The sequence below is a fragment of the Pseudoalteromonas sp. SCSIO 43088 genome (assembly GCF_023650795.1).
Lineage (GTDB): Bacteria > Pseudomonadota > Gammaproteobacteria > Enterobacterales > Alteromonadaceae > Pseudoalteromonas > Pseudoalteromonas shioyasakiensis.
The window spans coordinates 229533-287203 of sequence record NZ_CP072675.1 but is presented as its reverse complement, the minus strand read 5'-3'; the positions used below and the strand labels follow the sequence as shown (position 1 = coordinate 287203).

The 57671-nt window shown below is 44.9% G+C and carries 50 protein-coding genes, 2 pseudogenes and 1 riboswitch (2 of these 53 cut by a window edge); of the genes and pseudogenes, 18 read left to right on the top strand and 34 right to left on the bottom strand.

Annotated features, from left to right (window positions below; translation table 11 throughout):
• Nucleotides 1-867: the 5' portion of an IS1595 family transposase gene (locus J8Z28_RS01400; RefSeq protein WP_250659741.1), read on the bottom strand. It extends 129 nt beyond the left edge of the window; the window shows 867 of its 996 coding nt (coding positions 1-867); it begins with the start codon at nucleotides 865-867; the stop codon falls past the left edge of the window.
• 446 nt (nucleotides 868-1313) lie between these two features.
• Nucleotides 1314-2339: an IS110 family RNA-guided transposase gene (locus J8Z28_RS01395; protein WP_250659740.1), complete on the bottom strand. Its 1026-nt coding sequence runs from the start codon at nucleotides 2337-2339 to the stop codon at nucleotides 1314-1316.
• Between the two features lie 166 nt (nucleotides 2340-2505).
• On the opposite strand from J8Z28_RS01395, the pseudogene J8Z28_RS01390 reads away from it, so the two are divergent.
• Nucleotides 2506-3267 (top strand): annotated as a pseudogene (locus tag J8Z28_RS01390) (IS5 family transposase).
• A 27-nt stretch (nucleotides 3268-3294) separates the two neighbouring features.
• Here J8Z28_RS01390 and traN read toward each other — a convergent pair.
• The 5 genes from traN to J8Z28_RS01365 are packed head-to-tail and all read right to left on the bottom strand — an operon-like array spanning nucleotide 3295 to nucleotide 9980.
• Complete coding sequence (traN, locus tag J8Z28_RS01385; protein ID WP_250659739.1) at nucleotides 3295-6987, bottom strand: conjugal transfer protein TraN; 3693 nt, start codon at nucleotides 6985-6987, stop codon at nucleotides 3295-3297.
• 2 nt (nucleotides 6988-6989) lie between these two features.
• Nucleotides 6990-7970 carry a TraU family protein gene (locus J8Z28_RS01380; protein ID WP_001980908.1) on the bottom strand — a complete coding sequence of 327 codons (981 nt, stop codon included), beginning with the start codon at nucleotides 7968-7970 and terminating at the stop codon, nucleotides 6990-6992.
• A gap of 31 nt (nucleotides 7971-8001) precedes the next feature.
• Nucleotides 8002-9129: a TrbC family F-type conjugative pilus assembly protein gene (locus J8Z28_RS01375; protein ID WP_502934614.1), complete on the bottom strand. Its 1128-nt coding sequence runs from the start codon at nucleotides 9127-9129 to the stop codon at nucleotides 8002-8004.
• A gap of 7 nt (nucleotides 9130-9136) precedes the next feature.
• Nucleotides 9137-9649 carry a S26 family signal peptidase gene (locus J8Z28_RS01370; RefSeq protein ID WP_250659738.1) on the bottom strand — a complete coding sequence of 171 codons (513 nt, stop codon included), beginning with the start codon at nucleotides 9647-9649 and terminating at the stop codon, nucleotides 9137-9139.
• Nucleotides 9633-9980 (bottom strand): plasmid-related protein, encoded by a 348-nt coding sequence (locus tag J8Z28_RS01365; RefSeq protein WP_250659737.1) that lies wholly within the window; start codon nucleotides 9978-9980, stop codon nucleotides 9633-9635. The genes J8Z28_RS01370 and J8Z28_RS01365 overlap by 17 nt, the downstream gene beginning before the upstream one ends.
• A gap of 129 nt (nucleotides 9981-10109) precedes the next feature.
• On the opposite strand from J8Z28_RS01365, the gene J8Z28_RS01360 reads away from it, so the two are divergent.
• On the top strand, nucleotides 10110-11213 hold the full coding sequence (locus J8Z28_RS01360) for an RNA-guided endonuclease InsQ/TnpB family protein (protein WP_032479266.1): 1104 nt from the start codon (nucleotides 10110-10112) through the stop codon (nucleotides 11211-11213).
• 62 nt (nucleotides 11214-11275) lie between these two features.
• Here J8Z28_RS01360 and traC read toward each other — a convergent pair whose 3' ends face one another.
• Together traC and J8Z28_RS01350 are read right to left on the bottom strand one after the other, a co-directional pair.
• Complete coding sequence (gene traC, locus J8Z28_RS01355) at nucleotides 11276-13687, bottom strand: type IV secretion system protein TraC (RefSeq protein WP_250659736.1); 2412 nt, start codon at nucleotides 13685-13687, stop codon at nucleotides 11276-11278.
• Entirely contained in the window at nucleotides 13687-14379 is a 693-nt protein-coding gene (locus J8Z28_RS01350) for a DsbC family protein (protein WP_024103821.1), read from the bottom strand. The genes traC and J8Z28_RS01350 overlap by 1 nt, the downstream gene beginning before the upstream one ends.
• Before the next feature lie 341 nt (nucleotides 14380-14720).
• Between J8Z28_RS01350 and J8Z28_RS01345 the strand changes: the two genes are divergently transcribed.
• The 4 genes from J8Z28_RS01345 to J8Z28_RS01330 all read left to right on the top strand — a co-directional run bounded on the left by J8Z28_RS01345 (nucleotide 14721) and on the right by J8Z28_RS01330 (nucleotide 17564).
• Nucleotides 14721-15659: an Abi family protein gene (locus tag J8Z28_RS01345; protein ID WP_250659735.1), complete on the top strand. Its 939-nt coding sequence runs from the start codon at nucleotides 14721-14723 to the stop codon at nucleotides 15657-15659.
• Between the two features lie 425 nt (nucleotides 15660-16084).
• Complete coding sequence (abiEi, locus tag J8Z28_RS01340) at nucleotides 16085-16621, top strand: type IV toxin-antitoxin system AbiEi family antitoxin (RefSeq protein WP_134990655.1); 537 nt, start codon at nucleotides 16085-16087, stop codon at nucleotides 16619-16621.
• Between the two features lie 155 nt (nucleotides 16622-16776).
• A complete protein-coding gene (locus J8Z28_RS01335) occupies nucleotides 16777-17043 on the top strand; it encodes a type II toxin-antitoxin system TacA family antitoxin (protein WP_250659734.1) in 267 nt (88 codons plus the stop codon).
• Nucleotides 17034-17564, top strand: coding sequence for a GNAT family N-acetyltransferase (locus J8Z28_RS01330; RefSeq protein ID WP_250659733.1), 531 nt, complete (start codon nucleotides 17034-17036; stop codon nucleotides 17562-17564). The genes J8Z28_RS01335 and J8Z28_RS01330 overlap by 10 nt, the downstream gene beginning before the upstream one ends.
• Nucleotides 17565-17580: 16 nt before the next feature.
• Here the strand turns inward: J8Z28_RS01330 and traA are convergent, their stop codons facing one another.
• From traA to traL, 6 genes are all read right to left on the bottom strand, one after another.
• Nucleotides 17581-17967, bottom strand: coding sequence for a TraA family conjugative transfer protein (gene traA / locus J8Z28_RS01325; RefSeq protein WP_000180225.1), 387 nt, complete (start codon nucleotides 17965-17967; stop codon nucleotides 17581-17583).
• Entirely contained in the window at nucleotides 17964-18536 is a 573-nt protein-coding gene (traV, locus tag J8Z28_RS01320; protein ID WP_001944091.1) for a type IV conjugative transfer system lipoprotein TraV, read from the bottom strand. Before traV ends, traA begins: the two co-directional genes overlap by 4 nt.
• A gap of 74 nt (nucleotides 18537-18610) precedes the next feature.
• The gene (locus J8Z28_RS01315; protein ID WP_250659732.1) at nucleotides 18611-19900 is read right to left on the bottom strand and encodes a TraB/VirB10 family protein; all 1290 of its coding nucleotides are present in this window, start codon (nucleotides 19898-19900) and stop codon (nucleotides 18611-18613) included.
• Between the two features lie 2 nt (nucleotides 19901-19902).
• The gene (locus tag J8Z28_RS01310) at nucleotides 19903-20799 is read right to left on the bottom strand and encodes a TraK domain-containing protein (protein ID WP_250660363.1); all 897 of its coding nucleotides are present in this window, start codon (nucleotides 20797-20799) and stop codon (nucleotides 19903-19905) included.
• Entirely contained in the window at nucleotides 20783-21409 is a 627-nt protein-coding gene (locus J8Z28_RS01305; protein ID WP_217875232.1) for a TraE/TraK family type IV conjugative transfer system protein, read from the bottom strand. The genes J8Z28_RS01310 and J8Z28_RS01305 overlap by 17 nt, the downstream gene beginning before the upstream one ends.
• Entirely contained in the window at nucleotides 21406-21687 is a 282-nt protein-coding gene (gene traL, locus J8Z28_RS01300) for a type IV conjugative transfer system protein TraL (RefSeq protein WP_040132784.1), read from the bottom strand. The genes J8Z28_RS01305 and traL overlap by 4 nt, the downstream gene beginning before the upstream one ends.
• A gap of 233 nt (nucleotides 21688-21920) precedes the next feature.
• On the opposite strand from traL, the gene J8Z28_RS01295 reads away from it, so the two are divergent.
• Nucleotides 21921-22211, top strand: coding sequence for a HigA family addiction module antitoxin (locus J8Z28_RS01295; RefSeq protein ID WP_250659731.1), 291 nt, complete (start codon nucleotides 21921-21923; stop codon nucleotides 22209-22211).
• A 212-nt stretch (nucleotides 22212-22423) separates the two neighbouring features.
• Here the strand turns inward: J8Z28_RS01295 and J8Z28_RS01290 are convergent, their stop codons facing one another.
• The 8 genes and pseudogenes from J8Z28_RS01290 to J8Z28_RS01255 form a co-directional block, all read right to left on the bottom strand.
• Nucleotides 22424-23530: a Fic family protein gene (locus J8Z28_RS01290; RefSeq protein WP_250659730.1), complete on the bottom strand. Its 1107-nt coding sequence runs from the start codon at nucleotides 23528-23530 to the stop codon at nucleotides 22424-22426.
• A gap of 152 nt (nucleotides 23531-23682) precedes the next feature.
• Complete coding sequence (locus J8Z28_RS01285; RefSeq protein WP_250659729.1) at nucleotides 23683-24318, bottom strand: IncC plasmid conjugative DNA transfer DtrJ family protein; 636 nt, start codon at nucleotides 24316-24318, stop codon at nucleotides 23683-23685.
• Nucleotides 24305-24865, bottom strand: a complete 561-nt coding sequence (locus tag J8Z28_RS01280; protein WP_074989428.1) for a conjugative transfer protein — start codon at nucleotides 24863-24865, stop codon at nucleotides 24305-24307. Before J8Z28_RS01280 ends, J8Z28_RS01285 begins: the two co-directional genes overlap by 14 nt.
• A gap of 9 nt (nucleotides 24866-24874) precedes the next feature.
• Nucleotides 24875-26710 (bottom strand): conjugative transfer system coupling protein TraD, encoded by a 1836-nt coding sequence (gene traD / locus J8Z28_RS01275; protein WP_217875236.1) that lies wholly within the window; start codon nucleotides 26708-26710, stop codon nucleotides 24875-24877.
• Between the two features lie 47 nt (nucleotides 26711-26757).
• Nucleotides 26758-28908 (bottom strand): MobH family relaxase, encoded by a 2151-nt coding sequence (gene mobH, locus J8Z28_RS01270; RefSeq protein WP_217875237.1) that lies wholly within the window; start codon nucleotides 28906-28908, stop codon nucleotides 26758-26760.
• A 134-nt stretch (nucleotides 28909-29042) separates the two neighbouring features.
• Nucleotides 29043-29540: pseudogene (locus J8Z28_RS01265) on the bottom strand (hypothetical protein); the annotation flags it as partial.
• A gap of 112 nt (nucleotides 29541-29652) precedes the next feature.
• Nucleotides 29653-29820, bottom strand: a complete 168-nt coding sequence (locus tag J8Z28_RS01260) for a hypothetical protein (RefSeq protein ID WP_217876817.1) — start codon at nucleotides 29818-29820, stop codon at nucleotides 29653-29655.
• 73 nt (nucleotides 29821-29893) lie between these two features.
• Nucleotides 29894-30802, bottom strand: a complete 909-nt coding sequence (locus J8Z28_RS01255; RefSeq protein WP_250659728.1) for a 3'-5' exonuclease — start codon at nucleotides 30800-30802, stop codon at nucleotides 29894-29896.
• A 645-nt stretch (nucleotides 30803-31447) separates the two neighbouring features.
• Between J8Z28_RS01255 and umuD the strand changes: the two genes are divergently transcribed.
• A complete protein-coding gene (gene umuD / locus J8Z28_RS01250) occupies nucleotides 31448-31897 on the top strand; it encodes a translesion error-prone DNA polymerase V autoproteolytic subunit (protein ID WP_011788455.1) in 450 nt (149 codons plus the stop codon).
• Nucleotides 31898-31904: 7 nt separating this feature from the next.
• Entirely contained in the window at nucleotides 31905-33173 is a 1269-nt protein-coding gene (gene umuC, locus J8Z28_RS01245) for a translesion error-prone DNA polymerase V subunit UmuC (RefSeq protein WP_250659727.1), read from the top strand.
• A gap of 10 nt (nucleotides 33174-33183) precedes the next feature.
• On the opposite strand, the gene mobI is transcribed toward umuC, so the two are convergent.
• The gene (gene mobI, locus J8Z28_RS01240; RefSeq protein ID WP_425322347.1) at nucleotides 33184-33609 is read right to left on the bottom strand and encodes a conjugative transfer protein MobI(A/C); all 426 of its coding nucleotides are present in this window, start codon (nucleotides 33607-33609) and stop codon (nucleotides 33184-33186) included.
• Between the two features lie 482 nt (nucleotides 33610-34091).
• Here mobI and J8Z28_RS01235 point away from each other — a divergent pair, with 482 nt between their 5' ends.
• The 4 genes from J8Z28_RS01235 to J8Z28_RS01220 all read left to right on the top strand — a co-directional run bounded on the left by J8Z28_RS01235 (nucleotide 34092) and on the right by J8Z28_RS01220 (nucleotide 36868).
• Nucleotides 34092-35066 carry a ParM/StbA family protein gene (locus tag J8Z28_RS01235; RefSeq protein WP_217875243.1) on the top strand — a complete coding sequence of 325 codons (975 nt, stop codon included), beginning with the start codon at nucleotides 34092-34094 and terminating at the stop codon, nucleotides 35064-35066.
• A gap of 2 nt (nucleotides 35067-35068) precedes the next feature.
• Nucleotides 35069-35335, top strand: coding sequence for a hypothetical protein (locus J8Z28_RS01230; RefSeq protein WP_064663272.1), 267 nt, complete (start codon nucleotides 35069-35071; stop codon nucleotides 35333-35335).
• A 14-nt stretch (nucleotides 35336-35349) separates the two neighbouring features.
• Entirely contained in the window at nucleotides 35350-36576 is a 1227-nt protein-coding gene (locus J8Z28_RS01225; protein WP_217875244.1) for a tyrosine-type recombinase/integrase, read from the top strand.
• 88 nt (nucleotides 36577-36664) lie between these two features.
• Complete coding sequence (locus J8Z28_RS01220) at nucleotides 36665-36868, top strand: helix-turn-helix transcriptional regulator (protein WP_217875245.1); 204 nt, start codon at nucleotides 36665-36667, stop codon at nucleotides 36866-36868.
• 291 nt (nucleotides 36869-37159) lie between these two features.
• Here the strand turns inward: J8Z28_RS01220 and J8Z28_RS01215 are convergent, their stop codons facing one another.
• A complete protein-coding gene (locus tag J8Z28_RS01215) occupies nucleotides 37160-37555 on the bottom strand; it encodes an acyl-CoA thioesterase (protein WP_054563476.1) in 396 nt (131 codons plus the stop codon).
• A gap of 36 nt (nucleotides 37556-37591) precedes the next feature.
• Here J8Z28_RS01215 and J8Z28_RS01210 point away from each other — a divergent pair, with 36 nt between their 5' ends.
• Complete coding sequence (locus J8Z28_RS01210) at nucleotides 37592-38296, top strand: 2OG-Fe(II) oxygenase (protein ID WP_054563475.1); 705 nt, start codon at nucleotides 37592-37594, stop codon at nucleotides 38294-38296.
• 139 nt (nucleotides 38297-38435) lie between these two features.
• On the opposite strand, the gene J8Z28_RS01205 is transcribed toward J8Z28_RS01210, so the two are convergent.
• The 9 genes from J8Z28_RS01205 to J8Z28_RS01165 all read right to left on the bottom strand — a co-directional run bounded on the left by J8Z28_RS01205 (nucleotide 38436) and on the right by J8Z28_RS01165 (nucleotide 53331).
• Nucleotides 38436-39674, bottom strand: coding sequence for a cysteine desulfurase-like protein (locus J8Z28_RS01205; RefSeq protein WP_250659726.1), 1239 nt, complete (start codon nucleotides 39672-39674; stop codon nucleotides 38436-38438).
• Between the two features lie 9 nt (nucleotides 39675-39683).
• Entirely contained in the window at nucleotides 39684-40316 is a 633-nt protein-coding gene (locus J8Z28_RS01200) for a 2OG-Fe dioxygenase family protein (protein ID WP_054552412.1), read from the bottom strand.
• 199 nt (nucleotides 40317-40515) lie between these two features.
• Nucleotides 40516-44520, bottom strand: coding sequence for a PKD domain-containing protein (locus tag J8Z28_RS01195; RefSeq protein WP_250659725.1), 4005 nt, complete (start codon nucleotides 44518-44520; stop codon nucleotides 40516-40518).
• Nucleotides 44521-44626: 106 nt separating this feature from the next.
• Nucleotides 44627-45631 (bottom strand): hypothetical protein, encoded by a 1005-nt coding sequence (locus J8Z28_RS01190; RefSeq protein WP_055020885.1) that lies wholly within the window; start codon nucleotides 45629-45631, stop codon nucleotides 44627-44629.
• Nucleotides 45631-46572 (bottom strand): autotransporter outer membrane beta-barrel domain-containing protein, encoded by a 942-nt coding sequence (locus tag J8Z28_RS01185; RefSeq protein ID WP_250659724.1) that lies wholly within the window; start codon nucleotides 46570-46572, stop codon nucleotides 45631-45633. The genes J8Z28_RS01190 and J8Z28_RS01185 overlap by 1 nt, the downstream gene beginning before the upstream one ends.
• Nucleotides 46573-46784: 212 nt before the next feature.
• A complete protein-coding gene (gene acnB, locus J8Z28_RS01180) occupies nucleotides 46785-49382 on the bottom strand; it encodes a bifunctional aconitate hydratase 2/2-methylisocitrate dehydratase (RefSeq protein WP_062566654.1) in 2598 nt (865 codons plus the stop codon).
• 295 nt (nucleotides 49383-49677) lie between these two features.
• A complete protein-coding gene (locus J8Z28_RS01175; RefSeq protein WP_054563468.1) occupies nucleotides 49678-50748 on the bottom strand; it encodes an OmpA family protein in 1071 nt (356 codons plus the stop codon).
• A 466-nt stretch (nucleotides 50749-51214) separates the two neighbouring features.
• Nucleotides 51215-52627, bottom strand: coding sequence for a protein adenylyltransferase SelO (locus tag J8Z28_RS01170; RefSeq protein ID WP_250659723.1), 1413 nt, complete (start codon nucleotides 52625-52627; stop codon nucleotides 51215-51217).
• Nucleotides 52628-52635: 8 nt separating this feature from the next.
• On the bottom strand, nucleotides 52636-53331 hold the full coding sequence (locus tag J8Z28_RS01165) for a DNA-3-methyladenine glycosylase I (protein WP_250659722.1): 696 nt from the start codon (nucleotides 53329-53331) through the stop codon (nucleotides 52636-52638).
• A 183-nt stretch (nucleotides 53332-53514) separates the two neighbouring features.
• A riboswitch (Lysine riboswitch) is annotated at nucleotides 53515-53711 on the top strand.
• Between the two features lie 137 nt (nucleotides 53712-53848).
• Between J8Z28_RS01165 and dapA the strand changes: the two genes are divergently transcribed.
• The 4 genes in view from dapA to J8Z28_RS01145 are tightly spaced (at most 14 nt apart) and all read left to right on the top strand, a layout consistent with a single transcriptional unit that may run on beyond the window.
• Nucleotides 53849-54733, top strand: a complete 885-nt coding sequence (dapA, locus tag J8Z28_RS01160; RefSeq protein WP_250659721.1) for a 4-hydroxy-tetrahydrodipicolinate synthase — start codon at nucleotides 53849-53851, stop codon at nucleotides 54731-54733.
• A gap of 14 nt (nucleotides 54734-54747) precedes the next feature.
• Entirely contained in the window at nucleotides 54748-55488 is a 741-nt protein-coding gene (locus J8Z28_RS01155) for a 2,3,4,5-tetrahydropyridine-2,6-dicarboxylate N-succinyltransferase (protein WP_054552405.1), read from the top strand.
• Nucleotides 55488-56693 carry a PLP-dependent decarboxylase gene (locus J8Z28_RS01150; protein ID WP_250659720.1) on the top strand — a complete coding sequence of 402 codons (1206 nt, stop codon included), beginning with the start codon at nucleotides 55488-55490 and terminating at the stop codon, nucleotides 56691-56693. Before J8Z28_RS01155 ends, J8Z28_RS01150 begins: the two co-directional genes overlap by 1 nt.
• 5 nt (nucleotides 56694-56698) lie before the next feature.
• A protein-coding gene (locus J8Z28_RS01145) for a succinylglutamate desuccinylase/aspartoacylase family protein (protein WP_250659719.1) crosses the window boundary here: on the top strand, nucleotides 56699-57671 show its 5' portion. 146 nt of this gene lie beyond the right edge of the window; only the first 973 of its 1119 coding nucleotides appear in the window; it begins with the start codon at nucleotides 56699-56701; its stop codon lies off the right edge, out of view.

Sequence of the window (57671 nt, the reverse complement as noted above, 5' to 3'; positions counted from 1 at the left end):
CAAGTAATCAGTTCCTACCCCATAAAACCTTTGCATCCAGACTCTTATGCGCATCATGTAATTATTGACGTTTTGAATGTGAAATTGTTTACCAATGACTCTTTGTGACTTACTCGCTATGGTGCGGTAGTGAGTTAAGCCGTTTTCTTTAGCAAAGCTTCTATATGAATGCGCACCATCCGAGCACAGAATAGAGTCGGTGTTAATGATAGGTTTCAATGCCTTACCAATCTTCTCTTTATTGGGTCGCCCTAACATTGTTTCCGTTAATCCACCGCTTCGCTCTTTGACGATAAGCACAGCGATTTGATCTTCTTTCTTGCGTTTATCTCCCATACCTCCACGCTTTCTTGGTTCACGATGATGGATAGTTCGTTTGCCTTTATAGCTTTCAAGAAAGAACATTTCATCAGCTTCAACAATCCCTGAGACTTCAGAGACCTTATTGACGGTTGGGGAGGCAAGAAAGCGATGTCGCCATCTGAATACTGTCGTAATTGCCACTCCTAGCTCTCTTGCCGATTGGCGAATCGTTTTACTGTCAGCTATGCATTCTACGTATTGACTCCACAGGCTACGCTTTCTTAAACGAGCTAATGGTGTTTTGGTCAGAGCATTGAAAGTTTTTCGGCATTGTTGTTCTTTGCATCGGTATCGCTGCAACCCTGCCGACATCCCCCACTTGTTTAGTTTGATAGAGCCACAGTAAGGACATGCCACTTCATCTGATGATTTGCACTGATCAATCAACTTTGCAGTTGAGTCTTTATGGATGATACTATCCGCTCTGTCTCTAATGAGACGAATTTGATTATCGGTTAATGACGGTAACTCATTAATTATTCGAGTAAACCCTTTAATTTCCATAATCAATCCCTCAAAGTTAGATGCTTTAATCATAGCCTAATATTTGCGTACCAACATTTAAAGCGAATAGAGCGAAATATTTACTAGAGCCTGTTGATCTTTGGTGTACATAATTCAATCAACCCACATGGGTAGCCACATTAATGAGAAGGCTAAAGCAACGACGCTATGATAATTTCTAGCTAGGGCGTGTATATGGTCTCCTCCAACATTGCAAGAATAAACAATGAGTTTTGACAGGGATAGGTTTGCGTTCGTATATCCGGCTTCTTAATTGAAACACTTTGGTTTCGAGCCTCGATGAACTTCGCACATATCGTCCTTATCGTTGACACGAGTTTATCAAACTCACACGCCCTATCAGGTTTTCGATATGTCGGTTTTACCTGTTTGTCATCACTTGATGTTTATTCAGCAATCCTCTGAAGTGAACTCGTTATTCATTGTTAAGCCGTTACCAAATCATCGTTGTAACGACCGCCGTGTTTTAATATCGCCCAACCAACGCGAGCTAACTTATTGGCAAGCGCAACCGCAGCTTTGTTCCTGCCTCGCGTTTGCTCTATTCGCTTTATCCATTTTGCCAGTGGCGTATCTTTGTTCGCACTGACTCGCATAACGGCTCTGGCACCGTGTATCAATAAGGTTCTTAAATACCCATCGCCCCGTTTACTGATACCCAGTAAATTTTGTTTACCGCCGGAACTATGTTGCCTCGGAACTAAACCTATGGAAGCTGATACCGCTCGTCCATTGTTAAATTCACTGCCATTGCCCACATGTTGATAAAACGCACTGGCAATCAATGGGCCAATACCCGGAATACTCTGTAATCGAACACAGGCATCATCTTTACTTAAGTCATGGATTTTTTGAGTATAAACATCCAGATGCGCTTTAAGCTCTGACAACTTTTTATAGTGTTGTTCCAATAATTCCTTGAACAACTCACTCAACCCATTATTTGCTTCTCTATCGTATAACTCAGGCAAGGCCTTATAAACATTATGTACTCCCAATGGAATGACAATCCCATACTCATACAATAAGCCTCGTATTTCATTACTATTCGCTGTTCTGTCTCGCTCACATTTCTTGCGTAGTACATGCAGCGATTGAATATCTTGTTGGGTTTGGGTTTTTGTTCTAACAAAACGCATTTCTGGTCGCACAACAGCTTCGGCTATGGCTAATGCATCATTAAAATCTGTTTTGTTACCTCTGACATAAGCCTTTACGTGTTGAGGCGCTATTTGTTTTACCCGATGCCCCAGTTTTTCGAGCTCTCTTGCCCAGTAATGTGCACTGGCACATGACTCGACTCCAACTAGGCAATCATCTAGTTGAGCAAAATAATTCAGTATTTCTTTTCTTCTCAGGATTTTTTTCTTAACAATTTTCCCTACTTGATTACAGCAAACCACATGACTCACATTCTTTGCTAAATCTAATCCAACTGTTGTAATATTCATCTCGGTCTCCTCGCTTTATTACTTGAATCGTTCAATTCCAAGTTTGGCACATTGCGATGCCGAAAGGGAGGAGACCATTTCATCGTTGAACTTTGTGGTATGAAAAACAAACAGCATGAAGATAAGATATAATTGAATTCGCCAGAAAACTTTACACCGAACCTACATGCCAAGATTAATGTTAACAGACGGGACATGGAGTGTTTTATCAAAAGTAATGTACTTAAGTGGTCGAATTTATAATAAGCCCGCCATAGAAAAACGCTCGAAGGCATACTGTATAAGATGCGCACAGGTATTCCATGGCGAGATTTACCTTCTGATTTTGGCCGTTGGAGTGCTATCTACAGACGGTTTAATTTATGGTCCAAAAAAAGGGATTTTGAATGAACTGTTTCGCGCATTATCTCGTGATGCGGACATGGATTGGGTCTTCATTGATGGCAGTATTGTCAGGGCTCATCAACATAGTTGCGGTGCAAGAACTGCTGACAATGAATCAATTGGAAAGAGCCGAGGTGGAAATTCTACGAAAATTCATCTTGCAGTCGATAGCGGAGGGTTGCCTGTTTATTATGAATTATCCTGTGGAAATACGCATGATATCGTCCATGCAGAGTCACTCGTAGCTAATTGCCCAACAAGTAATATGGTTGTCGCAGATAAAGGCTACGACAGTGAAAAACTGAGAGCGTTTGTTCGTGATAATAACGCTACACCCGTTATTCCACGTAAGGGCAACAGTTTAGTAGGCAATGAAGATATTGACTGGTGCATGTACAAATATCGGCACTTGGTTGAGAATGCATTTGGCCGTATTAAGCAATATAGAGGGATAGCCACGCGGTATGAAAAGCTTGAACGAAATTATCATTCAATGCTCGCTTTAGCATTTACTATGATGTGGCTACCAATGTGGGCTGATTGATATATGTACTACAAAGATCAACAGCCCCTAATTATTTCCAGAAATTTCTTCCGTCGCCTCCTGACGCAGTTTCTGAGCATCCATTCCGTTTAGCCTTCCAATAGCTCTGTCTGGGGCACTTTGACGGTTTCCATCCACGTTTAGCGTACTTCCTGAGCCTGTGAGTCGTTCCAGATCCAGTGACGGTACTTCGGGTAGGTTGCCTGTTATTGACAAGATACCTATCCATTCATCCAGATTGACTTGGCTCCAATCTACCTGGTTTAACTGACTCGCAGTCAAACCTTCACAGTTTGGAGACTTCGCACTACCCCAACCAAGGCCTAATTGCGGACGTACTTGTTCTTGAATGATCCGTGAAAGTGGCGAAGTAAAGCAGCAATATGACTGCCGTTTTTCAACACAGGCTCCTAAGAACTTAGACTTGCAGTAAGAGCCTACATAGTGGCAACTCTTCAATACCCGCTTGGCGTTCATTTCAAACTCACTCTGCTCACATTTCCAGATAAGTTGAATGAGGATCATGGTGACCGAATAAATCATGTAGGCCGTCATAACCGTACTCAGAACCGCGCCCGCAGCCCCCCCCAGGGCAAAGTTACCACCCGAAACGACACCATCGGCTCCAACTGCGCCACCAACGTTACTAAACAGTGCCGATTGTGCCCCCGAACCAAAGGTCGTACCTACCCATTCAGCCGTTTTGTTGGTCAACACCTGCATAAAGCCAGTCGCAGCTTGCTCCGCTCCCGCGCCAGCAGCCGTTGATGGCCCTGCTCCCATAAGAGAGTCCCATGCAGACACAAAAGGCTCCTTGACCGCACTCCAGGTACTCGTGATCGGTTCCCTAAGCGTATTCCACGAACCATAGATTGCAGAAGACGGATTCATGGCCATGACTGCCGTATCAAGCTTGTTGACCGCCACAATCATTGTGATGTAATCCGATAACGACACGCCACTTGGCTTTTCACAGCAATCTACTATGCCGCCAACGGCTTTTTTGCACTGGCCAGCATTACCTTTAAAGACCGTACACTCAACGTTATCTTGGCTATCAGCTCCCGTGCATGACATATCATTGGTCATAAACTGCGCCGCATTAAGCATCGCCGCGGCTTCTGCAAAGTTAGCCTGCTTGATTGACTCTGGCTCTAAACAATCTGTGCCCATGCAGCGAACTGGCCCCTCACAGTTGTATTGAGTTTCCATTCGTGCATTTTGCACTTCAACGCTTTGTCCGCAGTCATACACCAAACTTTGGATATAACAGAAGCCTTCATGACCAGCTCCGCCTTCAGTGCATTCGGTTCTGACATACTGGCAGGCCGGGTTTTGTTCTAGCGCGGCACACGTATTGGTGGTCGTGTTTTGTCCGTTATTGACGATGGTTTGCGTATTACCATTGGCATCTACCCAGCTATCTGAGCTGCCCATGTTGAACTCTGGATGAGCAGTCGAAGCATTGTAGGTCGCTCTTGCCCTCCAGCATGAGAGCCCCAGTCCATCAGAGCTGCCACGACTGGTTAAATGAGCAGGAGACGAAACAACCGCCGGATAAAGGCTTCCAAGATTGGCCAACTCGCCACTACCAACCATTAACCCGTCGATTCGTTTTGTACCCGTATCCAAACACTGCCACTGCACCGCAGTGAACTGATCCGTTTGCATCAAGCATTGCTCTATGCCCGGATCACTTGATTGATGAACAACATCTTGCTCTAAGTATTTGCCAGAGAAGGCCAATGAAGCGCTCAGTCTCGCAGGAGCCAAGCACTTCTGAACTTCTCGGCTGCAAGTATCGAAATCGACTTCGTTCCAGCCGGACTCACATTTGGAACGAGTGACTTCCTGAGGTTCATGCCACGAAATAATCGACCCATTGGCGACTTTACACAATGAACCAACCAAGGTTCCTTTTGGACACGTCATTTCAGGGTATTTAATGGACGGTTTCGTCTCAGTCACCGTTTCCTTATTGCCCGTCAGTGAGAGTGTCGTTTTCCAACCATTTGCCTTGGATGGCGACTCGGTAATTTTTATCTCAGTATTTTGATTATCAAAAATTCTCAGTATCGCGTTCCCAGTTTGCATAGTACTGCTGTGCTGTGGAACAAAGCTGAGCGTTTCAGAGCTAAAGCAACCACGCTCAATAGACCAGCTTTGTTGATGAGTTTCAGCGGATACACGTCGTTCTAACTGACACTCAGTAAGCGTGCTGATCTTCTCGCACACCTGGTAATCCGGTACATGCTTGGTTTCAGTAAATGGCGTAATCGTCTGAGTAGGCTCACAGGCCTCAAAACTACTTGGCATAAGGTTAGATACCACACACTTTGGATCGCTGGTTTGCAATCCACAGTCATAGGTATCGGTAAAACGAATGCATTCACCTTTATCATTGGTCTCGGCACATTCTGACGACATGAATCCACAGGAAGGATTCGCTTCAAGCACTTGGCAGGCCTGATTTTCAATCCCCTTATAGCTTTCATCATCCACACTGACTTGTACACGCCGACACAAAGGCGATATGCCAGCCACAGGGCTAGGGGCAAAGTAGGATTCACAAACTGAAACACCATTGACCACCGTACATCCGTTGGTTGAAGAAGGCTGATCCGTGCATTGAATGCTGTAGTCTGAAAACTTCGTCGGGATATCCGCTGCTTGTTCGATACAGGATTGTGGCGACCAACTATCATTCATCACTACCTTGGTTGGATCAAAGCGCACCTTTATGCGTGCATAGCCCTCACCACTACCCGTAACCGATACGCGAATTTTTACCGGCACTTCTAAACCTGGTTCTACCGCTTTTAGCTTGGCAGTGAGATCGGTATTTGGATTGCGCTCCCAACTGGTACTGAGCTCGCAGCGACCTGCCGTTTCTGGTGGAAAGTTATTGTTCGGCCCAGACCAGACTTTCTGATCGCCAAGCCATACTTGCATGTAGTCATCCCATTTTGCGTACTCAAGAACGGCTGAGGTAATCGCATCGGGGTTCACGACTTTGAGTGTGATGGCCTGTTCAAACACTTTACAACGGCCACTCCAGTAGTTGTCGCCAATTCGTCCAATCCAAACTTCAAGACACCCTTCACCACAAGAGCGAAGGTTCATTGGTCCTGAAACATGCTCAATAATGCCTGCCGTGTAATCGTGAATAATAGTGCAGCTGTTAACCGCTGTATTGAGCCTGTCGCATTGCTGGTAATTTGGGCTACCTTCACCTTGAGACTCACAGCCTGGGAAACTTTGTGTCAATAGATTAGGGTCAGTTTGAACCGCATCGGTTAATGCCCAAAGCGGATCATTGACCATATCTGGCCGAGACCTGTCTTTGATTTGCTGTAGCGAGCGAAACGCCTCACCCGTAGCGCCACTTTCGGATGCCATGCTCTCTTGGCGCTGTGTCCCCAATTGATTCATACTGGCATCAGAACCATAAACGCCCGTTAAGACATCCAATGAGCCCTGATCCATACCAGGGAAAAGCTCTTGCAAGTTAATGGACTCATTACCACTGCCATTCGGCACCGACAATGTATTGCCATTGAGTGCGGGCATCGTCCAGTTTTGCAGCAATTGCTTACCTTCTTGTTGTCCGCTTAGGCCGGATTGGCGCTGCACATCAGCGGCCACACCATGTAAGGGCAGGCACGCCATAGTGATAGATAAAATACCCGCTAAAAATCGGGTAAAAAGTGTTGGTTTCATGGTTAACCTCCCGAGTTACAGCAGTCTTGCCAGCGCCACAAAATGTAGAGCGCATCTTCTCCGGCACCGGGGATCGTTCGCCACTCTCCCCATTTCATGGTGCTTTCACCGATGACATGCGCACTTTCAGTTTCCGGTACAGGGAAGAACATACTCATCTTGTATTGGGATTTCGGCAGCATGGGTTCGATAACAGGTCGGCATAGCGCACTGTTCCCCATTGTTCGTCTTGCAAGACCACGCCTGTGTTGAGCCGCGATTGCACGCGCCGCTAAATGGCTGGTGTTTTCTGCTAATGAACCAAAGGCTAAGGTGTGGCCAGATAACGGATAGAGATGGCCCCAACTGCCAGCACACCAAAACAACTGATCGATGGGTTTACCAAGCGTTGATGAAGCAGCGTCAGCGGTACAAGCAGAGATAGCCAATGGATTAGCAACAGCAGCAGCTTCAGGCTGAGTAAAAAAGGCCAGTTCATCGTTCAGCCATGTTGGGTCCAATTCCGACAAATACATCAAGTCAAAATCCATGTAACCATCGGCATTGCAATTGCCATCCATGAACAAATCGAGCATGACCAAAAGCGGAAAGGCGTAATAATGGTAATGGTAGAAAGCAAGATCACCGGTATCGTATTCACCCTCACCATGACCACCTTGCAATCGCCTATCACCTAACGGTAAGCGAATCCCTCCCAGTGAAGGCGAACAACCTGGCGTTCTGACCAGTTCAATCAAACGCGCTGGCTCCCACATGCTGGTAACAATACCTGGCCTTGGCACACCTAAGTTGTCTTCACACAAGCAAAATGACTTGTTTGATGCGCCGCTTGGGACATTGCCAGAGCCAAGCGGAAGCCCTGCAACCCGGATAGGAAAAATGCATGACCAGCAAACATCCGTCAGCAACTTACCCGACAATAAACCCGCGTCTGGGCAGGTCAGTTCGGCTTTTGCTGGAATAGATGCGCCCAAGACAAGCATGACAACGAGAGTCCGCACCAGACGATACGTATTATTGAGCTTTTGCATGAACAAGCTCCTTTGCTGGAATTTCTTCTATTTCAAACGCGAGCCCCTTTGCTTGAACAAACGATGGGGTGACTTGCAAATCAAAGCGCTGCTTTAGCGAGGCATTGAGAAGGTAAACCGGACTGTCCAATGTCTTTTCGAGCACATTGAGGCTATTCCAACCTTGATCACGGTCGAGCTGCGTGGTGATAAGCGTAATGCGGCGTAGTGCCCTATCTTGGCCCTCAAGCCAATGCGCAACTGCGTTTACTTCCTCAGCGTTCGACGCATTAAACACCACAAGCTGCTGCGTAAATGGCAAGGCTTTTAGCGGGTTAATACGCGTTCCTGCTGGGAGCAATGTTCGACCATTGGCATCCAATAGTGGCCGCTGCATGACAGTGGTTGGATCAACCGTTCTTATCCGATACTGCGTGGCTTTGGGTAACTCAGTAAATGTTTGGCGAGACCAGAAACGCTCAATGGCTTTTTTCTTTAACGCGCCTAGGTCAAGCGACTGTAAACGCTGCATCGCCACTTGCATCAAATCCGGTTCTAAAATGGAGTGAATCGGACCGCGTTGACCCAATGAACCGGTATTGCCAGTTTCAATTTGACGCTGCAACCAGCCCTTGCTGTAAACCCCTAGCGCACTTGCAGTCACCTTGTCATCTTCTATGCGGAAAATGGCAGGCACGCTAGTCACCCGCCAGTGCACAAAGGCTTTCGGATCGATTCGAACCTGAGGAACAGGATCAAGCCCCGTCATCAGGGTATGCCAATCACGGATAGCAGCCCCCAAGGTCTTTCCTTCAGGAATTCCCCGAAACAACACAATAGCGCCGGTAGCACTGGCCTCTTTAAATAGCTGCTTCAGTGACGAATCACCCAATGAGGACGATGCAAATATCAACCATTCATCGCTGTGTTTGAGCGACACAGGTTGTTCAACCGGTGCAAAAGGCTCAATAAATTTAGATGAGCCATGCACAGCACTTTGTAAAATGCTGCGGCTCATTTCGACGATCTTTTTGTCCTCGTCAGACAACGGAAAAGGCTCTTGTGCCCAGGACACTTGAACCCAAGATAATGGAGCAACCAACAAAAATAAGAGGTATAGTCTTCTCATCATCCACCTCCTACCAAAGCGGCCAAGCGCGACCGACAATCTGCTCGCGCTTAACGGCATTCCAATAGCGGGAGTCGAAACTCGTAGCAGCCTCGCCGGAAAACCAATATTCGTTTTCTTGCAGCGTCAATGAACGGCTAAATTCTGTTTCAGCCACACCAAGACGCTGGGCTAACTCCATGCCGGTAGAGACTTGAGCACCATTCACCAGCACATGCTCAGGAGTCACATTGACTTCATCCCCAGGCATCCCTGTTAGGCGTTTCAGCATACGAGTACCGTCGTTATATAACGGAGCGAGTCCTTTTGAGTGGAAGGCATACAAACCATTCTTAACGGGCTCTTTATTCCATAGGTCAATCAGATACACCGTGGTATCAGGCAGGCAGCGCTCTTGCTGGGTATCAATACCTATTCGGTAGCGCATCATGGCGTAGGTGCCTACCAAGGCCATAATTAACGCAAGAATGGTCAGCCGGATGAGGTAAGGCCGCCAAGGCATTCTTTTACGGAGTATCTGCATGAGACACCTCCTTTGAGCCTACTGGCACAAATATGGAATCATCAGCACCCACCACCGCTTGGGCATCCAGCACGATAAAACCGGCTGCTTTTAACTTTTCAATTTGCTGATTGGTCTGAAGCAACCTGGATTCGATGTCTTGTTCGCTGGCATTAGGGCCCAGTGACAACACCGCCTCCCCAAAATCCACGACTGCAATGGGCGTACTTAACGCCAACTGGCTGTGGATGGGTTCGACTGTTTTCATTAAAAGCCAACTGGTCATTAAACCGCTACCAGCAATAGACAAAGTAATAGAGGCCATAAATGGCCAAAGCGTGGTCTTATTCATCTAAATCCCGCGAGAAACCCCGTCCTTCTAGGGCGAGGAGGGATAGCGGTTGCTCCGAAGGAGCAAAAACTACCCGATTGGTTAATGTTAATATTTACTTTCACAAAAACAACTGTATTCTTGTGAACTATGAAAGAGATCGCTATTAAACAACGCTTTTACCCAACGACTGAACAGGCTCAATTGCTTGCGCAGACTTTCGGCTGTGTGCGTTTCGTTTATAACGCGATCCTTAAATGGCGTACCGACGCTTTCTACAACGAAAGCAAAAAGGTTAACTACAACACGGCAAGCTCTAAGCTGACCGAACTCAAGAAGCAAACTGAGTTTGAATGGCTTAACAGCGTGTCGTGTGTACCGCTCCAACAATCTTTGCGCCATCAACAAACTGCGTTTAAGAACTTCTTTGAAGGAAGGGCGAAGTATCCAGCCTTTAAGAAGAAGCGCAGCAAGCAAAGCGCAGAATTCACGAAGTCGGCGTTTAAGTTCAAAGATGGCAATATCTACATTGCCAAGTCCAAACAGCCGCTTGATATTCGCTGGTCGCGTGAACTTCCTAGCGAACCAACTACCGTCACTATCTCGAAAGACAGTGCAGGCCGCTACTTCGTGTCTATGCTTTGCCGCTTCGAGCCTAAACCACTGCCTGTTACCAAAAAGACAACGGGTATTGATTTGGGTTTGACCGACCTTGTGATTACCGCTGACGGGTTTAAATCTGGCAATCCCCGCCATACTGCAAAGTACGAGAAGAAATTGGCTCAGGCGCAACGCCGCCTTTCCAAGAAGAAGAAAGGAACTGCCAACTTCCACAAAGCCAGAATCAAAGTTGCTCGCATTCAGGCGAAGATTGCCGACTGCCGCCGCGACTTTACCCACAAACTCACCACTACGTTGATAAACGAAAACCAAGTGATTAGCTGTGAGAGTTTGAGCGTTAAAAACATGGTCAAGAATCCGCGACTTGCTAAGGCCATTGGTGACGCCAATTGGGGCGAAATGGTTAGGCAGCTTGAGTACAAAGCAGAATGGCGCGGCAGAACACTTGTCCAGATTGACAAGTGGTATCCGTCTAGTAAGCGTTGTAATTGCTGTGGTCACGTAGTTGATTCTCTACCGTTACATATAAGGCATTGGACTTGTCCAGCGTGTGAAGCGCGCTTAGACCGTGATACCAATGCCGCTATTAATATCAAAGCCGCTGGGCAAGCGGTGTTAGCTTGTGGAGCGTAAGTAAGTCCCGATTGTTCTAATGAACTTCGGGCATAACGCCTTGAAACAAGAATCCCCTTCCTTTAGGGAGGGGAGCAGTCAAAGCCTCGCTCCTTCAACAACTGAGAGATGGCATCAGCAACAGAAAGGCCTTTGCGCGTTAACTGTTTAATCGCGTTTACATCTTCTGCACGGGACGAGTACAACAGCTTGTGAAACGGATCGACGATGAGGCGGCCAATCCCGGTGCCCATTTCGGTAATAAAGAAAATTTCGGAATAGACACCCGTGACGGTATGAACCGTTTTTAGGTATTCGTAGCCGCCTTCACCTAATGGCAAACGGCCTTCTTTTTTGAGCGCGTTGATGGTTTCGGCTTTTTGGCCAAGCAGGTACATATTGGCCGAGTTTTCAGCGATGGCTTTACCTGTAGGGCTATCGTATAAATCGTTGACCGACTGCGTTACCGTCACAGCACTGCCGCCATATTTTCGAAATCGCCGGTAACCGGTTTCGATGAACTTACCGACATCACCTTGAGTCAGCAGATCCCAGGCTTCGTCGATGAACACAATCTTGCGACGATCCCGCTCACCTAAGTACATCTCTTGTTGGATTTGGTAGATAAGCTGAAGCAACACCACTTGTTGCAGATGCTTACGCCCCTTGAGCTCTTCTAACTCCAAAACGGTGAAACGGTTTTTGAAGCGAATATTGTTGTGGCCATTAAAGAAGCGGCCATATTCGCCTTGTGTCGTAAACGGATAGAGCTGCTCACCCACGTCTTGCACACGACGGTCATCGTGATTTTTCAAAGCCTCTGCCACATCATCAACCAACATCGCACGACCTTTTTTCTCCCACAGTTCACGGGTCTGACGTTTTAGGTTGGCCATCTGAAAATCGGTTAATGACTGCGTAGGTGCGGCCATTGCGGCCAATAACCCAACCAACACATCCGCTTCTTCGTCATAGTCCTCAACGATTTCAAACGGATTCAAGCAAATGCCACTGTCCCGGCCGAACTGTAAGAACTCACCATCATAGACTTCACACAGCTTTTCATAAGAGCGGCCAACATCAATCACCCAGCATTGGCCGCCTTCAGATAAGTAGGAGGAGATGATTTCGTTCACCAGGAATGACTTACCCGACCCCGATTGCGCCGCGATGCAACAGTTGTAATTACTGCCCGAGTCATAAAGGGACACACTCATGATCTGACCATTACGGGAAACAAAGTTAATCACTGGCGTGCCCGTGCCTTTCCAATCCGCAAACAAAGGCAACAGAGGGATCACATGCCGTGTCGCCATGGTCTTGAATCGAAACAAGTCGTTCATCGCCTGGCGGTCGGCACCAAATGGCAGGGCATTCAAGAAAATTGGCAAACAGAAGTACTTGTCTTCCATCAGCTCAAATCCGAGTTCTTTGAAATAAGTTCGAGCATTTGAAACAGAGCTGATGGACGCTTCTTCAGTTGGTGAAAACAGCGTTAAGGTCATGTTTGCCCGAATAGGACGATCACCTTCTTGCAAGGCTTCAAAAAGAACATCAAATCCCTTTTTCTTGGCTGCAAGCACCGGCACAAACTTGAGCATCGGGCCATAGGCCTGATTGACCGCCCATTGACGCTTCGTCTCTAAACGAGATCGCATCGCCTCAGCTGAAGGAAAGTGAATGGTGACATTCAGCAAAAAGCTTCCGCGTAAACCGCGACTGCCCGTCATCATATCGCCCGCAAAACTTGCGGCATGACCAAACCAGATCCGCTCAGGCAAGCGCTTAAACGATAAGGTTTTAACTCGGTAATCACCCAGCATAAGACCTTGGCTATCCACCTTGATAGCTCGGTCATAATCCAACACTTGCTCTCGAAGTGGTTTATCTGCCTCACTGCGGATTGGTGATGGATTGCGCCAAGAAGCATCTTTTCCCCAGTTAAGCTGCGCACTTAATGCCGCGAGCCAATTTCGGTCAGTCATCTCAGTGACACGAAAACCAACCGTTGTCAGCGCCTGCGCGAAAGAAGCACGAAGCGCGGATGCTCGACTCAACTCTCGCTCCATCGGTATAGGACTTTCCAAAGGCAATTTGCAGGTGACGATCAGTTGAAAGTTGCGTACCTGAGTCTGGGTCGATTCTTCTATCGGTTGAACCGTGCCGCCATCGAGGAAATCCGCACGTTTGCGAATAGACGCCCTGAGCAATGGATCGGATTGACGATGCCGTAAGCCCATCATTCGCTGAATGTCGGTTTGAATATCAGGCGAGGCGTATAGGCCAAATTGCAGCAAAGTGTCTTTTGGCCAGTCGTTGTTGAGTAGAACATTAACCCTGTCTGCAACAGACTCATCACCACCGGGCAATGGGTCACATAGAAAACCAAAGCCAACACTCTGGTCTTCCATGAAAAACAGTTGCTCATCGTCGGAATAGGCCAATACTGGCAACAGCTCAGAAGCGCGTTGCCCTGAATACAAAGAGGCTTTCATTAACGCCCCTCCAACCAAACAGAAAGGTCATAAGGACGGCCTCGGCTGATGCGACCATCATTGGCGACAATGAAAGGCACACCTTGAATGCCCAGGATTTGAGCCGTCACCAAAGTACGCTGCATTGGTTCTAAGTTGCAGGCATCATCCTGTTCTAGGTTACCAATCCGGCCATTCAGCAATGCATCGGTGGCCGCTTTCTTGTCACGCGCACAGCCAAGCTGGCGAACCTGACGCTCTGAATCAGGACCAAGCACTGGCACAGGGAGTATTTGGAAGGTGTATTCTTTGGTTAGCGGTAAAGCTTGTTTCAAAAGCTCATGGCAGTGCGGGCATCGTGGGTCAACAAAGACCACCACTTTCTTTTTGCCTTCGCCTAAAGTCAGTGGGTTCAAATCATCCATTTTTAAGCCAAGGCGACTTAAGTCCAGCGTGTTACCCGCTTCACGAATTTCTTCAAGGCTGGTAAGCGGCTTTTTCGACCAGGCATCATAGAGCGTGCCATCAATGACGAACCGGCCACTGTCTGACATGAAAACAATACGGCCATTGCTTTCGACCGCTTTCATACCCGTGACAGGTAAAGAAACCATGCCGTCAATTTTGCCAACGGGCGACACTTCAGACACAGGTTCAGCTTGAACCAATGGAGACAGCGCAAGCGCCAGAATAATAGGAGATAGTTTTCGCATGAGGAGTCCTCGTTAATGTAAATCGAGGCTCCAGTCTATGCAGTTGTCCTATGTGGACTCGGTTAGATAGATTGAAGAATTGGATGCCTTGCTAGGGTGCTTAACTATTTGGAAATAACTGTTAGAATTAGGAGGAATAAACAGTGTACAGCTTATAACGAGCAGAAATGAAAAAGGCCGCCTTTCAGCAGCCTCTTCAAATTCTTCTAGATTTCGCAAAAAAACCTATGATTTTAAAGCAATTTCTAGTCAGATTCTGCCCTAGAGCCATATCACGAGCCGATGCTCGGAGGGGGTGTATCTAGGACTTACAGACACAGTATAGGATTGGAGATAAAGATTTGCAAGTAGATCAAGCGTTCATCAACGCACTAGAGGTAACGCTTTCGAAGTCCCGATTGGACACCTACCGCACATACTTCAGCTGTAAAAATGATGCTGAAGCTCTTGGAACGTATCTTTGGAATAAGTCCTTATCAACAGCATTTTACCCCCTTCTTCAGGCGACTGAAATTACTTTACGAAATTCAATTCATTCAGCTGCTTCCGGCCATTTCAGTGGTAACAAAGAATGGTTTTTAATGAAGAAATTTCCCTCTGCAAAAAAAGAGGCTGAGAAGCAATACCTGAAAAAAGATCGTAAAACACCAATTACTCCCAGACCATCTTCAGATACCGTTGTAGCATCTTTGAGCTTTGGCTTTTGGGTTAATTTACTTACGCAGAATTACGATGACCCAGTAAAAAATACCAAACTTTGGCCGACATTGATTCCAAAAGTGTTCCCAAATGCAAAAAGCACGAACGCAACAAGGACCTCATTACATCATCGATTTAAATTTATAAAAGACTTTAGAAACAGGGTTGGCCACTATGAACCCATCTGGAAAATACGTGATACTGTTGACGGTGGTGGAAATATTATTCGCTTAGGTCCTACGACCCCGGAAGAAAGCATCATTCGCTTAAACGAATACGTTGATCTGATTGCAGAGAGTTTAATGTGGATGAGCTTTGAACGGTATGATTTTATTGTTGGTATGGGCATCATAGATCACATAAGACAACTATGTTCTCTTGAGGCATTGAGCCATTTTCAGGGAACAAATCCAACAAAACTAAAAGTCAACAAGTTGAAACATGAACTTTCAAAACGCCATAAAGAAAATGGTTCCGTCTCTGGGCTTTATGAACTAACAACATCACCTAAAGGCGTACATAAAGGGAGGAGCATTGTGCTTGAAGTTAAACAGATTTACCCACCAAGACTGATCAAATAAGCCAATCCTGATAAAAAATAAGGCCCACAAAGCAGTGACTTTGTAGAACCAAACCTTTTAAAGGCATATTTTGAGTTTATCAGGTGCCCAGTAAAACAGCGCTGATTGCTGGAACAGTTGTGCCAATAATTTCTTGAGAGCTGGCAACAACAGGTAAGGTTGCAGACATAACACTTTTATCGCCTACAAGCGATGGCAGAAGCGCCGTTGCTAGCCAACCGGTTTAGCTGAGCCCGTTTTTTCACACCCTGGGTGTTAAAATTTATCACCCTTTAAACTAACCAAGTCCTTTTAATCCCCCCTTAGAAACCAAGTCAACAAATTTGACACTTTTTGATGTCATTCTTGTAAACTTGTGCCCTACTAAAGTTAAGTCTACACTTATGACATGCTTAAGTGTCATCCTTGATAACTAGAGGCGTATTGTGAAAAAGGCTGAGGCAATTAAAAAGCTCTTAGAATATGACAAGCGTGGTCGCTGTGTTTTTACTAATTCAGATCTGGCCAAAATCTTTCATCAAGATAATGAACGAGCATTGCGTGCAGGAATTAAACGTTTGCAAGACGATGGCTTGCTAACTCGAATGATTAATGGTGTGTACTTATTCAATTTAGCGCAGTCGAAAGGCAGCGACACGTTGGAGCAAATTGCTAAAACTATTCGACGTGGGGAATATAACTACATTAGCTTGGAGTCTGCTCTTTCTGATTATGGTGTTATTTCGCAAATTCCAGTAGATAGGTTAACTGTTATGACAACGGGACGTTCCGGTGAATTCAAAACACCTTTGGGTACAATTGAATTTACGCATACAAAGCGAAATCCGATAAACATTTTAGAAAATACCAGTTTAGTTGGCAGACCACTTAGGTTAGCAACGAAACAAACTGCATACAGAGACCTAAAACGAGTTGGCAGAAATACCCATCTAGTTAACGATGATGCAATGCATAGTAGTTGAACAACTGCAATTGGGGCGCTCTGCCAAGCAAATTTCATCCAGCCAACTACAACCGCTTTTCCCTATCACAGACCCCAAAAGATAATGTGTATCTGTTGACTACACGCTAAAACCGTTTAAACTGTGTATTAAGTAGATATACAGAGGATGGTGTCATGGCTACAAAGACAGCCCCAATCAACATGCGAGTACTGCCATCGGTAAGAGACATCATCGATGCCGCAGCAAGTTTAAAAAAAGTTGATAGAACCGTGTTCATTCAGCAAGCAGCGCTCAATGAAGCGCATAGTATACTGGCAGAACAGCGGGATTTTGTTCTTGAAGCAAAGGCTTTTGAAGCGTTTGATAACGAACTTCGTGCAGAGCCACAGACTCTTGGAGGCATGAAAGATCTGTTTAAAAGGAAAGCGCCTTGGGAATAAGTGCACCAACACTACTCGCTGATGAGCACCAAATTGACGCCTTTCAATGTGGCATCGAAGAACTCGATACCTGGTTAAGAAAACAGGCGTTAAAAAGTCAAAAACGGGGAACCGCGAGAGTGTATGTGGTCAATGACACTGATACTCATCAAGTGGTTGGGTACTATGCCATTGCCATGGGATCAGTTTCAAGAGAGCAAGCATTCAGTTCACTAAGACGAAATAGTCCTGATCCCATTCCCATGGTGATTCTAGCAAGGCTTGGGGTGGATAATGTCTATCAAGGTCAAGGCATTGCAGCCGGTCTTTTAAAAGATTGCATCATTCGCTCAGTACAAGCAATGAACGCTGTCGGTGGAGCAGGAATCTTAGTCCATGCTATTGATAGCAGTGCGCAAACGTTCTACAAAAAATTTGGCTTCAAAGAATCGACGATTGATCCTTTAGTACTCATGACACGGATCTGCGATATAGAAAAATCATTGCCCACAGAGCGAGATGACGGCTCCCCTTTGACATGAGAAGCCGCCAATATTATCAAGTGCCTAGTAAAACGGCGCTGATTGCTGGAACAGTTGTGCCAATAACTTCTTGAGTGCTGGCAACAACAGGTAAGGTTGCAGACATAACACTTTCAACGACGGTTGGCGTATTGTAGAGACCCATACCGCCACCAATGCCCAAGGCAAAAGCCATCAAGCTTTGGCGAGCGATACCGCCCACAATACCCACCAGAACCATGGCTCCCGCTACGATCCGTCCCAAAGTACCTTGGGTCCAATCTTTTAGGGTATCCCACACATCGGTGAAAGCATCACCACCGGTGCCCGCAAATGAGGGCTCCGAAATCATTAACGCCATTAAACCAAGCGCACCAATGGTCATTAGGCGCTGAGTTTGAATGGTGCGAACTGCATTTGTCATTCGTTAGTTTCTCCGTAGATACTCAAGTTATCGCGCTTACCATCAGCTCCCGCTGAGGCTGAATCGCTTTGAGTCTGAAGTGGACGTAGCACTGGCGAAACCGTTCGAGGTGCTGACACCCCAATATCCCACCGGCGCGGTTCAATTTCGGTAAACACGTAGCTGGATAAATTCAGATCTCCACGGTCATCCTCCCAAGGCGCAATCCAAATTCGCATCACTCTTGAAGGAATGCGAATAGGTGCAGATTGCTGCGTCTCAGGTAATGCTGGATGGCTCAGCAGTCCTGTCTCTAAATCAGATTGTGAATACCCAGAGGGAGAACCAATTCGAGTCGCCACAGCATCAATCGTCTTGGGTGCAGCGCCATTACTGGTAAGCTCATAGACTTCACGAGCGGATAAACAGCGCACACCGTCAGGCATACCTGGGCATCCATATTCACTACTCCCAAGACCCAATGAACTACAGCCAGACAATAAGGTTGAGCCGACTGCCAATAAAAGTAAGCCAGCTTTAGACCACTGTTTTGACTGGTGCTTTGGGTTGTTCTGCATTGATGTCGTCATGGTTAACTCTCCTCTGGATACACATCTTATTGTCTGAAACGGACTTCGATCGGTTAGCAACATGCAGGATTTTTTCATCTTCTTGCACCTCCCCCTTGCGAAGTGGCCAACGACAACGAGGCACCACGAGTGACTATGACTTCAATTTTCCTTGCAGCGTCTACCTCTATGACTGGGAACATATTTTCAGCCATGTCCAAATAGAACTTGGCCACGCGATCCAATGCTTTACCGGTGCCTTTAATCGCAGCACCTTGTAATGCTTCTTGGCTCATGACTTGCTGGTACAGCTGAGTATCACCGGCATTACCCGTCTGAATCGTCGGAACAGGATTTACATCAAATGCGCCAGCCAACCCCTGAAGGAACCCGGCCATCATCGATTTAGCCACCAGTTGGCCTTGTTTCGACACTAATCGGCCACGAATACCGGCTTTGCCGTCTTCACCCACGGCATAAGAATCCAGTCGCGTTTCAATGACGCCACCATCTTCTCTCACACATGAAATGGTCTCGCCTCGCAAATAGGCACGCTCAGAGCTCAAATCACCGTAACCTGCGGCGATCAAGAAACACTCTTTGATATCCGCTCTAAATCGGTTGGGTAAAATGGCTTCCTTTTGAATCCTCAGCAATGCAGGAAAAGGTTCGCGTCTTGCGGACTCGTGAGTAGGGGCATCCAAACCTGTGATCAAAGTACCTGAGATGATGCTGCCCGCCGGTAGATACAAAGGCGGCGCTTCTTGCACAACAACGTCTGGTTCAGCAACCACTTCAGGCTCAATCATACGAATCGTGATTGGCGGCAATGGAACATCCCGAGCTCGTGTACCTTGGCCATTGGCTGGCTGCTGATAGAGCGGATCAGGCAGCGGCGCATTGGCAAAATAGTCGTCTGGGTTAGACGGCAGAGGCTTTTCGTCTTTAGGCAATTCCATGGCAGATAAAGGCACTTCAAAACGGCTATTTGTGCCTTCAACTGCTGCATCACCTCCTGCGCGAACATCATCAAGTTCCGCTCTAAGGCGAGCCAACTCCGCATTGACCTCACTTGGTATAGAAGGCGAACCTGGGCTTAGCCGTCCTGAATCGACGTCACGACGCAAGCGCTCAACTTCACGACGTAACTGTTCATTGCGCTCACTGAGTAGTTTTACGTTCGCAGCCAAACTATCGACCCCAACATCACGAGTATTGGTATCCGTAAGAATGTGCCGGATCGTTTCCTGTCTGTTCCGACTACTTGAGCCATCGTCAGGATTAGGTGAAAACACCATCACCATAAGAATGAGACCACCAGCAATACCAGCAACCGATAGGCCACGCTTCATGTTCGGGCTCATTTGTTCCCATAGTGCTTTCATCGTTATTCACCTCCCACAAGAAGCGAAGGTCGCTGACTTTCCACCGCTTCTTCACGATGATTGCGAACAACCACATACAACTCAGTCTTTTCACCCGGCAACAAGATATTGCGAGGCCAGTAGGCGCTTGCCACTATATCCGGTGCATGACAGGCTATTTCACTGGCTTCTATCGGCTCATCGGCAAAGCTTTCAACCAGACCTACGTAGACGGTGAAGTAATGTCCCGTCACAATTTGCCCCTGCTTAAAACCAAACTTTAAACCTGGCTGAAAACATTTCGGGCTTGTGTCAGTTTGGCCAGCTAAACGGATGTCATAGCCTTGTGGCAACTCATTTAGTGCAAGGCGTCTGAGTAAATCACGTAAGCTATCGACGTATGGCTGAGCCGTTTCCCAAGTGGCGGCTTTTCGGTTAACGACGCCCTTAATAGGCCACTGCTGACCATCAATAGCTAAGGTGATTTCACGCGGTGGAATACGACGAGGTACTAATGTGACAGATAATGCGGGCGCTTCCTGACCAGGCGGAGTGATGTAAAGTGAAACCGGTGATTCTTTGTCCGTGGCCACATATACAACATTCCCCTTGATTTGCGTCTGAGCATCACTGGTTGTTCTCACCTGAGGCGATTCAAACGGCGTCACAATCCGATTCAGATGGCCAAGTGCCACAGGGATCAGTTCATTGACTCCCGGTGTCATCAGTAGCGTTGTTGGCGCATCCGTTGAAACCGTATTGCTTTGAACCGGTGGATTTGCAGTAGCAGACTGCTTCATCACACTGGCTGGCACAATTGGCAATTCCACGTCTGCATACGACGCTTGAGATAACAGGACGCCACTCAAGCTGGTTGCAATTAAGCTTGGTGTCATCCATCGACTAATTTTGGTTCGCATCATTCACCCTCCGGTTTTGCTCTTGGGTCAACTTTTCACGAACGCGCTTCGTTCTAGCTTGCCCCTCGTACGTATCCATCCAACTGAGCTTTGGACGGTATTGCTCAATATCGATGTCAAACTCATAGGTGCGAGTTTGGCGTTGCTCATCGCCAGATGGCCCAGAGACCAAGGAATAACCGGTCACAAAGACATGGCCGGTTTCATACTCGTATTCCACTTGTCTGGGTTGGAATTTGAGCGTGACTCGGTCTTCACGGATTTGTCTTGCCTGAATCTCCAGTGCATCGACCACTTGCTGGTACACCGCTGGAGAAAGTAGCGGCTCAATGGCAACCCGGATGAAAGACACATTACCCGGCGTCACGTTGCCCATAAGCTCAGCCAGGTATAGCCCCCAGGATTCCAGGTAATGTTGAGTAGCTTGGTTTCGTGACACTTCAGCCGTTTCAGATAAGGTTGGCGGTTGAATAGCTACCACGGTATTGCGAGAAAATGCCGCTACCGCAAGCAGCAAATTAGATAGCACCAGCACCGCAATCAGGAACCGTTGCCATCGGTTCTCTAATTGCGTGCCTTGCCATGATTTTAAAAACACGTCGAACTTCACGGCAGATAGCTCCTGATAAATGGGTTAGGGATCGTCTTGGCTTTGGTTGGCAACAGTCCGACCCAGTAAATGGCGTGAAGAATAAAACCATCTGGGCGACCATCACGAAAACGCCGATAGAGCTTGGTTGTCACCAACCCCAACAGGCATAAAACCAAGGCATTACCGGTAAAAATGCCGATCACTAGCCCCAACAGAATGGGAGCCATCTCATCGGCACTCCAAAGCAGGAAGTGCGGCGGGTCGTCGATATAGGATGGAATATTTACAGGTTCCATAGTCACTCCTCGTTGTTTAATTTGAGAAGTGAAGAATGCCTTGGGATTGGCAGCTTCAGTGGTCAGCTAGATGCCGAATTCTTGAAGGTTTTGAGGTGGCTTAGTGATTCTGTACTTACAATCAGATTGATATCGCAACCTTAAGGGTTACAATTAGCTCATGGTAATTCGCACGTTACATTCAGATTCAATGGACGAGATGCAGAAATTGTTAACTACGAGTTTTATAACCAATGACTATGCATAACCCTGCTCACCCTGGTGAGATATTAAAAGAGATGGTCATCGAGCCGTTGGAGTTGACGATTACCGATGTTGCAAAACACTTGAATGTAAGCCGTAAAACCCTATCCAAGGTATTGAACGGACGAGGTGCAATAACTTCGGAAATGGCTGTACGCTTGGAGCTGGCTTTTGCTAAACCCTCTGCTGACCACTGGTTGCGCCTGCAAAATGCTTATGATTTATCAGCTCTCAGAAATCAAAAGACAACGCTGAAAGTCCAATCTTATGAACTAGCTTAGGGGTAAATTAGGGGTAAAATTGATGTCTCTAAAAACATTGAAAGGAAAGGCACTTAAAAATCAAAGTGTTGCACGTGAATATCATAAACTAAGTCGAGAATTTGCACACATCGAACGGAAACTTACACGTAAAATCGCTCGAACACACAAACCTTAAGCTAGTTGAAAACTGTCGCTAGTTCTATTGGCGTATTCTCTCAATGTTCGTATTTTTAACTCAAGTGCGCGAGCTTATAACGTGTGCTCCTCCCTCCGGCTTCACTTTTTACCAAGCAACCAATCTCGACCAACACCGCTAAATGACGAGAAGCGGTTGGCTTACTCACTTTTGCCACTTTATGGTATTGCGACGTATTAATGCCTTGGTCAAAATCTCCATCAAGCATTCGATTGAGCACTTTTACTTGCTCTGAGGACAGTCGCGTTTGATCGACATTTCGCCAGAAGTTTGTTTTAAAAACCGTTTGGTCGATTTCTTCGAGCACATTGGTGAAGGTTTCACCTAAGGTGTTTAAAAACCACATAAGCCAAGCGGTAATATCAAGTTCACCTTTCTGGGATTGCTCTAATATTTCGTAGTAGCTTTTACGGTTGGCTAGAATCGCCACTGACATTGCATAGAATCGGACAGATTGGCGCTCAGCCTGGGCCAGCGCCAAATCAGTGAGTAAGCGGGTGATCCTGCCATTGCCGTCATCCAAAGGATGGAGCGTCACAAACCAGAGATGTGTTATCGCAGCTCTAAGTAATGGATCTAAAGTTGGGTCCTCACGAGAGTCATTAAACCAGCGAATAAACACGTCTAGTTCGGACTCAAGTACATCTCGGCTCGGCGCTTCAAAATGCACCGTGGGTTTATCAATCCTACCTGATACAACCTGCATAGGCTCTTCGCCGCGTAACTGCCCTCCTATAACAGGGTTGAACAAGGTGTAGCCCTCAGGAAACAGTCGTTTATGCCATTGTAATATTCTCTCAAGTGAGAGCGGCGAGTCTAAATTCTCCACCGCATCTAACATTATTTCTGCAAGGCCATCAGTGCGTTCAGTGGTTGGAAATGGTTTTTCTTCAGAAAGACCAAGTTTATTAGCCAACGACGAGCGAACAGAAAAAGCGTTGAGCTTCTCACCTTCAATGGCACTCGAATGAGTAATGTTCGCCAATAGCGTGTCTAACATACTTTGCTTTTGGTCTTTAGGTTGGCTCGACATCTTGCCCACCAACACCCCTTGGTGAAAGCGAATGTCTCGTAACTTGGGGTCAATAACCTTTTCATCCCAGATAAAGTTTGGCCAGTCAGCTTGTTGCCAGATCCACATCTTGTCACCTTTTGATTTAAATAACAGCACATTCAAATCATAGCACGATTCGAATAAAACCAACAATCACATCCAATAATGATGCGAATAATGCAGGTATTCATATCATCTTTCGATGTTATCACCTGTCTTGGCAGTCATTAACACTGGCCTCATATCTTCTTCTGCAAGTGACTTAACGCCAATCCCGCCATTAATGCCAAGCCGATGATCAGCGACGGTAACACCACCGGTGGAATAGCCAGCGGGGCGAACAATCCCATAAACAGCAAAATGACGCCTGAGCCCAGGGTAATCATGCTGTAGCGGTGAATGATAGGGCTCGAAAAATCAAAGGTTGTCTTCTTAATTTTCCAGGTCATCAAGCCGTCCCACAGCGCCGGTAACATGAGAATAAGCGCAAAGGGCAACCAGACCATCAGCAAAGCAAATCGAGTGAACACCTGGTACAACACATCAAAAAATGCCTGAATACGGTCTTCTACCCAGACAAACCAAAAGCCTCCCATGTTCTCCATCCCTTTAGAACGAAGTCGCTGTTCTTCAGTGGGGATTAGAAAATCTCGCACAGATTTCTCCATCTGCGTATCCACAATCCATGACTGATACCAGCCATGGCTAGTTTGACCAATCCAATAGCTTGTTTGTGCGCCCAATTGATTTTGGATCATCTGCTTCTCTTTACTAATAACCCGGCCAGTCCAATCACCGGGCACTAACACGCCAATGGCAATAATCTCTAGCATCAGTGCCAGACACAGCAGCCAAACCGACTTATGCTTGCTCATGCCAAACATCCTCTTCTACTCGCGCCAGCATGGCTGCAACGGTTGGCGTCATAATCCGGGCTTTAATCACTTGTTGAAGCCGCTTTGTCGTCGTATGACCACTTTCATAACGCACATCGATGCGTCCTTCAGCTAAATACGCCATCCGATTCGGACGATTACGCATCCAGGTGTGGAAATAGACACCATCCACAGCGGCCCACTCGAAATGGTCAGGATCACGCAGGCGAATCCCCGTTAAAGCACTGGCGGCAGTCCAAGTCAGTGCCTCAATGAAATGCCACAGGCGCACACTGTCATCATCACAACTGACTTCTTCATAACTGCCCAAGCCATTACACAGACACAAATCAAAGATGGAATGGCCATCTAACGTGAGCGCATCCGTTAAATAGTCCGCCAAACAGTGCACTGAAGCCAAAGCGTGAGGCCAATCGGTTTCAAGCAGTCTTAAAGCTTCCTTGAACTGAGGGTTATGTTGCTGCCACTGAGCGAGCATTTCTTTACTGGTAAGTGTTGTCATTTTCAGACAGACAGAATGATGCATACAGACTCCTTATGCTGCCTGTGTAGAGCTGGTTAAAATAGGAATGCGACCTTTAATCACACGGCCACCTGAAAGCTTGGCGATGTACTCCAGGTTGGGAAGCTGGCCTAATAACTGCGGTGGAAACATATCGCCTTCTTCCTCCATCAAGCGCTCGCCATGATTGCCGGTAAATAACGCGGGGCTGTCCGAGTTTGACGACATACCTTGAGTTTGCATGATGTACTGGAACCGAGTCTTAGGCAGATTGTCGGTAATGTACTGCTGCGTTTCGGCATCCATCACCCGAAGGGCTATCAGGTTGTTGATGTTACCTAACACCTGGCGAGCCTTAGCTTCGCTGCCTGTACGAGCGGCAAAGTCAGCAAAGGTCTGAGTAGCAATCACACAACGCATTTTTGCGCCACGGCCTTTGTTGAGCAGTTGAATGAAGGGATCGTTGACGACTTCAGCCGCCTCATCGATGAAGATATTTACGGGACGATTATCAACACCATAGTTATAGCGGTCACCGGCCACGGCGGTGAGATCCGATAAAAGCAACGAACCGATGGCGCTGCCAACCATGGCGTCAGTTAATGAATCCAAGCCGATATACGCCACTTGGGCATTGTTGATAATACGGCCAGAATCCGTAATTAACCGACTGTCATCCACATCGTTTGCAATCGGTGATAACAGTGGGCCCAATTCACTTGATGTGAGCATATTGAGCACCGGCATCAGTGAGGCCACCATCTTTGAATAGTGGGTTCTATCGTGCTCAAACATGCTCAATAGCCCCTCCAAATCGGTATTGGCGGCAACAGGCTGAATGCGTTCGTAGTAGAAAAGCAGCATCGCCATGGCTTGTTTAGCCAAGGTATTGGCCTTTTCGGTAAAGCGCTTGATCTCCACACTAAAGTTCGGATACACCTGCTCCCCCCAGGCTGTGACGGCTTTTACTACCAAGCCTTCCGGGCCACCTTCCAAGAATCGTCTCAGTGTTTTCAGATCAGGACGCTGTGAAGTAAGCAACAAACCTTGCACTATGTTATTCAGTGCCATTTGGCCAAAAGCTTTAAATGGATCAGCACCGGTTTCAGATGGTATTAATGCCGCAATTCGGCTGGCAATTTCAGTGCCTCGGTTAAAGTTTCTCAGGGGATTAAGACGTACTGAATGCTCTGGAAAACCCGGATGAAAATACACAAAGCGCTCAGGACTACCGGCGGCAATACAGGCTCGCTGCGCATTATCCTTAAGCTCCTTGTCTCCCTTGGGGTCAATAATAATCACGGCTTCATTGCGCAAAATGGCCTGAGTGATCATCGCATCAAAGCAACGGGTTTTTCCGGCACCGGTCGTACCGACAATTAAGGTATGCCCCTCAGTGTGTCCAACTGGTTGGTACACATCTTCTTCTTTGGGCTCGACACCATGAATCCAGGTCGAACCCATTTGGCTATTCTTTCGATAAGAGGCGTGACCCTGGTTAAGCAAGGTTTGCTTATCACGTTTTAATATTTCATAAACACGTTGAGCATGACGCTGGTCCCACTCAAAGCCATAACCTAACCACAATTCATCAGGATGTTTTGCCATCACCTTTTGCAAATGCGACAGCGCCATAAAAGCCAATGGTTTTCCTTTTAGTCCCTTCTGCAATTTATAAAGACGATAAGCCTCAGGCAGGCGGTAAAACGCCATGCCCGAGGAAATCCCTGTCATCCACCAAAATGGCTCAGGTGGTAGCTCCGTCAGCATTTCTGCGGCAATCGCCCCTGTTGCACCAACCAGCCAACCTGCTGCTGCCATGGCTTCATAATTCGTGCGCCAAGGCATCTCATATGCGTTTTCTTTCATTCATGCTCCGCAAATAACCGTTTGCAATCCGCTTAATTTCAAATGGATTAACGTTTAGCGTGAGCGGTAAACAGAACCGTTTCCCCCTCATCAAACTGGCATTGGTCACTGGCCGAGATCCCCCGAAGCAGTTGTCCGGCTGGAATGCCATGCTCATTGGCGACTTGGCGTAAGGTTTGAATCGTGACGCGAATACCATCGGCACTATGATCCACGTCTGGGTAATCGCCATCGGTCAGTAAGATGGGCAAATCTTTCACAAAATTAACCATCTGTTGGCGCTGCGCGTGTTTAGGGTCTGTACTTAAGTTCGCATTGGCCGCAATCGGCTTTTGCTTACGCACCGCTGTTGTGGCGGGCTCTTTTGCTTGAGCATTGCTTGTATTAATTCGACTCGGACGCAGTGAAGTCTCTTCGTTCTGAATAGCTGCCGCCGGTTCTGCATCTTGTTTGGAGAGGTCTATCAGTGCAGTTAGCACTTTTGAAATCGATACCTTCAGCAGTAACCCTTGCTCCTGAACGCCATTATTCGAGGTCACAGTTCTGGCCTTACGTGTTGGGTTTGCGGGATCTAATTCAAGCCAATCTAATTGACTGAGTTCAGCAAGCAGTTTTCGAGGAGCACACCAAGGCCTTACGGCATCGGGATAGCGGATCAGTATCTGTTCACCAACCACAACCAGCGCACTGCTGGCTTCTGGGAGCCACGCCAAAGATTCAGGTAGATTCAATGCCTCTGCAACGTGCTGGATTACGTTATTTGAGATAGCGCCATCATTTAAATTGTTAGGCTTTTCATATCCATCACCCGGAACATTTTCATTTGCCTGAAGGTGATTAACATCACTGGCATGACGAAGTTCATCATCTTGTTCGGACGATTTTGTCGATGGTGACTCAGTTGAATTGCTGTGATCGATTGATGATGACTCTTCAGGCAAGTCTGAATGCTCACTGGAACGACTCTGAGGCTCTGCTTGTGTTTGCTGTGTTGCTTCCCACTCAGGTTTGCTGAACAGTCTCACGCTACTTGGTACATTCGAGCTGAACAATAAATCGGCCTCAGATATATGCAGCATGGGTAGCCAGATTGGCTTGTCGTCTTTGATCAGCACTTCAGGGGCAAGGCTTTCATATCGCTCATTTGAGGCGGATTTCGTGGCTAATCCTCGCTCAATGAGGATGTCCGCAAGGGTATCGGGATCTCTTGGGATGCCAGGTATCTTGTCTTTGGCCAATAGCTCAATGATGTCCTTAGCCGCGCTTTTCCAAACCAGGTAAAGATGGGTTGATTGATTCGATTTTCGTACCCAGACTCTGGCGTCTCGCTGATTGACTAACCACTGGGAACTGGCAAGTAATCGCCTCATGGCATCAAGTAGATAGCGCTCTACTGGGACACCAAGCGCGTTGTCGTCAACGGAAATTCGTTGAGCCTTCAGGTCTCGCTGGACACTGGTTTGGTCGGCTTCAATGACCAATTTAGACAGGACATGCTCGGGATCGGTATTGCCAATCGCTTCTAGCATGGCTTGCAAAATTTCAGGGCCAGGTTGAGTTAACCAGGCGAGCAACTCAGGTGTCATCACCCGGTTTAACACCAGAATTGAGAATTGCTCGTGCCGCTTGCACCGTCCGTCGCGCCAGCGAATAAAATAACGTTCAATGCTATTATTATTGGTCCACTGAGATAATGTTTCTAAAAAAGGGTTCCACTGATAGCGTCCATCTTCGTCTGTGATGGACAGGTCTGAAACGGGTTTACCAATATCATGGAACAAACCGCCTAATGCCGCCGCAACACGCCACCTTGGTTCCAGTTCTTTTTTTTCAACCGGGGTGCCACTGGCAACAAAGATGATCCCTTCAGCTGCTTGTGCCGCCCAGAAAGCAACTTCCAACGAATGACGAAATAGACCACCAGCACCACTGTGATGATGATGCTCAGAAGCTGGCAGCAAGTGGACATACGCAGCCAGATGATCAATGCAGGGCTGAATCAACCGTTGAAAATCACGCTGGTTGAAGCCAAGTACCTGGCGAAGTTTGGCAATTAGCTCGTCTTGTGTGGACTGCAAATCCTCGGGTGATGCAGCTGGCAACCCCTTCAGGAATGGCGGATAGCGTGGAATTTCCGTGTCCGGTTGCAATGACAGCTCTGGTAGTGCTTTGGTTTGAAAAAATAGGTTTTTGAACATAGTGAACCTCCGACACGATAGTGTGAAGGTTCAATCTGGTGTTGTCGGTTGATTAGACTCAAATAAACTATATCTTTTAGTACACCCTCATTTTACCTGAACCACCCACCAATTGAGCTACAACGAACTAACACCTATCGCTGAACTACTATATAACTGTCATGATCAGCTGATTTTACAGTAAAGTTCCATTTGCAGGCTTCTGTCGCTTCATAGTTCACATCAGAAAAATCGAAACGCTCACGTGAATATGCCCTTCGACTCGTCCAATAACCCATGCCCTGATCTAAGATTATTTTTACGATTGAAGTGTCCGACAGATGAATAACTAGAGACCTGCCATGTGGCATATTTCGTGGTTCACAAACCTCACTATAAACCTCCAAGTTCAGCTGTCTTCCTAAAGTGTTAATAAAATCAGCTAGAGATCCATCATCGTAAAAATTGTCAGCAACGCAATATGGACTGCGCCCTCTATGATCCTGCTTCGGCTGTGCAGTCATGATTTCAGCAATAAAATCACCTATCGCACGCTTTAAACTTGCCATTAAACTGACTATTAGATGGGCACTAATTGGGCTCACAATATATTTATCAAAATATTCTATTCTTTCAACACGATTATGAAGCTTATCCTTTAAGCCTTCTACATGATCAAATCAGAAACCAACAAACTCTTCACCAAAACACAGAACATTGACATCTAGACGGTCGTCAATGTTCTCTATGATAGTGACCCCACTATTATTTAGCCGTGAATTCAGCAATCGCGTCTGGAGCAGACTCTTGGCCACAGGACATCAAGTGCTTCCATGGATCTTTAAGAAAGCGCTCGAATGTGATGCCAAATTCAATGATGCGGGCAGAGATGAAGATTTCGCCCCAGTATTCAATGTAGGTGTCTTGGTACATGGAAAGATTCCTCTTGTTGGTTAAACCATGAGTTCACTTTCCATTTTCCAGAGGTTTTCAAATATGCAAGAGGCTATGACAAAGCTTTAAATCGATTGCGGGCATCTTTGTAGTCATAGTGAGCATGTTCTGAGCCACGATGGTACAAATCATCCAGGTAAGTTTGTTCCTGCGGCAGCTCGTCTTCGCTGATTTCGCGCCACCAATGCTTGTTGGCACCTTTAACACCGTCATGCCAGCGGTAACCACGCTCTTTTAGATAGTCCTTTACATCAAACGACGCACCAAACGCACGAACTAGCACAGTACGCCTGTCTGCTTCTGACAATAAGTTTGCAACGGACTCGGACAACAAATGGAACAACCAGGCCATCGCCAAACAATCGGTTGCAGCTCGGTGTCCTTCATAGAACCAACCTAAGCGAAGCAGCAGGTACTCAAGTTTTCGACTTTCAAAACCCAGCGCCTTCCAATCTATGCCACTGGCTGAACAGGCCCAAGACAGATGTCCTAATGCAGCAAACCGCTTTTCAAAGAAAGGACGATCAAACTGTGCATTGTGTGCAACCACCAGCGGATCATCGGATAACCAACTCGCTACCAGTGAATCATCAATGTGCTGGCCTTGCACCATATCATCGGTGATACCGGTTAACTCGGTAATCAGCTCGGGGATTGGCTTGCCGGGATCTTCATACAAGCTGATCACATCAACAATCGACACAATCCGCTTAGCCGAGGGGCTGTAAAGCACCTTAACCATACCAAGCTCAATAATGGACTCGTCATCGGCAGACAGTCCGGTTGTCTCTGTATCGAGCAGCACCATTGGCTGTTCATCACCGACCACAGGAGAGAGTTCAAGTGGCCAGGACTGCGGCTCACGCGTTAATGGAATACGCTCCAGCAATCTAAAATCTTCTGGTCTGTCAGGGATATCCGCGAGGCGCTCTAGCGGAAATAGCGCAGGGGCTCTTGTCATTGATGGTTCCTCTTCAATTCTATTGTTCGCTTTAGGTGATTTCACTGTGCCACAGGTTGTACAAAATGCACCTTGGATACCTCAGCGTTTTTTTAATCTTTCTACTGGGTGAGCCCATGTATGAAGGCTTTGGCTAAGCCTTTCAGAAAGTCAAAGTCTTAGCTAAACCCTTTAGGTAACCCTTACCGATACCCTTAACGTATGGCTTAGTCAACCCCTTTTCAAACGGTTGCAAAAGGCTTGAACCGAGTTCGACTGAGCATTTTAATGATGCTTCTGACTTCGCTTTAAGCCTGTAAATTCAATACGAAGCAGAATTTTACTAACTGTTTTGAAACCCTTTGCGAAGGGTTCAACAAGCCTTATCTGACGGTTACTCGACCCATGCGTTAACCAGTAGCAGTAACAGGATCAGTAACAGAAACAAGAGCAGTAGGCAGAAGCAGTATTGTCCAAGCCTTGCAGGCTTTGACTAGGGCGAGCGATCCCCCACATCAAGCTTTTCAACACAAAAAAGAAATCACCCACGACACAACGTCTTACTCGAACAACTACGTTTTACCTACAATTTTACTTGTAGAAATCAGCATAGCATTAGATACTGTATAAACAAACAGTGTTAATTCTATTTTTTCGAGGTTCGTCATGAGTGTCTCGCTGATAGGCCGTAGCGGCGCACTTGCCTTCATCAAAGCCAAGCGCCTTCGTATTCCATTGTTCATGGAACGTGTTTCTGCTGGTTTTCCCTCACCAGCGCAGGATTATGTTGAGCAAACGCTCGACCTCAACGAGCTGTGCATCAAGCGACCGGCTGCAACGTTCTTTGTACGTGTTGAAGGTGATTCAATGATTGATGCCGGGATTCACCCAGATGATATTTTGGTGGTTGATCGCTCTGTTCAAGCCGAACACGGTGACATTGTCATCGCGGGTATCCATGGTGAACTCACGGTAAAGGAGCTTCAACTCAGGCCGTGCGTCAAGCTGATCCCAAGAAACCAGGCGTATGAGCCCATCCATATTCCTGAAGGGACTGAGTTAGAGATATTTGGTGTGGTCACCAATGTAGTGCGAAACATGCGCCGCAAGTCGTGACTATCCCATGCCTGTATTTGCCTTGGTGGACTGCAACAATTTTTACGCCAGTTGTGAGAAGCTGTTTCGTCCTGATTTAAAAGATACGCCAGTTGTGGTGCTGTCCAACAATGACGGCTGTGTGGTTGCACGCTCGCGTGAAGCCAAGTCACTCGGTATTAAAATGGGCGTACCCGCCTTTCAGATCAAAGCTGAAATACAGCGTCATGGCATTTTGGCTTTTTCGTCCAACTATGCGCTGTATGCAGATTTAAGCAGTCGAGTGATGCGCACTTTGGAAGAGATGGCGCCACGAGTAGAGGTTTACTCCATTGACGAAGCGTTTTTGGACTTAACCGGTATTGAGTCTGCCATATCCCTTGTCGAGTTCGGACAACAAGTGCGAGAGCGGATAGGTAACTGGATTGGGATCACCGTCTGTGTAGGCATTGCACCGACTAAAACACTCGCCAAACTGGCAAACCATGCCGCCAAAAAGTATCCAGCCACTCAGGGCGTTGTAGACCTGACCAATCCAGATCGGCAACGTCGATTACTCGCATTAGTTCCGGTTGATGATGTTTGGGGAGTTGGTAGACGGCTTTCTAAGCGTTTAAATGCGTTGGGTATCACCACAGCCTTAGACCTAGCCAATGCCTCTCCTAGAGCCATCAGAGACCAGTTTTCGGTGGTTTTAGAGAGAACCGTCAGAGAGCTCAATGGCGAGTCGTGCATTGAGCTTGAAGAGATCCCGCCAACTAAGAAACAAATCGTCTGTAGCCGTTCATTTGGCGTAAAAGTAACGCACTTTGAATTGTTACGTGAAGCTGTATGCGAATACGCTACCCGCGCCACTGAGAAGCTTCGCAAAGAACAGCAGCAAGCCAAAGTGCTGACCGTGTTCATACGTACCAGCCCCTTTAAGGACAACGAACCGCAATACAGCAACTCTGCATCGGGCGAGTTGCTGATCCCCAGTTACGATACACGAGATTTTATCGAACTGGCCAATCACTTACTCAAGCGGATATGGAAGGATGGTTTTCGTTATGCCAAAGCGGGCGTCATGCTGTCTGACTTTTACGATCCAGGCATGTTTCAACCAGGACTATTCGATGACGTATCGACCCGCTCTAATAGCCAACAGTTAATGTCTGTATTGGACACCATTAACCAAAGTGGTGCCGGAAAGGTTTTCTTTGCTGGACAAGGTACGAAGGAAGATTGGTCGATGAAGCGAGAGCATTTGTCTCCCGCCTACACAACACGCTGGGACCAGTTGCCGCGAGTGAAGTAGCGCAGTTAACTCAATAGGCATTCACTCTGCGACGCAGCATGTTGAGCTTATCAACCTGGCGTCGAATATCACTGAAGAATTCTTCTTTCTCCATGGCCAGCGCTAGCTCCCATTCTTTGGCCAAACCTTGGCAGTCCAAAAATGCGTATCTCAGCTTCGTCTTTGAAATACGCAGCCCTTTACTAAAGACTACACGCTTGCCTCGTTGACCGTGAAAGCTGTTGATATACCACTCTATGCCAAAGCCATACTTAAAGTCTCTGATACGGACACCAAGCAGCCCCCAGTCTTTAAAGGGCGCATTCTCGCGAACCTTGTAATGGGTAACCCAAAAGTCATCAACTTCAGCTCGTGCCAGTGCTTTTAGCCTGTCCGTTTCTTGCTGAAGTAAATCTGATACCTCTGCTTTCCATTGTTCATTGACGATTTCTACCAAACCAATTTCCCCATCCAATTAACCCCAAAAGCCAAAACCACTATCCGTTTGGCTTTTGGATCGAAACGCCAAACGTAAAACTGCCGTAACAATCACTGTTTGGCGTCTCGATATAAATCAACTCGCGCAATCCCATACCTGACAAGGGATACAGGCCGATTTTACTTAAAAACGCCTAAAAAGACGTATTGCCATGAAAATACAAACCGTTTGGCAAGTTCAGGCCAGAATGCAAACGACGTTTGGCGTCTCGATTTTTTTGGCTCAGTCATCCGCCGCCAAACAGAGCCTATTCTCATACTTTTGCGAAAATGCAATAGGCAGATAGATGAAAGGATTTGTCACCTTTCTGCCCACCGCCAGTACACCGAATCCTGATAATGACATTTGAGTGAACCGCCAGAGCACTTGGACATGCCCAAGCGTGAACAGCGCGGTTAGTTGAAAACCGTTAGAGCACTTTGAGTGCACAGGAGATAAGTATGTTTGTACTAGGCGTAGATATCGGTTACTCAAACCTGAAGCTGGCAATTGGCCAATCAGGCAGTGAACCGAAAACCATTATTCTGCCTGCGGGTGCCGGTCCTGCGGATCGTATGCCGGAGCGTATCGGTGGAGGCGATGATGAAACTTGTTTGTATGTGTCTGTCGATAATGAGCGTTGGGCCGCTGGAGTGCCTGCTGGACGCCTTCAAGGCTGGGAGCGAGAGCTTCACCCGGAGTATCCCACCACAAAGACCTATAAGGCGCTTTTTCATGCCGCCTTGTTAATGGCTGAAACTGACTCCATCGATTTGGTTGTCACTGGATTACCGGTTTCCCAGTTTCATGAACCACAACGTAAGTCTGACCTTGTGCAGCGTTTAAAAGGTGTCCATCAAGTGACACCTAAGCGCAGCATCACTGTTCATGACGTCAAAGTGCTGCCGCAGCCTGCCGGTGCCTACATGGATCTGGTTCAAACAGGTGGTGATTTGGGCTTGATTGAAGAAGGTCGCGTCGTCGTCATCGATCCCGGCTTCTTTTCTGTTGACTGGGTTGCCCTTGAGGCCGGAGAAATTCGCTACAGCTCATCAGGAACCAGTCTTCAGGCGATGTCCGTGCTACTGGAAACCATTGATAAGCTGATTTCGGAAGATCACGGTGCCAAAGTCGGAATGGATCGACTTGAAAAAGCCATGAGAACCGGCGACTTGCAGGTGCTGCTATTTGGAGAAAAAGTCGATATTTCACCTTATCTGAATGCTGCCATGAAAAAGGTAGCGCCTGTCGCTCTTACAGCCATGCGCCAATCCATGCGTGACGAAAGCATTAATGCGGACTTGGTATTGATCGCCGGAGGTGGAGCCTTGGCTTATAAGGAAGCGGCCAAGGAGATTTTTTCACGAAGCAAGATTATCGTGCCGGAACAGCCGGTTTTGGCGAATGTCCGAGGCTTCTGGTTTTATGGGGCGTGATCATGAGAGTCGTCGTCAACATTCCCCCAGGGAGCCACCCTGAACTGCTCAAAGAATTAGAAAAGACGCCGCCACGGGAACGCGCTGAGCGCCTGCGGATGCTGGCCACCTTTGGCTTAATTCACATGAGCCAACCCAATCTATCCACGTCATCTGCACCGGTGGATGGCCATGCTCCAGAAGTTGAAATTACTTCTGTGAGTACAGCGCCAGAACCCAAAGCAGAATCACGTAAACAATCATTAAAATCAAAACTTCGGTTTGACTAATTAGGGGGGTATTTATGAAGTTGTCAGATGCAAAATGCAGAAATATCAAACCTACCGAAAAAATACAAAAATTAACCGATGGCGCAGGTCTGTATTTAGAAGTTAAACCATCAGGAGCAAAAAAATGGCGTTACCGGTATCGCATTGCTGGGAAAGAAACAGTTTTTACAATTGGTGATTATCCTACAATTAGCCTTAGTGAAGCCAGAATTAAGCGCCAAGAGGCGACTGAACTAGTAAAAGAAGGTAAACATCCAACGACAATCAGACAGTCTCGAAAGGTTAAAAACGAATGGGAAAGCGTTAATACCTTTCAAGCGTTGGCTCATGAGTGGATAGAAAAGAATAAGTCCAAGTGGTCCGAAAACTACAAGCGCCAGATTGAAATCAATTTACGGCGTTATGTGTTTCCGTCAATTGGCAAGCTGCCAATCAAGTCTGTTGAATCAGCCCATATTTTGGTAATTGTCCAAAAAATAGAGAAACAAGGTGTTGATAAAAGAAAAGGTAAGAAAGGATCACCTTCAATTGCATTGCTTGTAAAGCAATGGTGCGGAGCAATTTTCCGGTATGCAGTAGTAACATTAAGGGCTGAATACGATCCGGCAGCCCCCATTCAAGGAGCTATTACAAGACCGAGAGTCAGGCATCATCCTCATTTAGAAGGCCCAGAACTAAGCGGTTTTATGAGAGCGTTAAACGCCTATGAAGAACGAGGAATGCGACAAACCATAATTGCATTGAGGTTACTACTGCTTACCTTTGTTCGAAACGGCGAGCTACGTCTTGCAATTTGGGATGAGTTTGATCTAGAAAATGCGATATGGCGAATTCCTGGCGAACGTATGAAAATGCGGGAGCCTCATGTCGTACCATTATCCAAACAAGCCATGCAACTTTTAAGAGAGCTTAAAACTTTTACAGGGCCATTTGGTTTTATTTTTCCAAATCGCTCTACTGCAAATACGGCGATGAGCAACACCACGATAAATAGAGCCATAGAGTACATGGGCTATAAAGCCCGTATTACTTCGCATGGATTCAGGGGTACGGCATCAACAGTGCTTCATGAGCACGAATGGCCACACGAAATTATTGAGAGGCAACTCGCGCATGCCGAACGAAATTCTGTAGTAAAAGCTTATAACCATGCTCAGCATCTATCTAAGCGCAGAGAGATGATGCAATGGTGGGCGGATTATTTGGATGAAATCGAATCTAAGGCACTGGAGGTCGATTGATTAAGTGATGAATTTTTGCATCTTGCTGACCTGCACTGGTTCTCCTCACACTTCATAATACTCCTGAATTAAACATTAGGAGTTAGTCATGGATAATCGAATTTTACGTTTACCCCAAGTTATTGAGTTAACTGGTTTCAGTCGAAGCTCAATTTATGCACTCATGAAGACTGGAGAATTTCCGCTCAACATCAAGCTTGGACAAAGGGCTGTGGGGTGGAAGGAGCAGGATATCACCAACTGGATAAATACCAGAGCATCATATACTCAACACTATGCACTCAGTAACTAAAGATAGTACGGGTATGGCCAGAATCATACCCGCATTCATACCCGCATTCATACCCGCATTCATACCCGCAATTTATCAAGATGGTGCTAGAACGCAATAAACGCTACAGGAAAAAAACGTTTTGTAATCAACTAAATGACTTGTAACTACTGGACGTTTATACACCACGCTAGATACTCATGCAGATTATCGATCATTAACAGCATTGCGTGTAACCCAAAATTACTCAGTCAAAATAATGAAGGCGCATTTTACCCCAAGCGTTCATAAATGTCGGCAAAAAATGGGGTATTACTCAGCGATTAAATGCGCTGTAAGGTCAGCCCTTTCTTGCTCATTAAGTTTTTGCGAACATTTATTTGCGAAGTCATAACGTACTAGTACGGTTTTACCAACGGCACAGCAGTTATCTTGCTGCCAAGCTTCTTGGCGCAGTACAAATGAACTAGAGCCGATGTGCTCAACACTGGTTTTCACTGTGACATCGTGACCATAAAACAACTCACCCACAAAGCTTACTTCAACCTTAGCAATGATCAGTTTCCACTCATAAGGGTTTAAATCGGGCGTAAAAAACCTGAAAATAGGCGCTCGGGCGGCTTCAAACCATACAGGGAGTACGGTATTGTTGATGTGCCCTAGCACATCTGTTTCGCTAAAGCGTGGTGTGATAGTTTCAGTAAACATAGTAACCCTATAAAAAATATAAACTAAAGGTAGCTCATGACGGACTTTATTCGCGTATACGAAAACGCCCTCAGCAAAGAATTTTGCGACAACTTTATCACGGTATTTGAACAAAGCCCGCATTTAAAACAAGGCATTACCTCAGGCGGAGTAGATTTAGCGAAAAAAGACAGCCGCGATTTATACCTTAATAACCACCCTGAATACGCTGAGCAACTAAAGCATATTCAACAAACGACTGCGGGTTACGTCTTCAAATACCTTGAAGAGCATATTTTTATGATGATTGGTGCCTTTGGTTTAAAGGTTTACCATCCGCAAACGGGCAAACCTGTTGACCTAACACAAGATAACTTTGAAGAAGTCGGCAAACCACAATTGCCATTACTCGTGCAGCAAATTTTCCGCATGGGTCCAATTCAAGCACAGAAATACGATATCAATAAAGGTGGCTACCCTTATTGGCATAGCGAGGTATATCCGCAAGCAGGCCACAACGAGGCACTGCACCGCGTGCTGTTATTTATGTTTTATTTAAATGATGTGGAAGAAGGTGGCGAAACAGAGTTTTACTATCAACAACGAAAAATATCGCCTAAACAGGGTTCTATGGTCGTAGCACCGGGCTATTTTACCCACACGCACCGTGGTAATAAGCCAATTTCAAATGATAAGTATATTTTAACCTCGTGGGTCTTATTCAACCGCGCGGAACAAATTTATGGCCAACCACAATCCTAATGCTAAGCAGTAATAATCTAAGCTAAAAGCTTTAAGTAAAAGAGCGCGGCATTTGATGTCGTGCTTTTTATTTGCATAAAAAAGCAGCCCACTCGGGCTGCTTAAAACTTATAGCTTATAGCTTAATTAAAGCTCAGCTTTAATCTGCTAGTAATTGATCAAATAAATCAAAAACCTTATCAAGCTCTTCAATTGTGTTGTAATGCATACAACCAATGCGTACTACGCCGCCTGTTTCTAATACACCTAGCTGCTTACATAAGCCTTGAGCGTAGAAGTTACCGTCCCACACACAAATATGTTGCTTACCTAAAAATTCAGACACAACACGTGGCTCGATGCCTTCAAAAGTTAAAGCAAAAGTCGGTGTGCGATAAGCTATACGCTCTAGATCATCAATACCAAATAACTTGATGCGTGGGTAATCTGCTAAACGGGTTAAGAAATGCTTACTTAATGCCATTTCATGCTGTTTAGTAATAGCAAATGCAGCCGCAAGTTTTTCTCTGCGTGAATGAGTATCATCAAGCTCACTAATTGCAGCAATGTAATCAACAGCAGCAATTAATCCAGCTAGCGCTTCAAAGCTTTGTGTACCCGTTTCCCAGCGACCTGGCGAAACATCTTTTGCAGGTTCAACTTTATATGGTGTGAAACCTTCAAGATGCTCACGTTTGCCATAGACAATACCAAGGTGAGGACCAAAGAACTTATATGCAGAGCAGGCTAAGAAGTCACAATCAAGTGCTTGTACATCAACCAATTCATGAGGTGCGTAATGTACGGCATCAACATAAACTAGCGCACCAACAGCATGTGCAAGCTCAACGATGCGTTTAATGTCATTAATTGAACCTGTCGTGTTCGACGCATATGTCACTGCAACAAGCTTTGTTTTGCTAGATAAAAGGCTTTCAAAATGTGCCATATCTAGGCTGCAATCAGCTTCGTTGATAAGGGTAGTTTTTACTGTCGCGCCTTTATCTTCAGCAGCTTGCTGCCAAGATGATACGTTTGAGAAGTGATCTGCATTGGTGACGATAATTTCATCATCAGCAGTCCAATCACGCGAGATGGCACGGCTAAAGCTAAACGTTAAGCTTGTCATGTTTGCACCAAACACGATTTGCTCTTTAGATGGCGCATTTAATAAATCGGCTGCAGCTTGGCGAGCATTTGCCATTAACTCTACCGTTTTATCACTTGAGAAAAATGCGCCGCCTAAGTTTGAGTTGAAGTAACCTAAATATGCGCTCATAGCGCTTAGCACTGACTGTGGTACTTGTGAGCCTCCCGGACCATCAAGGAAAATCGGTGACTGACCTGCAACTTGTTGCATAAGTGCAGGAAATTGGCGACGTAATTGCGTTAAGTTCATGATTTACCCTTACGCAGTTAGTACGAAGCAATCAAGGTAACCTTCTTTGCTTGCATCTAATTTATTCATTGGTGTAGCGTTGTGCCATACTTCACGGTCATTAATCAGTGCGAACATGCCGTCTTTGATTTCCATTTTGAAACATGGCTCAGCTTGCTGGTGTTCATAAACAAGCAACTCACCACCTTCTAGGTTTTCGTGTGATACACCACATACGCATACGTGATCAAAACCATCTTGGTGAACACCTTCTGGCGCAGCTGGTGTGTCACTGTCGATCGCAAGCATTCTGAATTGGTGAATTTCAATAACGCGATCATCGCTGATACCCGTCATATCGCGGAACTGATTAACGATTTGCTTCATGCCATCAGTCGCTAATAAGCTATCTTCTAGATTTTCATAAGTACGCTCAACATTACCTTGGAAGGTATTGATTGAGTCATCTTGCACGAATGCTTTTGTTGGTTGTAGTTTTAATTCACCATCAACAACTTTAATTACTGAATAACGACGCTTACGAAATTCACCATCTGCGTATGGGTTAGCAGGTAGGTTAGCAAAAGAAGGCTTAACTGCGTCAATGTGCGCTTGGCTTACAAAACGAAGTTGTAGAAGGTTCTGGTTGTTTAATGTAGTCATTTCGATCTCGCCTTAATACGTTGAGAATATTGGCGAGGATTTTAATTCAATTAGCAGGGAATATTTGCGTTTTTATGTAAACCAGCAAGGTTTATTGGATAATTTTAAGATCGTTATAGACATTTTTTAGAATATTTAATCTAAAAAATAAAAACAGCCACAAATGTGGCTGTTTTAGGTTGCACAATTTACGACAAGTTTAATTGCTCATAGAAAGGGAAACTTGATCTTGTGACTGGCAACTATTGCCTGCTAAATACTTACAGAAAACGAGTTCGGTGCGATTGTTGCTTATAAGCTCAAGCAGCGTGTCTTGGCCATTTTCAATAAATGACAATTTACCATCAACCAATTGAACACCCGTGATGCTTTGATCTCCAATCGTCAGTAAGTAATCGTAAGACTGACTATTTTCATTATAATCCTGCTCACTTAATGACCATGTTGTACCATCGCTTTCATATAAAGTGAAACTATATAAGTCGTAGTCGTAGAATTTATCAACTGCTGTTGAAGTAGCATAATCATGTACATATAGATGTGCAGATGATTTTTCTAGCACCCCAGTACCATTATCATCGAACGCCACAGTACGCTCGACAAAATAGCGGGCTCCATCAATAGCAATCAGCTTGTAAACAAACTCACCATAAATGTAACATGTATCCAAGCTAGTATCACAGAAGTCAGTTGTTTCCCAGCCTCCTGAGCTAGTATCTACATAAAGCCTTCTAATATAGCGGTTATTAATAAAGCTTCCTTGATATGAACTTGTTCCAAAGGTAAAGAAGATTTCACCATCGTCATAAATTTGGATTTCAGCCCAATGCGAATCAATATCATGACCCTCTCTGAACTGATGACGACCAGAAAAATTACTTACATTAATGGCTACTTCATTGCGTTTAACAAACATGCCTGCATCAACATAGTCCCCCTCGTTATCATTACCCTTATCTAAAAATTGGTAACCAACGTTGATGTTTTTAGTAAAATAGAGTGTATCTGTTGAATTATCACTGCTGTGATTAAGTACTAAATTGCTATCAATGATCTGCCAACTAAACGTATCTTGCTCATCACTCAAAATATCTATGTAAGAGCCTGTTCCATCAGCATTGATCTGCATATTTAATAGCACTCCTCCTTGTTCAGCGCTTACAGCCCATTGCCCTACGACATCATCACTAACAATGGCAATTTCATCGCCATCAGAAAATGCATAAACATTGGAACTTTCAGTACTAGTATTCACTAAAACGTCATTCTCATAATAGCTATATTCAACTGTTAGCCAATGCCAATTAAGCCCTTTTTCTGCCATTGGCATTAATTCAGCGTAACTAATCTCCGTGCGATATTGAACCTCTGTCATGCCATCAGGGAAAGAGATATATTCTTCCACGACAATACTATCGATAGGTGATAACTCAATGTGATCATCAACTTCATACCAGTTGATATTTGAACTACCGTTGAGAGTTACAGCGCCAGTGTTATCTGCATTTAGTAATAAGCCCAAGGCTGGTGCATTATATAAATCACTATTATTTAAAATATACTCGCCAGCGGCTAATAATGCAGGTTTAAATGTTGCTGTAATTTCGCAATCAGCACCTGTGGTATAGACAAGGTAATAAGCTCCTTCGATATATCCTTCGCACCCTGTAATTTCGTCAACAACATACCCTTCATCTGGGCTAATTACGAAAGACGCGTATTGGTGCCAATACGAAGTTTGACTGCTAGGTGAGAGACTACCATTCTGAGATGGGTTTACTGTTAACGTTACTTTAGGGCGCTTAGGTAAGTAACTAATCTGCGTATCAGCTGAACAACTGCTTCCTTGCTGATATCGGCAAATAGTAACAGCATTTTCATCCGCAGAAACCAGCTCAACAAACCACGTATTGCCATCAACTTGATAGCTTAATACGCCATCATTGAACGTTGCTATATGCTCAACACCATCAAAACGGACAACATACTCTTCTTCACCTAAATCATTGTATTGAATGTAAATAGCATCTGTAGAGCTATCATCTTTGTAAAGAGAAATCGCACCATCTAATAGCTCTACAGTAAAAGCTGAGTATGACAAGTCTTTACTATATTCATAAATGAATACCGATTTAACTTCATCATATGCCTCACCAGCCATAGTGTAATAAGTTAGCGTTCTAATTATGTAGTAGGTGCTACCAACGATATTAATGAATTCATGTTGCATTTCACTTTCAAGGTAACAGTCATCAGCAAAGCCATCACAACTTGAAACAAGACCATATGTTTCTGAATAAAAACGTTTTCTAGAGAAGTTGCCATCTTCAATATGACCTTGGAAACTTGAATTACCTAAACCAATAGCAACACTACCATCAGGATAAATATTCAAATCATAAGATTGAGACGTACCAACAAAACCATGCCAACGACCAATAATATCCTCATTGGTTGTTGTTACATTCGCTTTTTTAACCATTAAGCCTGTTAATGTATTACTTGGCTCATCAAAACTAGTGTCTAATGCAACCACTTGGTAGCCCGCAGAGAGAGCTTTTGTAAACCAAAACTCAATTAACCCAGTTTCACCGTTTTCATCATAACTAATAGATAACTTAGTATCATTGAGCTCCCAACTAAATACCTCAGTACTCTCACCCGTTACATCCCCCGTACCATCGGCATAAAAGCGCAAAGTTTCAGGTTCATCATCAGATGACGCAGAATCATAATCATTGTCTCTTAGGTCTAAAACCCATGTGTTTTCGGTTAACTCTGTAGTATTTAGTGCTATTGTTTTAGCTTTATCAATCAGGTTAGTTGTATAGGTTCGAGTAATTGAAGGTTCCACAACGGGTTCACTACCATTTTGGTAGTCCAATGTTCTTTGTGTGGTTTGAGTCACTTCAATCGTTCTGAAAACCTCATTTTCTGCTAAAACTTGAAAACTAATATCTGTTAATTTTGTTTGCCCAATATAAGATTCATTGCCATCGTTATATTCATCAGTATAAGTCACTACACTATTTGCTAGTGCTAAGGTATACACCCCTGATTCTTTACTCATTGTCAGTGTTGAGCTTGTATTTGCATTAAGTTCACCTGTACCGTCACTTGCCAGAACAAGGTGATATGCATCATTGTTATAATAACGAGGTGAGTTAACTATAAAATCACCGACAATAGGCTCATCGCTATCAGAAACTAAGTTTTCATCTTTTTTAATTTCTTCTTTCGTCTCTTCAATGAGATCTGGATCTTTCTCATTTACTTCATCTTCAAAATTCTTAGCGATATCTTCGTCACTGACAAGATCGAGTGTGTTTTCGACGCCTTCAGGGAGAACATAATCTGCATTATCCACGATGATTTTGATGAGAGTTGCCAATAAGATCTTTTCGTCAGCATCAACATTTAGCAGTGCTGCGTTTAGCTCTTCGACTGATTGAGGTTCTTCATTATTACGTGTTAAAAGCGCATATTCTGCGGTCGTTACATTCGTGATGTTGACGCCAAAGTTGTCTTCACTATCAAGCGTATTATCCTCACCAGCCTGTTCCAATAACGCTTGAATTGAGCTTAGCTGTGAAACAAAAACAACCCCAGGGTTGGTGCTATCAAGACCTTTTGCTTTGACCAGCACAAGCTTATCACTTGCAGATTCGTCCACAACAAGCTCTATCGAATAGCGCCCGGTTTGATCTGCATTGACCGAAAAGATGTCACTACCAACATTAATCTCTAACTCTGCATTAGCAATTGGCTGATCCGTTACTATCCCGGTAATTGTCACTGTTGATACATTTCGTTTAAATATAACACTATGCTTTGCTGAAGCTGTTGCCCCATCGTTATCGGTTACAGTGACAGTGAAATTAACCGTTGTATCAGCGTCTATATCGGGTGTTTGAAAAGTAGCTTCAGCACTCGTTAATCCATCACTTTGTACAAAGTCAAAACTAGCATCAGATGTCCAGCTGTAAGAGGCAATGCTACCGTCACTATCTGTGGCAGCAGCACTTAATTTAAAAGAAGTCTGCTCTGCACCTTCTGATTCGGCACTAATAGTAACTGTTGGACTTTGATTAACGGGGTCTACAGGATCTGGTTTAGTTTCAGAGTCACTACCTCCACCTCCCCCACACCCAACTAAAAATAAGGTACCAATAACTGCAGCCAACAGCCGCTTATGAATTAACATACATACTCCATTATATTCACTTATAGCAGGGAAATTCTTAGCCATGTAAACGCTAAATCCCTTAACGTTGATAAAAAGCCACAGCGAACTGTGGCTCTTGGTTTACTCAATTAATTGCTTTTCTTACTTGTTGAAGCTGCTCCTGAAAAGAGAGGCCTCTCAGATCACCCAAACCAGCAGCCATGGTCAATGCATAAATTTCACTTTCTAGACTCAGCATGTGCGCTTCAACAGTGTCTTTATCAATAGCCGATTTTTGGGCTAAGTACTCAGCATAGAGACTATTAATACGATCGATTTGTAATGACAATAAAGCAGCTTGTTGTTTAATTTGCTCGTACTCACGATAGTTAGCTTTACTAAATGTTTCACCTTGCTCTAATTGTTTTCGAACGTCCTGATAAACTGTCGGAAATATATCGACTTTTTTTGAGTTAGCTAGCCCATAAATTTTTTCGATATACTGAGAGAAATAAAACTGTACAACGGCGTCTTTTTCTAAATCAATGAGTTGCTCTAATAGCTTAGGTACATACTCAGCAACTTGCTGCTCTTGCCCGTCAATGAGCATTTCCTTTAATTGTTGATGTTGCTTATCGAGCTCTCGATAACGCTTTTCATAAGATGTTTCAGCATCCAATTGATCTAAAATGGCAAACTCATCTCTAATTGGCTGTAAAACCGATGTGATCCTTTGCTTGGCAAGCTGCGCTTCAGTAACCAAGGAAATGACCTCCTGACTTTGAGACATAACTTCATCTGCAACCGTGTCAGATGAGAACAGTGACGCACTTTTTAAAGCATGTTCAGGAGCTAAACGCAGTTCATTAAACTCAGGCTCAAGCACCGCCCAAACTTTACGAGCCTTAGCTACACGCTCCTCATCAAATTGCGCTAAGTTCTCCGTATCTATTTGGTTATAAGCTGTCAGTGCTTCTTGGAAAACACTTTGGGCTTTTTCATAGGCAGCCTGTATTTGTTCGGGGGTCGCCTGTTCTTCTCCTGTAATACTACTCGCAAGAGAACCTAAATCTTGCTGAACAGAATCAATGGTTTTACACCCTGATAAAGAGAATAAAAGTAATGAGCTAATTATGGCGAACTTGTTCATTAATAGCTCCACTGCAAACCAACTGAAAAAGACACATTACTATATTCAACTTCAGGCACGCGCAGACGTTGACCATTTTCAAGATTCTTAGTCACTATATCGCGAGATTTGTACTGCGCATCAATACCGCCCATTAACGCAATATGTGACATTATTTGATAACGTAATCCGACTCGTCCTAACACACCCCAGCCATTAAAACTGTCGGTTAATGTAGTTGTTTCAAATTGAGTATTTTGAATTTCAGAGTACATGGGTGTACTCAATTCAGCTTCTGCATACCAGCTGTACTTATTAAAACTGTCTTTTAAACGACTATCGTAACGGGCACCTAAAGTAAGCAAGATACCCATTTGATCTTCTGACACAGAGACCACGGGGCGTAGCTGGGAGTTATAATCTTGTTGGTCGCCCACATTGTTCGCGTTATTCATACCCGGTAAGGTAAAACGAGCGGGGTTATCTGGATCATCTGAGATAGCAATCAGCGCCTCATCAAATGCAGCCGCACCTGGTTGCACAAAAGCAAAATTTGAGCGTGTAAAACTAGAAGTAAAAAACTTAGTACCTAAAGTAAACTGTATGGCTTTTGAAAAATTATAAGCACCTTTAAAACCGATCTCATTCGCTTTTGTTTTAAATGCATTTTCTTGAATATCGCCAAACTCTGCCAAATGCCAAGTTTCAGTTTCAATTTCGGTAGAAATTGTTGCAGCACTTTCAATATAGAATCCCCAATCATCATCAATCCCTGTGTATGATATCTGTCGTATTGCGGGATTGGTCACATCAATTGACTGGCTCAACTTGCCAAACCCTGCTACATCATTAAGAGTTTCACTATAGCTAATCGTTTCAAAACCGAGTCGGACTTCACTAAAAGAGGGGTTAACAGCAAGAGCCGAACCACTGAGGGGGAGTAAAAGAAGAAGTGCTTTCATTGTTCAATTCCTTGATTTGCAAAATCTATGCAGCCAAGAAATGATGCCCGCCTTCCTTGGTTACAACATTAAACACAAAGTTACAACTGTTAACTTTTAACAATAATCAGTGTAGACAAATGTATTAATTTTACAAACCAAACTGAACAAAAACTTAATAAAAAAGCCCGCTAGGTGCGGGCTTTTATACTAGTAAATTTAATTATTACTAATTATACAGCTTGCTGAACGATCACTTGGTCTGCCTTTTTAGTGTATTGAGGCATACGGTGGAAGTTCAGGTAACGATAAGTATCAGCTGCAGTTGCATTGATCTTATCTGCATACTCTTGGTACTCAGCAGGTGTAGGTAATTTACCTAAGATTGCCGCTACTGCTGCAAGCTCTGCTGATGCTAAGAATACGTTAGCGCCAGTACCTAGACGGTTAGGGAAGTTACGCGTAGAGGTAGAAACAACAGTTGCTTTATCAGCAACACGTGCTTGGTTACCCATACATAGTGAACACCCTGGAGTTTCGATACGTGCACCTACGCGACCAAAGATACCGTAGTAACCTTCATCAGTAAGCTGGTCTTTATCCATCTTCGTTGGTGGTGCAACCCAAAGTTGAGTTGGGATACGACCACTGAAACCATCTAGTAGTTTACCTGCAGCACGGAAGTGACCGATGTTAGTCATACAAGAACCGATGAATACTTCATCGATTTTCTCGCCTGTTACGTCAGAAAGAAGACGTGCATCATCTGGGTCATTTGGAGCACAAAGGATTGGCTCTTTGATATCAGCTAGGTCGATTTCAAGTACGTGTTTGTACTCTGCATCAGCATCAGCTTCCATAAGTTCAGGGTTAGCTAACCACTCTTGCATTGCATTGATACGACGCTCAATAGTACGAACATCACCGTAACCTTCAGAGATCATCCATTTAAGCATTACGATGTTTGACTCTAGGTATTCAGCGATAGACTCTTTAGAAAGTTTAACTGTACAACCTGCCGCTGAACGCTCAGCTGACGCATCAGAAAGCTCGAAAGCTTGCTCAACTGTTAGGTGCTCAACACCTTCGATTTCTAGTACACGACCAGAGAATTCGTTGATCTTACCTTTCTTCTCAACAGTAAGAAGACCTTCTTTAATACCGTAGTAAGGGATAGCATGTACTAGATCACGTAATGTGATACCTGGCTGCATTTCACCTTTGAAACGTACTAAGATTGACTCAGGCATATCAAGAGGCATTACACCAGTTGCTGCTGCGAATGCTACCGCACCTGAACCCGCTGGGAATGAAATACCTAGAGGGAAACGAGTATGCGAGTCACCACCAGTACCTACTGTATCTGGTAATAACATACGGTTTAACCATGAGTGGATTACACCGTCACCTGGACGAAGTGATACACCGCCACGGTTCATGATGAAATCAGGAAGTGTGTGGTGAGTGTTTACGTCGATTGGCTTAGGATAAGCTGATGTATGACAGAAAGACTGCATTGTTAAATCTGCAGAGAAGCCTAAACATGCTAGATCTTTAAGTTCGTCACGCGTCATAGGACCTGTTGTATCTTGAGAACCAACAGTTGTCATTTTCGGCTCACAGTATTGGCCAGGACGTACGCCAGGCATGTTACATGCTTTACCAACCATCTTCTGAGCTAATGTGAAGCCTTTACCAGAATCTGTTACAAGAGCAGGCTTGCGGAAGATATCTTCAGCTTCCATACCTAGTGATGCACGCGCTTTATCAGTTAAACCACGACCGATGATTAGTGGAATACGACCACCAGCACGCACTTCATCAAGAATTACGTCTGATTTAAGAGAGAAAGTAGAGATTACTTCATCAGTACCGTGACGCTTAACAACACCTTCGTATGGGAAGATATCGATTTGGTCACCCATGTTTAGCTCATCAACAGGTAGTTCGATTGGTAATGCACCAGAGTCTTCCATTGTGTTGAAGAAGATAGGAGCGATTTTACCGCCTAAACATACACCACCAACGCGTTTGTTTGGTACGTGAGGAATATCATCACCCATGAACCAAAGTACAGAGTTAGTTGCAGATTTACGAGAAGAACCCGTACCAACTACATCACCAACGTATGCAAGAGGTAAACCTTTCGTTTTAAGCTCTTCTAGTTGTGAGATTGGACCAACTTCACCTGGTTTTTCAGGATTGATACCATCACGTTCGTTCTTCAGCATTGCTAAAGCGTGCAGTGGAATATCAGGGCGAGACCATGCATCTGGTGCAGGAGAAAGGTCATCTGTATTTGTTTCGCCAGTTACTTTGAATACGGTAACTGAGATTTTTTCAGCAACTGCAGGCTTGTTTACAAACCATTCTGCATTTGCCCACGATTCGATTACTTGCTTAGCAAATTCGTTACCTGCTTTCGCTTTTTCTTCTACATCATAGAAAGCATCGAACATTAATAATGTGTTTGATAAACCTTTAACAACGATCGGCGCTAACGCTTCGTCATCTAGAAGATCAATCATAGGTGCGATGTTGTAACCACCTAGCATAGTACCAAGTAGCTCAGCTGCTTTTTCTTTTGATACAAGTGGAGAGCTCGCTTCACCTTTTGCAACTGCAGCTAAGAAACCTGCTTTGATGTAAGCAGCATCATCAACACCCGGTGGTACGCGGTTAACTAGAAGATCAACGATAAACTCTTCTTCGCCTGCCGGTGGGTTTTTGATTAATTCAATAAGATCAGCCGTTTGCTGAGCATCTAATGGCGCTGGTACGATACCTAACGCGGCACGTTCTTCTACGTGTTTACGATATTCTTGTAGCACAATATTGCCCTCTTGGTGACGTGAAAGTACTCGGTAGCATTAAGCTAAATACCAATTAAGACCCAGTACTTATAGTATTCTGACGGTTAATTATAAAGCTTTTAAGTATAGATGAAAATCCATGCTGTAAGTAAGGAGTTTAATATTCACTATAAATACCATGAATAGTACTAGAAAAAAACGCTATTCAAATGAATATTTATTAAGAATCATTCCTATCTACTTACTTTAGAGGTGTTAGAAATGAAAAAACCCAGCACTAGGCTGGGTTTTCAAATTTGCGTAAAGGGTTAGATTAACGCTCTACTTTTACACGCTCAATTACAGTTACTTTCGCTTCAACACGACGGTTTTCAGCATGAGCTTCTGGCGTATTTGCTGGGTTTTTAAGGCGCTCTTCACCTAAACCAACAGTAGTAAGACGCATTGGGTCAATACCGTCTTCGATTAGTTTCTTAGCAACAGCATCAGCACGTTTCTTAGATAACCACTTGTTGTAGTCAGCTTTACCTACTGATGAAGTGTGACCTTCAAGTACTACGTCAGTACCTGGGTGCTCTTTTAAGAACTTAGCAGCGCGGTCAATATCATCTAAGTATTGTTGAGATACTTTAGACGTGTTGTTAGGGAACGTGATTAGTAAGCTCTTAGTTACTTCACGATCTTCATATAATGTACAGCCAGTACCATCAACAGCGTCAGTCATTGGCGTGTTTGCACATTGGTCATCAGCATCAGGAATGTTATCGCCATCGCTATCAACTGGCTCAACCGCAACAGGAACAACTGTTGGAGCAGGTTCAACTGGCTCAGAAGCTGAGCTTTGCGCACCAAAGATATAGCTTAGGCCTAATTTAGCGCCAACATCTGTGTAACCACGGTCAAGACCTTGGTATAAAGATGTTTCAGCGTTAAACGCGAAGTTATCTGTGAAGTAGTGTTGGTAACCAGCACCTACGTTTGCGAACATTAGATCTTCGTCAACCGCATCAAGATTTTTAAGACCGAAAATACCGTAGAATGGACCACCACCTAAGTGATATAAAGCGTCAATACCGTAACGTTTGCCACTTTCAGTACCGCTAACAGAAGTACCGTCATTTAGATCAGCTTTCCAATCGAAGTCCATGTCAGCATATTCTAAACGAGCGCTCCAGTAATCACTAAAACGGTAACCTAGCTCTAAACCCCAACCTGTAGAGTCATCAACATCAAGGCCACCTGGAGTGTAGTCGCGGACATTTTCCCAAGAATTATCATAGTAGTCGCCAAATGCGCCGATGTAGAAACCTTGCTTTTCGGCAGCGAAGCTTGAAGCACTAGTTGCAGCAAGTGCTAAAGCAATAGTAAGTGATTTTAATTTCATTGTTTCCTTCCCATTTTCACAATTAAAATTGTAGCTAAGTCAAACCAGCTCAATCAGTTTAAACAGAGTAGTCGACTAATAGTTAATCAAAACTTAACGAACTCGGTACAGAACAAAAATCTTGCCGAGTAATTTCAGTCAATTACCCAAATAATAGGTTATCTAAATAACTTTGCGTAACAATGCCTTTAGATCGCTTTGTTATGATTAGGTGAAAGTCGATTCAGCCTAATCTACTGACTTCAAAACCGATAAAAGTCCATTCCCAATTACATTATTATATTGGTTATTTTTAAATCAACAAGTTGAAAGCAACTTTATTTGTAAATTTTCGTTAAAAAGCAAAACTTTAGTGCTATTTTATTGATATAAATCATAACACTGGCAGCTAACTTGCTCAATCAACGAACACTCAGATTTAAAAAAATGAGCATTTACAATTGTTATCAACCATAAAGATTAACCCTTAAGTACCACAAAAAGTTTGGTAATTACAATCCCCTTCCTTCGGAGGTTGATACCATGCGGCAAATTCTTCCTCATACTCATATGGTTTTTGAATGACTTTTAAAAACTCATTGATTGATGAACTAGATCCTGCCTTTTCATACTCAGCCAAGATCATTTCAATATTATGATTACGCGGAATGACTGCAGGATTAACGGCTCGCATTGTGTTGTAACTTTCAGCTGATGTTCTGAGCCTCCATTTTGAAACCCATCCTTTTAAATTAGAATCTATAACAAAGTCTGTCACTAAAGATTCAGTAAGTGCATTGAAAGTGTTGGTGTAATCAAGTTGGTGTTGCTTCATTAACCCCATTAACTCTGAAACTAAAGCGTGATCGCCTTCTTGCTGACCTGCTAATCCTAATTTCTGCTGCCACATAGTATTAAATGCATCATTAAATTTAGCAGCAAAACCATTCACAACCGGTGAGAGTTGCTCAACGGCAGCATCTTGATCAGTAAATAAAGGAATTAAGCTTTCAGCTAAACGCGCAATATTCCAATTGGCAATATTCGGCTGATTACCAAATGCGTAGCGCCCTTGATGGTCAATCGAACTAAACACCGTGTCTAAGTCAAACTGATTCATCATCGCGCAGGGGCCATAGTCAATGGTTTCACCACTAATCAAAGTATTATCTGTATTCATAACGCCATGTATAAAGCCAATTCGCATCCAGCTGATAACCAGCTCTATTTGCTTATCTAACACGGCGGTTAAAAATTCAATATAACGCTGCTCACCATTACTGCTGATGTCAGGAAAGTGGCAATCAACTGCGTAATCGACTAGCTTTTCTAGCCCTTCTATATCACCTTGTGTAGCTAAGTATTGAAATGAGCCAACACGGATATGACTCTTAGCTAAGCGAGTGACAACTGCACCCGGGCGAGGTGGCTGGCGATATACCGTTTCGCCAGTTGTAACCACAGCTAAACAACGCGTAGTAGCGATACCTAACGCATGAAGTGCCTCACTCATAATGTACTCTCGTACAGCTGGACCAATAGCACAGCGACCATCACCACCACGTGAGAATACCGTTGCTCCTGCACCTTTTAACTGTAAGTCCCACTGCGTGCCATTTTGATCTGTAATAGCACCAAGCAAATGTGCTCTGCCATCACCAAGACGCGGTGAAAAATGACCAAATTGGTGACCTGAGTAACCAAGTGCAACTGGTGCAACATCTTTATCTATTGCTGACCCAGATAGCAATTTAGCTAAAAAATCGCTGTCGTGATTAATCGCAAAATTATCAGCGAGCTTGTCATTGAAGAGCAGCAATTGCGGCTCAGCAACGGCGCTAGGCATATCTTCAATCGCAAGTAGTTCACTAATATCTGTGTATCGGGTTTGCAGTTTCATAACTGTCCTTAAGGTGTTGCTACACCTACACGATTATCGCCTACACCATAGGCCACTAATTGGCTTAATGCCTGCAAGCTGTAACCGCTTTGCTGTTGTAATTCATTGAAGAAGTCTTGCGCTGCTTGTAATGATTTTTTAGTTTGTAAGCCGCCATCAATCAACTCATGGGCACGCAAATAAGCTTCTACATCGCGAGAAAGCAAAAAGGTATCTTTACCAAGCGCTCGCAAAGCGTACGGGCCAGTATTTCCCCCTAAACGCGCACCATGCTTTTTAAGATAGGCCCACAAACCAATAATATTGTCAGTTGGCCAATCTGCAATAAATTGGCTAAAACTGCCATGTTTCTCGGCAACTTCGTGGATCATGTACGCATTTTCTGGGATCGTTTGTACTTTTTTAAAATTACGAACAATTCGCTCATCACTGGCTTTTTGCTCAAGCATATCTGGCGGCATCATCAACAACTTTTCTACGCTGAAATCCCAAAACACATCACGAAAACCAGCCCATTTATTATTGATAACAGACCAATAAAAACCGCTTTGAAAGACTTTACGCGTAAACTCTTCTAACCATAAATCGTCATGCATTTTGGCAATATCAGTATCATCGAGCGGGTTTGATAACAATGCATGCAGCAATTCTTCGCTGCCTTTTCGAGATACGGCTCGCTGATAAATATCGTTAAATTTTTCCATCATTTTTCCAATTTATTTGGTTAACGCTAAGTGTACGTAAAAACACGCTTATACGTAACCATGTTGCAAAATCGGTCACTAAAAAACAAATCCTTCGCCTTGACACCTAGATGGCTAAAATGCTTTAATCGCCGCCAATACCCTATTTAACTATGTTGGCTTTAACCTTTAAAGCGAGCATAAAGGGCTGGAAGAGGTGCGTTATTCAGGTAGCGTATGGGAAGAGCACAGACTCTGTTGATCATACGTGAGGGGAATTAACGCCGAGAAGTAACACCGTTTGTGAGGTGCTTATTTCGGGCGACTGGGCTGAATCCCAGCGACTGTCACCAACAATAGCAAAGCGCTATTGATTAGTTTGGTGGAGAGCTTCTGGTCTTAGTATAATAAGGCCTTCGCGTCTTTATTATTTTAAGCCCATTCGCTCTTCGAATTATACCTTGTTCGAACGACGACATGCGGCTCCATTCAAATGTTCCCGCATAAACTCTTCGAATACCTTATAAGTTCGTGAGAGATGATCAACAATTTTGATTTAAACGACTATCCATTGTGGACAGCGCTTGTCACGCCATTTTCTGAATCTGGCGAGGTCGATTACACGGCCCTTGAACAACTGGTTACGGAGCAGCAAGATGCAAATAACGGCATTTTATTGCTTGGCAGTACCGGTGAAGGACTGGCGCTTTCACTCAAAGAGCAACAAGCCATTGTTGAACATGTTTGTCAATTAGCACCAAGTGTCCCACTCATGGTTGCTGTGGGCGGCATGAACCTTAAGCAACAAATTGCTTGGGTTGAATACTGCAACCAACTACCTATTCATGGCTACCTGTTAGGTTCACCTCTGTATGCAAAACCTGGGGTTGTTGGCCAAACACATTGGTTTAAAAGCCTACTAGACGCAAGTAACCACCCTTGTATGTTGTATAACGTACCAGGACGCAGCGCAGTTGAGATTTCACCACAGGTGATCAAAAACCTTGCTGAGCACAAAAATCTTTGGGCCTTAAAAGAAGCCAGTGGCGACATTAGCAAATTTGAAGGCTTTAGAACGGCATCACCAACACTGGCTATTTTCAGTGGCGATGATGCACTTATGCCATATTTTGCTCAAGCGGGTGCAAAAGGTTTAGTTTCGGTTGCCGCGAATGCTTGGCCGAGTCAAACCCATGAGTTTGTTAAACGCAGTTTAAGTGGTCAATACCCAAATCTATTCACCGATTGGTCGCAAGCAATCCAAAGTTTATTCGCTGTGGCAAACCCAATCCCCGTAAAAGTACTGATGCACCTGCAAGGTAAAATAAATACCCCGCATTTACGTCCACCGCTTACGCATTTAGAGCTTGAGCAAACAGACAGCATCACCCACGCAAACAACACAATTTTATCTTGGAACTAAAAACAGGTTTTATCATGAGCTGGTTAGAATTATTAAACAACTTAGAATCAGGCGCAGTTCGCGCAGCAACACAAGACGAGAACGGCAACTGGCACGCCAATGTTGAAGTTAAACAAGGCATTTTAGAAGCCTTTAAAAATGGCACAAATACCGAGTTCCCAGGTGGATTTGTTGATAAGCATAACTTAGCACCACAAGGCTTTGCAGCCGATGCTGGCGTGCGAATGGTACCAGGTGGTAGCAGTGTTCGCCGTGGCGCACACGTTGCCAAAGGCACCATTATCATGCCACCAGCATATGTGAATATTGGCGCGTTCATCGACGAAGGCACTATGGTCGACAGCCACGCATTAGTGGGTTCATGCGCACAAGTGGGTAAAAATGTTCACCTAAGTGCTGCAGTACAATTAGGTGGTGTACTTGAGCCAATTGGTGCTAGCCCTGTGGTTATTGAAGATGACGCATTCATCGGCGCAGGCTGCGTTATTGTTGAAGGTGTGGTTGTGAAAAAAGGTGCTGTACTTGCGCCAGGTGTTCGTTTATCGGCAACTATTCCTGTTTACGATTGCGTTAACGAACGCCAGCTAGACAAAGGTGAAGCCATCCCAGAAAACGCGATTGTGATCCCAGGCTCTCGCCCTGCTTCAAATGCATGGGCTCGCGAGCAAGGTCTAAGCATGTCTTGTGCATTGATCGTGAAATACCGTGATGAACAAAGCGATGCATCATTACTGTTAGAAGAGGTTTTACGTTAATGAGCTTTTTGAGCACGCCCATCAAGCAAGCTGTTGAACAAGTTTCAACACATCTTGATACGCCATTTTTTATCTATGATTTAGATAAATTAACTGCACATTTAAATCAACTAACTGCGCAAACCGATGTGAAACTTTGGTATGCCGTAAAGGCCAACCCACTGTCTCGCATTATTCAATGTTTAGACAGCGCAGGGTTTAACTTTGATGTTGCAAGTAAAGGTGAACTTGAGCAAGTACTTGCTCAAGGCATCGATAGCGAGCGCGTGCTCAACACAGGGCCTGCAAAGAGCCCTGCACAAATTTCACATTTTATTGCTCGCGGCGTACGTACTTTTGTGGCCGAGAGCGTTAACCAAGTTCGCTGGTTAAACGAACAAGCAACAAAAGCAAATTGTCAGCTGCAAGTTCTATTGCGCGTACAACTTCGTTGGCCAGACAGCGAAAAGAACCCTCTTGGTGGCGATAGCCTTACTCCTTTTGGTTTGGGCTGTGATGAGTGGCAAGCACTCACTGTAAGTGATTACCCAGCTCTTAGCTTTGATGGTCTGCATATTTTCCAATGGGGCAATATGCTAAGTACTGACAAGCTCGCCGAGCTATGGCGTGCGATGATTGCGCCATTACAACAGCTAGCAAGCTCAATAAATATTAACTTTAATATTCTCGATTTAGGGGGTGGCTTAGGTATTCCTTATACTCAAGATGCTAACCGACTCGATTGGTCTGCACTTATCGAGACTTTGGCGGCTATTAAAGCAGATGCTGGTGTCAAAGAGCTTTGGATGGAACTAGGCCGCTATGCGGTGGGCGAATGCGGCCATTACGCAACGCCGGTTGTTGAGCGCAAAGAGAATTACAATCAACAACAAGTGATTTTATCAGGCGGTATTAACCATTTACTTCGCCCTGCTGTAACAAGCCAAGATTTTCCTGCGGCATTACTACGCGAGTCAACGGCTGAGCCTGCGGCAATGACTTTATACGGCCCGCTATGCACCGCCCTTGATTGCTTAGGTGAGCACCAATTAGCGAGCGATTTAAATGAGCAAGACTGGTTGGTATTCAGCCAATGTGGTGCATACGGCTTTACCGAAAGCATGCCGTACTTTTTATGCCACGAATTAGCGGCTGAATACATCCTTGAACAAGGCAATATTGAGTGTATCCGTAGCGCTGAAGATGCCAGCTATTATTTAAGGTAATCGCCATGAGTAAAGAGTTAATCAGCCAAGAGAATATTGTGGTTGGCGAGATTGCCAACGGCCTACCACTGACAATTCCTGTGTATCGCTTAAAAGGCGATGGCACGGGACCAAACGTGTATATACAAGCCAATATGCATGGTGCTGAAGTACAAGGTAATGCAGTAATTTATCAATTGCTTGAGCAGCTAAAATCACTCAAGCTGCGTGGCGATATTACCCTAGTTCCTTATGCTAACCCTATTGGTTGCAACCAAAAATCAGGTGAGTTTACTTTAGGCCGCTTCGACCCAATCACGGGCACCAACTGGAACCGCATGTACCGCTTTAATAAAGCGTTACCGTCACAGATTGCTGAACAGCATAAAGACAGTGATGATGCGACCCTTAAAGCTGCATTTAAACAGGCACTCGTTGCTGACATCGACAGTCAATTAACGGGTCCTGATTACAGCCTAACAACGGGTAAGCGCATTGCTCTTAACTTGCAAAAGCTTGCCCACCAGGCTGATATCGTTTTAGACCTTCACACGGGGCCTATCTCGAGTAAGCACTTATATTGCCCTGAATACGCCAAAGACAGCGCAAGCTACTTCAACATCGAGCATGTGTTACTGATCCCAAGTGATTTTGATGGCGCGATGGATGAAGCAAGCTTTTGTCCATGGTGGTCACTATCTGAAGAGCTTGGCAAACAAGGCCGAGAATTTGCTGTTCAAGTAGAAGCATTCACCGTTGAGCTAGGTAGCCAAGAAAAAATCGATTTAAGTGCGGCACTTGAAGATGCAAATAGCATTTTAAGTTACCTCAATCAAAAAGAGGTATTAGTTGATGCTGCGTATCATCCAAAAGCGATGACACGTTATGCCTGCATGCTTGAAGATTATGTAGCTTACTACGCACCTATGGGTGGCATGGTCGAGTATCTTGCCCCACTGGGTGGCCATATTAAAGCTGGTGAGCCTATCGCCCGCATTT

What these genes read in the sequence shown, in the direction of transcription:
- J8Z28_RS01395 (WP_250659740.1), bottom strand. Translation starts at nt 2,339, where the DNA reads ATGAATATTACAACAGTTGGATTAGATTTAGCAAAGAATGTGAGTCAT.
- traN (WP_250659739.1), bottom strand. Translation starts at nt 6,987, where the DNA reads ATGAAACCAACACTTTTTACCCGATTTTTAGCGGGTATTTTATCTATC.
- J8Z28_RS01380 (WP_001980908.1), bottom strand. Translation starts at nt 7,970, where the DNA reads ATGCTTGTCTTGGGCGCATCTATTCCAGCAAAAGCCGAACTGACCTGC.
- J8Z28_RS01375 (WP_502934614.1), bottom strand. Translation starts at nt 9,129, where the DNA reads ATGATGAGAAGACTATACCTCTTATTTTTGTTGGTTGCTCCATTATCT.
- J8Z28_RS01370 (WP_250659738.1), bottom strand. Translation starts at nt 9,649, where the DNA reads ATGCAGATACTCCGTAAAAGAATGCCTTGGCGGCCTTACCTCATCCGG.
- J8Z28_RS01365 (WP_250659737.1), bottom strand. Translation starts at nt 9,980, where the DNA reads ATGAATAAGACCACGCTTTGGCCATTTATGGCCTCTATTACTTTGTCT.
- J8Z28_RS01360 (WP_032479266.1), top strand. Translation starts at nt 10,110, where the DNA reads ATGAAAGAGATCGCTATTAAACAACGCTTTTACCCAACGACTGAACAG.
- traC (WP_250659736.1), bottom strand. Translation starts at nt 13,687, where the DNA reads ATGAAAGCCTCTTTGTATTCAGGGCAACGCGCTTCTGAGCTGTTGCCA.
- J8Z28_RS01350 (WP_024103821.1), bottom strand. Translation starts at nt 14,379, where the DNA reads ATGCGAAAACTATCTCCTATTATTCTGGCGCTTGCGCTGTCTCCATTG.
- J8Z28_RS01335 (WP_250659734.1), top strand. Translation starts at nt 16,777, where the DNA reads ATGGCTACAAAGACAGCCCCAATCAACATGCGAGTACTGCCATCGGTA.
- traA (WP_000180225.1), bottom strand. Translation starts at nt 17,967, where the DNA reads ATGACAAATGCAGTTCGCACCATTCAAACTCAGCGCCTAATGACCATT.
- traV (WP_001944091.1), bottom strand. Translation starts at nt 18,536, where the DNA reads ATGACGACATCAATGCAGAACAACCCAAAGCACCAGTCAAAACAGTGG.
- J8Z28_RS01315 (WP_250659732.1), bottom strand. Translation starts at nt 19,900, where the DNA reads ATGAAAGCACTATGGGAACAAATGAGCCCGAACATGAAGCGTGGCCTA.
- J8Z28_RS01310 (WP_250660363.1), bottom strand. Translation starts at nt 20,799, where the DNA reads ATGCGAACCAAAATTAGTCGATGGATGACACCAAGCTTAATTGCAACC.
- traL (WP_040132784.1), bottom strand. Translation starts at nt 21,687, where the DNA reads ATGGAACCTGTAAATATTCCATCCTATATCGACGACCCGCCGCACTTC.
- J8Z28_RS01295 (WP_250659731.1), top strand. Translation starts at nt 21,921, where the DNA reads ATGACTATGCATAACCCTGCTCACCCTGGTGAGATATTAAAAGAGATG.
- J8Z28_RS01290 (WP_250659730.1), bottom strand. Translation starts at nt 23,530, where the DNA reads ATGTGGATCTGGCAACAAGCTGACTGGCCAAACTTTATCTGGGATGAA.
- J8Z28_RS01285 (WP_250659729.1), bottom strand. Translation starts at nt 24,318, where the DNA reads ATGAGCAAGCATAAGTCGGTTTGGCTGCTGTGTCTGGCACTGATGCTA.
- J8Z28_RS01280 (WP_074989428.1), bottom strand. Translation starts at nt 24,865, where the DNA reads ATGCATCATTCTGTCTGTCTGAAAATGACAACACTTACCAGTAAAGAA.
- traD (WP_217875236.1), bottom strand. Translation starts at nt 26,710, where the DNA reads ATGAAAGAAAACGCATATGAGATGCCTTGGCGCACGAATTATGAAGCC.
- mobH (WP_217875237.1), bottom strand. Translation starts at nt 28,908, where the DNA reads ATGTTCAAAAACCTATTTTTTCAAACCAAAGCACTACCAGAGCTGTCA.
- J8Z28_RS01260 (WP_217876817.1), bottom strand. Translation starts at nt 29,820, where the DNA reads ATGTACCAAGACACCTACATTGAATACTGGGGCGAAATCTTCATCTCT.
- J8Z28_RS01255 (WP_250659728.1), bottom strand. Translation starts at nt 30,802, where the DNA reads ATGACAAGAGCCCCTGCGCTATTTCCGCTAGAGCGCCTCGCGGATATC.
- umuD (WP_011788455.1), top strand. Translation starts at nt 31,448, where the DNA reads ATGAGTGTCTCGCTGATAGGCCGTAGCGGCGCACTTGCCTTCATCAAA.
- umuC (WP_250659727.1), top strand. Translation starts at nt 31,905, where the DNA reads ATGCCTGTATTTGCCTTGGTGGACTGCAACAATTTTTACGCCAGTTGT.
- J8Z28_RS01235 (WP_217875243.1), top strand. Translation starts at nt 34,092, where the DNA reads ATGTTTGTACTAGGCGTAGATATCGGTTACTCAAACCTGAAGCTGGCA.
- J8Z28_RS01230 (WP_064663272.1), top strand. Translation starts at nt 35,069, where the DNA reads ATGAGAGTCGTCGTCAACATTCCCCCAGGGAGCCACCCTGAACTGCTC.
- J8Z28_RS01225 (WP_217875244.1), top strand. Translation starts at nt 35,350, where the DNA reads ATGAAGTTGTCAGATGCAAAATGCAGAAATATCAAACCTACCGAAAAA.
- J8Z28_RS01220 (WP_217875245.1), top strand. Translation starts at nt 36,665, where the DNA reads ATGGATAATCGAATTTTACGTTTACCCCAAGTTATTGAGTTAACTGGT.
- J8Z28_RS01215 (WP_054563476.1), bottom strand. Translation starts at nt 37,555, where the DNA reads ATGTTTACTGAAACTATCACACCACGCTTTAGCGAAACAGATGTGCTA.
- J8Z28_RS01210 (WP_054563475.1), top strand. Translation starts at nt 37,592, where the DNA reads ATGACGGACTTTATTCGCGTATACGAAAACGCCCTCAGCAAAGAATTT.
- J8Z28_RS01205 (WP_250659726.1), bottom strand. Translation starts at nt 39,674, where the DNA reads ATGAACTTAACGCAATTACGTCGCCAATTTCCTGCACTTATGCAACAA.
- J8Z28_RS01200 (WP_054552412.1), bottom strand. Translation starts at nt 40,316, where the DNA reads ATGACTACATTAAACAACCAGAACCTTCTACAACTTCGTTTTGTAAGC.
- J8Z28_RS01195 (WP_250659725.1), bottom strand. Translation starts at nt 44,520, where the DNA reads ATGTTAATTCATAAGCGGCTGTTGGCTGCAGTTATTGGTACCTTATTT.
- J8Z28_RS01190 (WP_055020885.1), bottom strand. Translation starts at nt 45,631, where the DNA reads ATGAACAAGTTCGCCATAATTAGCTCATTACTTTTATTCTCTTTATCA.
- J8Z28_RS01185 (WP_250659724.1), bottom strand. Translation starts at nt 46,572, where the DNA reads ATGAAAGCACTTCTTCTTTTACTCCCCCTCAGTGGTTCGGCTCTTGCT.
- J8Z28_RS01175 (WP_054563468.1), bottom strand. Translation starts at nt 50,748, where the DNA reads ATGAAATTAAAATCACTTACTATTGCTTTAGCACTTGCTGCAACTAGT.
- J8Z28_RS01170 (WP_250659723.1), bottom strand. Translation starts at nt 52,627, where the DNA reads ATGAAACTGCAAACCCGATACACAGATATTAGTGAACTACTTGCGATT.
- J8Z28_RS01165 (WP_250659722.1), bottom strand. Translation starts at nt 53,331, where the DNA reads ATGGAAAAATTTAACGATATTTATCAGCGAGCCGTATCTCGAAAAGGC.
- dapA (WP_250659721.1), top strand. Translation starts at nt 53,849, where the DNA reads ATGATCAACAATTTTGATTTAAACGACTATCCATTGTGGACAGCGCTT.
- J8Z28_RS01155 (WP_054552405.1), top strand. Translation starts at nt 54,748, where the DNA reads ATGAGCTGGTTAGAATTATTAAACAACTTAGAATCAGGCGCAGTTCGC.
- J8Z28_RS01150 (WP_250659720.1), top strand. Translation starts at nt 55,488, where the DNA reads ATGAGCTTTTTGAGCACGCCCATCAAGCAAGCTGTTGAACAAGTTTCA.